At 65.4% G+C, this 57,671-nt stretch carries 41 protein-coding genes and 2 pseudogenes (1 of these 43 running past the window's edge); 15 read left to right on the plus strand and 28 right to left on the minus strand.

Annotated elements, in window-relative coordinates:
* The 4 genes and pseudogenes from DW2_RS02570 to istA all read right to left on the minus strand — a co-directional run.
* Window positions 1-312: transposase (locus DW2_RS02570; protein WP_051855343.1), on the minus strand; the 312-nt coding region annotated here is incomplete at its 3' end.
* Window positions 313-349: 37 nt separating this feature from the next.
* Window positions 350-730, minus strand: coding sequence for an AAA family ATPase (locus DW2_RS19285; protein WP_081874814.1), 381 nt, complete (start codon window positions 728-730; stop codon window positions 350-352).
* A 56-nt stretch (window positions 731-786) separates the two neighbouring features.
* A pseudogene (locus DW2_RS19290) lies at window positions 787-959 on the minus strand (ATP-binding protein); the annotation flags it as partial.
* Window positions 956-2,215, minus strand: a pseudogene (istA, locus tag DW2_RS02575) (IS21 family transposase); the annotation flags it as partial. The pseudogenes istA and DW2_RS19290, both read right to left, overlap by 4 nt.
* A 131-nt stretch (window positions 2,216-2,346) precedes the next feature.
* On the opposite strand from istA, the gene DW2_RS02580 reads away from it, so the two are divergent.
* From DW2_RS02580 to DW2_RS02600, 5 genes are all read left to right on the plus strand, one after another.
* Window positions 2,347-3,450 (plus strand): DegT/DnrJ/EryC1/StrS family aminotransferase, encoded by a 1,104-nt coding sequence (locus DW2_RS02580; RefSeq protein WP_038143557.1) that lies wholly within the window; start codon window positions 2,347-2,349, stop codon window positions 3,448-3,450.
* A gap of 19 nt (window positions 3,451-3,469) precedes the next feature.
* On the plus strand, window positions 3,470-4,438 hold the full coding sequence (locus DW2_RS02585; RefSeq protein WP_038143560.1) for a glycosyltransferase: 969 nt from the start codon (window positions 3,470-3,472) through the stop codon (window positions 4,436-4,438).
* Window positions 4,431-5,441 carry a glycosyltransferase family 2 protein gene (locus tag DW2_RS02590; RefSeq protein ID WP_038143563.1) on the plus strand — a complete coding sequence of 337 codons (1,011 nt, stop codon included), beginning with the start codon at window positions 4,431-4,433 and terminating at the stop codon, window positions 5,439-5,441. The genes DW2_RS02585 and DW2_RS02590 overlap by 8 nt, the downstream gene beginning before the upstream one ends.
* A gap of 300 nt (window positions 5,442-5,741) precedes the next feature.
* Window positions 5,742-6,296, plus strand: a complete 555-nt coding sequence (locus tag DW2_RS02595) for a GNAT family N-acetyltransferase (protein WP_202900077.1) — start codon at window positions 5,742-5,744, stop codon at window positions 6,294-6,296.
* Window positions 6,293-6,727: a sugar 3,4-ketoisomerase gene (locus DW2_RS02600; protein WP_051855211.1), complete on the plus strand. Its 435-nt coding sequence runs from the start codon at window positions 6,293-6,295 to the stop codon at window positions 6,725-6,727. Before DW2_RS02595 ends, DW2_RS02600 begins: the two co-directional genes overlap by 4 nt.
* A gap of 361 nt (window positions 6,728-7,088) precedes the next feature.
* On the opposite strand, the gene DW2_RS19295 is transcribed toward DW2_RS02600, so the two are convergent.
* From DW2_RS19295 to DW2_RS02655, 11 genes are all read right to left on the minus strand, one after another.
* Window positions 7,089-8,330, minus strand: coding sequence for a glycosyltransferase family 61 protein (locus DW2_RS19295; RefSeq protein ID WP_081874815.1), 1,242 nt, complete (start codon window positions 8,328-8,330; stop codon window positions 7,089-7,091).
* A 700-nt stretch (window positions 8,331-9,030) separates the two neighbouring features.
* Window positions 9,031-11,274 (minus strand): nitric oxide reductase activation protein NorD, encoded by a 2,244-nt coding sequence (locus DW2_RS02610; protein WP_038143569.1) that lies wholly within the window; start codon window positions 11,272-11,274, stop codon window positions 9,031-9,033.
* The gene (locus tag DW2_RS02615; RefSeq protein ID WP_038143571.1) at window positions 11,267-12,064 is read right to left on the minus strand and encodes a CbbQ/NirQ/NorQ/GpvN family protein; all 798 of its coding nucleotides are present in this window, start codon (window positions 12,062-12,064) and stop codon (window positions 11,267-11,269) included. Before DW2_RS02615 ends, DW2_RS02610 begins: the two co-directional genes overlap by 8 nt.
* A gap of 55 nt (window positions 12,065-12,119) precedes the next feature.
* Window positions 12,120-13,163 (minus strand): aliphatic amidase, encoded by a 1,044-nt coding sequence (locus DW2_RS02620; RefSeq protein WP_038143574.1) that lies wholly within the window; start codon window positions 13,161-13,163, stop codon window positions 12,120-12,122.
* A 69-nt stretch (window positions 13,164-13,232) separates the two neighbouring features.
* A complete protein-coding gene (gene urtE / locus DW2_RS02625; protein ID WP_038143577.1) occupies window positions 13,233-13,925 on the minus strand; it encodes an urea ABC transporter ATP-binding subunit UrtE in 693 nt (230 codons plus the stop codon).
* The gene (gene urtD / locus DW2_RS02630) at window positions 13,925-14,671 is read right to left on the minus strand and encodes an urea ABC transporter ATP-binding protein UrtD (protein WP_038143580.1); all 747 of its coding nucleotides are present in this window, start codon (window positions 14,669-14,671) and stop codon (window positions 13,925-13,927) included. The genes urtE and urtD overlap by 1 nt, the downstream gene beginning before the upstream one ends.
* Window positions 14,668-15,852: an urea ABC transporter permease subunit UrtC gene (urtC, locus tag DW2_RS02635; protein ID WP_081874816.1), complete on the minus strand. Its 1,185-nt coding sequence runs from the start codon at window positions 15,850-15,852 to the stop codon at window positions 14,668-14,670. Before urtC ends, urtD begins: the two co-directional genes overlap by 4 nt.
* Window positions 15,853-15,855: 3 nt before the next feature.
* Entirely contained in the window at window positions 15,856-16,749 is an 894-nt protein-coding gene (gene urtB / locus DW2_RS02640; protein ID WP_038143583.1) for an urea ABC transporter permease subunit UrtB, read from the minus strand.
* Window positions 16,750-16,806: 57 nt separating this feature from the next.
* A complete protein-coding gene (locus DW2_RS02645; protein WP_038143584.1) occupies window positions 16,807-18,057 on the minus strand; it encodes a transporter substrate-binding protein in 1,251 nt (416 codons plus the stop codon).
* A 348-nt stretch (window positions 18,058-18,405) separates the two neighbouring features.
* Window positions 18,406-19,014: an ANTAR domain-containing response regulator gene (locus DW2_RS02650; protein WP_038143587.1), complete on the minus strand. Its 609-nt coding sequence runs from the start codon at window positions 19,012-19,014 to the stop codon at window positions 18,406-18,408.
* On the minus strand, window positions 19,014-20,177 hold the full coding sequence (locus tag DW2_RS02655; protein WP_051855213.1) for a transporter substrate-binding domain-containing protein: 1,164 nt from the start codon (window positions 20,175-20,177) through the stop codon (window positions 19,014-19,016). Before DW2_RS02655 ends, DW2_RS02650 begins: the two co-directional genes overlap by 1 nt.
* A 574-nt stretch (window positions 20,178-20,751) precedes the next feature.
* Between DW2_RS02655 and DW2_RS02660 the strand changes: the two genes are divergently transcribed.
* The 5 genes from DW2_RS02660 (at window position 20,752) to DW2_RS02680 (ending at window position 33,667) form a co-directional block, all read left to right on the plus strand.
* Window positions 20,752-22,083: a purine-cytosine permease family protein gene (locus tag DW2_RS02660; RefSeq protein WP_038143590.1), complete on the plus strand. Its 1,332-nt coding sequence runs from the start codon at window positions 20,752-20,754 to the stop codon at window positions 22,081-22,083.
* A gap of 68 nt (window positions 22,084-22,151) precedes the next feature.
* Window positions 22,152-23,171 (plus strand): alpha/beta fold hydrolase, encoded by a 1,020-nt coding sequence (locus DW2_RS02665; RefSeq protein WP_038143592.1) that lies wholly within the window; start codon window positions 22,152-22,154, stop codon window positions 23,169-23,171.
* A 256-nt stretch (window positions 23,172-23,427) separates the two neighbouring features.
* Complete coding sequence (locus DW2_RS02670; protein ID WP_038143594.1) at window positions 23,428-24,459, plus strand: universal stress protein; 1,032 nt, start codon at window positions 23,428-23,430, stop codon at window positions 24,457-24,459.
* Window positions 24,456-32,885: a GH36-type glycosyl hydrolase domain-containing protein gene (locus DW2_RS02675; protein WP_081874818.1), complete on the plus strand. Its 8,430-nt coding sequence runs from the start codon at window positions 24,456-24,458 to the stop codon at window positions 32,883-32,885. Before DW2_RS02670 ends, DW2_RS02675 begins: the two co-directional genes overlap by 4 nt.
* 119 nt (window positions 32,886-33,004) lie before the next feature.
* Window positions 33,005-33,667: an HhH-GDP family DNA glycosylase gene (locus DW2_RS02680; protein ID WP_051855216.1), complete on the plus strand. Its 663-nt coding sequence runs from the start codon at window positions 33,005-33,007 to the stop codon at window positions 33,665-33,667.
* 235 nt (window positions 33,668-33,902) lie between these two features.
* Here the strand turns inward: DW2_RS02680 and DW2_RS02685 are convergent, their stop codons facing one another.
* The gene (locus DW2_RS02685) at window positions 33,903-34,898 is read right to left on the minus strand and encodes a LacI family DNA-binding transcriptional regulator (RefSeq protein WP_238321252.1); all 996 of its coding nucleotides are present in this window, start codon (window positions 34,896-34,898) and stop codon (window positions 33,903-33,905) included.
* A 138-nt stretch (window positions 34,899-35,036) separates the two neighbouring features.
* Between DW2_RS02685 and DW2_RS02690 the strand changes: the two genes are divergently transcribed.
* The 4 genes from DW2_RS02690 to DW2_RS02705 all read left to right on the plus strand — a co-directional run bounded on the left by DW2_RS02690 (window position 35,037) and on the right by DW2_RS02705 (window position 38,611).
* Entirely contained in the window at window positions 35,037-35,573 is a 537-nt protein-coding gene (locus tag DW2_RS02690) for a gluconokinase (protein ID WP_051855218.1), read from the plus strand.
* Between the two features lie 24 nt (window positions 35,574-35,597).
* A complete protein-coding gene (locus DW2_RS02695) occupies window positions 35,598-36,617 on the plus strand; it encodes a TRAP transporter substrate-binding protein (protein ID WP_038143600.1) in 1,020 nt (339 codons plus the stop codon).
* 75 nt (window positions 36,618-36,692) lie between these two features.
* On the plus strand, window positions 36,693-37,289 hold the full coding sequence (locus DW2_RS02700) for a TRAP transporter small permease subunit (RefSeq protein ID WP_081874819.1): 597 nt from the start codon (window positions 36,693-36,695) through the stop codon (window positions 37,287-37,289).
* A complete protein-coding gene (locus DW2_RS02705) occupies window positions 37,286-38,611 on the plus strand; it encodes a TRAP transporter large permease (RefSeq protein ID WP_038143602.1) in 1,326 nt (441 codons plus the stop codon). The genes DW2_RS02700 and DW2_RS02705 overlap by 4 nt, the downstream gene beginning before the upstream one ends.
* Window positions 38,612-38,681: 70 nt before the next feature.
* Here DW2_RS02705 and DW2_RS02710 read toward each other — a convergent pair whose 3' ends face one another.
* The 9 genes from DW2_RS02710 to DW2_RS02750 form a co-directional block, all read right to left on the minus strand.
* A complete protein-coding gene (locus DW2_RS02710) occupies window positions 38,682-40,358 on the minus strand; it encodes a thiamine pyrophosphate-dependent enzyme (protein WP_038143603.1) in 1,677 nt (558 codons plus the stop codon).
* A gap of 218 nt (window positions 40,359-40,576) precedes the next feature.
* Window positions 40,577-40,819, minus strand: coding sequence for an acyl carrier protein (locus DW2_RS02715; RefSeq protein WP_038143606.1), 243 nt, complete (start codon window positions 40,817-40,819; stop codon window positions 40,577-40,579).
* Window positions 40,816-42,003 (minus strand): dihydrolipoamide acetyltransferase family protein, encoded by a 1,188-nt coding sequence (locus tag DW2_RS02720; RefSeq protein ID WP_038143607.1) that lies wholly within the window; start codon window positions 42,001-42,003, stop codon window positions 40,816-40,818. Before DW2_RS02720 ends, DW2_RS02715 begins: the two co-directional genes overlap by 4 nt.
* 6 nt (window positions 42,004-42,009) lie before the next feature.
* Complete coding sequence (gene pdhA, locus DW2_RS19300; protein ID WP_038143610.1) at window positions 42,010-44,007, minus strand: pyruvate dehydrogenase (acetyl-transferring) E1 component subunit alpha; 1,998 nt, start codon at window positions 44,005-44,007, stop codon at window positions 42,010-42,012.
* Window positions 44,004-45,743, minus strand: a complete 1,740-nt coding sequence (gene acsA, locus DW2_RS02730) for an acetate--CoA ligase (RefSeq protein WP_038143612.1) — start codon at window positions 45,741-45,743, stop codon at window positions 44,004-44,006. Before acsA ends, pdhA begins: the two co-directional genes overlap by 4 nt.
* 143 nt (window positions 45,744-45,886) lie before the next feature.
* Complete coding sequence (locus DW2_RS02735; protein WP_038143614.1) at window positions 45,887-46,990, minus strand: ABC transporter ATP-binding protein; 1,104 nt, start codon at window positions 46,988-46,990, stop codon at window positions 45,887-45,889.
* A gap of 3 nt (window positions 46,991-46,993) precedes the next feature.
* Window positions 46,994-47,887, minus strand: coding sequence for a carbohydrate ABC transporter permease (locus DW2_RS02740; RefSeq protein WP_051855219.1), 894 nt, complete (start codon window positions 47,885-47,887; stop codon window positions 46,994-46,996).
* Window positions 47,887-48,786 (minus strand): carbohydrate ABC transporter permease, encoded by a 900-nt coding sequence (locus DW2_RS02745; RefSeq protein ID WP_038143615.1) that lies wholly within the window; start codon window positions 48,784-48,786, stop codon window positions 47,887-47,889. Before DW2_RS02745 ends, DW2_RS02740 begins: the two co-directional genes overlap by 1 nt.
* Before the next feature lie 47 nt (window positions 48,787-48,833).
* Window positions 48,834-50,078, minus strand: a complete 1,245-nt coding sequence (locus tag DW2_RS02750) for an ABC transporter substrate-binding protein (RefSeq protein ID WP_038144003.1) — start codon at window positions 50,076-50,078, stop codon at window positions 48,834-48,836.
* 362 nt (window positions 50,079-50,440) lie between these two features.
* Between DW2_RS02750 and DW2_RS02755 the strand changes: the two genes are divergently transcribed.
* The gene (locus DW2_RS02755; protein WP_051855222.1) at window positions 50,441-51,421 is read left to right on the plus strand and encodes a cation diffusion facilitator family transporter; all 981 of its coding nucleotides are present in this window, start codon (window positions 50,441-50,443) and stop codon (window positions 51,419-51,421) included.
* A gap of 543 nt (window positions 51,422-51,964) precedes the next feature.
* Here the strand turns inward: DW2_RS02755 and DW2_RS02760 are convergent.
* The 3 genes from DW2_RS02760 to DW2_RS02770 form a co-directional block, all read right to left on the minus strand.
* On the minus strand, window positions 51,965-53,992 hold the full coding sequence (locus tag DW2_RS02760) for a bifunctional DedA family/phosphatase PAP2 family protein (RefSeq protein WP_038143618.1): 2,028 nt from the start codon (window positions 53,990-53,992) through the stop codon (window positions 51,965-51,967).
* Window position 53,993: 1 nt separating this feature from the next.
* Entirely contained in the window at window positions 53,994-56,600 is a 2,607-nt protein-coding gene (gene mprF / locus DW2_RS02765; RefSeq protein ID WP_038143621.1) for a bifunctional lysylphosphatidylglycerol flippase/synthetase MprF, read from the minus strand.
* A 203-nt stretch (window positions 56,601-56,803) separates the two neighbouring features.
* On the minus strand, window positions 56,804-57,671 hold the 3' portion of the coding sequence (locus tag DW2_RS02770) for a phosphotransferase family protein (protein WP_038143624.1). Its footprint extends 158 nt past the window's final position; the window shows 868 of its 1,026 coding nt (coding positions 159-1,026); the start codon falls outside the window, past its right edge; the stop codon is at window positions 56,804-56,806.

Here is a 57,671-nt window from a genome sequence, read left to right on the forward strand (position 1 = left end):
TGCGATGCCGGGAGCGGGAGCCATCCACTCCATCAATGGCGGACAAGCCTCGCCCTTTTTTAGGATGTCGCGCTCCTCCGTCACTCTCAGGAGCTCACACTTGAGCCGACGGATCTCGGCATCCTTCTCCGCGTCGCCAGTCGACGCTTTCGAGAACTTCTTCTTCCAGGAGTAGAGGGAGTATTGGCTCACGCCCAAGCGCTCGGCTACCTCCCTGACCGGGTAACCCCTCTCCGTGATCTGCGCGACCGCATCTCGCTTGAAATCGTCGCTGAACGCGGGTCGCTGCTCATCATGGCCTCCTTGCCTCAAAATTAGCAAAGAAGGCGTCTAAGAAACGCGGGGGTATTCAATTGCCACCTCGAGGACCAGAAACTCGTCTTGCCCCAAAATACTCGCTTCTGACAAGACCTTCAGCCCGCCAACGCTTTTCCCATGATATGTAATCTCCATTTGTTTCCCGATAAGTTTCAGGAAGCTCTATTTCCAGCTTGACGCGGATTTCTTTAGCTCTCTGGTTCGGTTTATTGAATACATTGTGATCCACATCAAAGTCCAGCAGCTCAGCAAAATCTGTCCTTCCGTTGAAGAACAGGTTCAGTGCCCTCAAGATATTCGATTTTCCCGAGTCATTTTTTCCCACCAGCACAGACAACTCCCCCGGGGATACCGTTATGTTTCGGGCCGAGCGAAAGTTCTTGATTTCGATCTTGGTTATTTTTAGTCCCATTACGCCCACTTTAATATGCCGAACCTATCCGCAATCGCTGACGAGGTTCTCTTTGTCCGCCGTTCGCGGTCGATCAGTTCGAGTTCCACCAGCCGGGCCAGGAAGCGAACGTGGTCCTGTCCCTCCGCAGCGCACTGGCGCGCGAGCTTGTCGTATTCCCTCGAGGCAAGGTCGGCAGCTTCAGTGTCTTCAGATGATGGGCGAGCAGGAGGTCAGGCGCGTCGGTCATCGGGCCTCCTCCGAGATCAGGCACATGTAGCTGGCCGCCGAGGTCTTTCCGACCTCGGCCCGTGGCAGGTAGGGATAGACGTCGAGATCGAGCTTCGGAGGTCGCTTCTCGACCTGACACAGCACCAGGTGCTTGACGGCGTCGAAGCCGATGGCCCCCATACGCAGGGCCGTCTTCACGGCGGCATGCAGGTCATCGATCTCGAAGGCCTCCAGCAGGCGCAGGACCTGAACGAACTCACGCCGCCCCGCCTTGAGCATGCGCGCCTCCATCAGGCGGCGCAGGGTTGCGAACTCGGGCGGCAGCTCCCAGCCCGTCAGCGGCGCGGCCTGGTCGAGCGCGTTGATCTTCTTCTCGATCAGCGGGAGGTAGTGGACCGGATCGAAGACGACATCCTCGCGCTCATAGCTGCGCGGATGACGGGCGATGAGATCGCCGCCGCAGCCAATCGCCACCTCGTCGACATAGCCGCGCAGCCAGACATCGCGGTGGCCGTAGGCGACCGGCACCGAATAGTCGTTGGTCTTGTAGCGCACCAGCGCCTGCGAGGTGACCCGCCCGCTCGCCTGATCGCAGGCATCGAAAGGGGCTGGCGGCAGCGCCGACATCACCTCGAGATCCCGGTCAAGGCGCGTGCCGATCGTCTCGGTATGGCCGCGCAGAACATCGCCCTGACGCTTGCGGCATTGTTCTTCCAGCGAGGCGTTGAAGGCCTCCCAGGAGGGGAAGCGCGGCACCGGCACCATGAAGTTGCGCCGGGCATAGCCGACCAGCCCCTCGACGCTGCCTTTGTCATTGCCCTTGCCGGGGCGGTCATAGCGGTCACGGAACAGGTAATGTGACAGGAACCCGCTGAACAGCCTGGCCCGCTTGCGGGTGCCGTCCGGAAGGATCTGTGCCACCAGGCACCTGTCGTTGTCGTAGAGCACCGACACCGGCACCCGACCGAAGAAGCCGAACGCGTGAACATGCCCGTCGACCCAGGCCTCGGAGGTTGCTGCCGGATAGGCCCGGATGTAACAGGCATCGCTGTGCGGCAGGTCGAAGGCGAAGAAATGCGCCTTCTGCTCGACGCCATCAATGATGACCATCGCCTCGCCGAAGTCGGCCTGGGCGTGCCCCGGCGCATGGGCCAGCGGCACGAACAACTCGCGACCACGCCGGTCATGCTCGCGAATGTAATCCTTCACGATCGTGTAGCCGCCGGTGAAGCCGTGTTCCTCCCGCAGCCGTTCGAACACACGCTTGGCGGTGTGGGCGCTAACCATCTGGTTGCATTTCACCGCCCATGCGTCCATCTAGGGCTCGTGATGCTTGCCCCCTTGAGTACCGGGCGCGTGTGTCCAGAGCCCATGCATTCCATGGTTTTATAGATAGACGGTCTCATATGGCGCAAATCCCGTTTCTTGATCTCCGCGCGAGCTATCTGGCGCTACAGGCAGACATTGATGCTGCGGTGGCGCGGGTGCTCGACAGTGGATGGTATATACAAGGCCCCGAAGTCGAAGATTTCGAGACCGCCTATGCCAGTTATTGTGACGTGTCGCATTGCGTTGGCGTCGCCAGCGGTCTGGACGCGCTCATCCTCGCGCTGCGGGCGCTGGATATCAAAGCGGGCGATGAGGTGATCGTGCCATCGCATACTTTCATCGCGACGTGGCTTGCGGTTTCGGCGGTGGGGGCAACTCCGATTCCGGTGGAACCGGATTTGCACAGCTACAACATCGATCCTGCCCGCATCAGACTCGCGATCACCTCGAAGACACGCGCGATCATTGCCGTGCACCTCTATGGGCAGCCGGCCGACCTCGATCCGATCCTCGCTATCGCGCGAGAGCACAAACTGGCTTTGGTGGAGGACGCCGCGCAGGCTCACGGTTCGGCGTACAAGAAGCGGCGCATCGGTGCGCATGGCGATGTCGCGTGTTGGAGCTTCTACCCTGGCAAGAATCTTGGTGCATTGGGTGATGGTGGAGCGATCACGACCGATCGGGCCGACATCGCCGAGCGGGTTCGCACCCTCGGCAACTATGGCTCGAAGCAGAAGTATGTAAACGAGGAGCAAGGCACCAACAGCCGGCTCGATCCGCTACAAGCGGCGATTCTGTCCGTCAAGCTCGCGCATCTAGAAGCATGGACGGAGAGACGCCGCCGCATCGCCGAGCGCTATAGCAGCGGCCTGCAAGGTGTCATCAAGCCCCATGTCCCTGACTGGGCCGACCCCGCGTGGCATCTCTACGTGATCCGGCATCCCGAGCGCGACAGGCTGATGAGCAAGCTGGCTGAAGAGGGTATCCATACGTTGGTACACTACCCGATTGCCCCCCATCGGCAGACGGCTTTTGCCAACCTCGGCTACGCCCAAGGCGCCTTTCCAGTGGCTGAACGTCTCGCGGATGATCTGCTCAGTCTGCCGATCGGCCCGCATATGCCGCAAGAGCATCAGGATCGCGTGATCGACGCGGTGAACCGACACGTTTCTGCGATGTAGAAGCGCCCGAGGGTCGTGAATGGCACCGATATCACTTTCTTATATCCTGCTCACCTACAACCAGCGCGACACGGTGGGTGCAGCTGTCCGCAGTGCGTTGGCGCAGGACGTGCATGCCATGGATATCGTTATTTCGGATGACTGCTCGTCGGACGGTACGTTCGACGAGATCGAAGCCGCGGTTGCCAACTATCAGGGGCCGCACCGGTTGGTTCTGAACCGCAACCCCGAAAATCTGGGGCTTGCCGGAAATCTCGACAAGGCCCACCAACTCAGTACGGGCGAGGTGATCATTGCGGCGGCGGGTGACGACATCTCCTACCCCCATCGCAGCCAACGAATCCTGGATGCCTTTGTTGCGAACGATCCGCTTCTTGTTTGTTCCTACGCCAAGGTCATCGGTCCGGACGGATCGGAGGTGCCGGGAGATTTCAGGACGGCCCTGTTCTACAAGAACTGGGATCTCGAGCGTGCCGCCAGATCGAAAGCGCTCTATATCGGGGCTACCGGAGCGTGGCATCGCAGCCTGTACAGCAGCTACGGGCCCATCGATCCGGAATCCTATGAGGATCTCGTATTGGGCTTTCGGGCAGCCCTGGAGGCCCGGGTCACGACTATCGACGAAGAGCTGGTACAATACAGACTGGGGACCGGGATCACCAGTTCTGCCGGTTATCATACGGATATTGCCGCGTTTGAGAGACAGCGCAAGAAACGCTTTGTCGCGCAGCAGGCTGTCATGCGGCAAAGGATCAAGGATGCGAGGCATTTCGGCCTTGATGAGCGTTCTGCGATACTGCGCATCTTGCGCAAGGAGCAGATGAAGGCGACACTTCGCCTCTCCTATTATGAGGACAGAAACGGAGAGTTTCGGCGGCAGTGGATGGCTCACCCGTTGCTGGGTGTCACCATATGGCGTTCGGAGCGACGCAGGAGGCGCAAAATGATGCGCCAGATGCAACTGCAAACGGCGCAGGATCATGGCTGAAATCACCGTTCTCCTGCCGATCCACAACGGTGCCGTCTATCTGGATGAGACGCTGCAATCGCTGCGAAGACAGAGCTTCGCGAACTTCGAGGTGCTGTGCATTGATGACTGTTCCACGGATGACAGTGCGCAGATCGTGCATCTCCACGCGAAAGAAGACAGCCGGTTCATTTACCTGCACACTGGGACGAACCTTGGGAGCGCGCCGAAGGCCGTAAATTTTGCCGCTCCAAAGGCATCTGGGCAGTGGTTTGTCTACAGTTCGCAAGACGACCTGTTCTCTGAGGACTGGCTGGAGAAGATGCATGCCCGAGCCCTCCGCACCGGTGCGGACGCGGTGTTGCCGGATGTCCTCTTCTATCACGCCGACGGCACCGAGGATCGCAAGATCGTCGGATATCACAACGACCGGTCTGCGATCATCTCCGGAAGAGACGCTTTCGTTGCATCACTTGACTGGAGCATATCCGGGAATGCCCTGTGGCCGATATCCTTTCTCAAGGGTCGGGGATTTGACGACTTCGGGGCCTTCGCAGACGAATATACCGTGCGCCGCTTCTTTTTGGGCTGCAGCAAGGTCGCCTTTTGTGACGGGGTGTTCTATTATCGGCAAGACAACGCAGCGGCGATCACCAAAAGGCCGAGCAAAGGGCTGCTGGACGTGCCCGACACGTGTCTGCGCCTGTGGTACATGATCGTGGACAATGAGTTCGGGGCGGATGTGCATGGACCGTTTGCACTGCGCACGGTGCGCGCCGCCATTCGCGCTCAGGCCCTGCTTGTCAATAACCCTGACCTGTCCGTCAACGCGCATCGTGTTGAAGACACCTGGCATTCGATGCATTCGTCCGCGCGCTTCCAGGCGTCTCTGGCCTCTGTCGCGGCGCACCCGAAGCATAGGATGCGCGCGCTGATATACCGCCCGGCGGCGCGTTCCCTCATGTGGTTTCGTACCCTTGCCTCTATCTCGGCGTTTTTCTCGCGCAGGAGGCGAGCAAAGTAGAGCCCTTCAATCATGAGCGTTCAGGCCTTGTTCCACTTGTGGCGAGTGGCGCAGGCATCGTAAATTCGCCGCCCTTGATCTGCATCTGGCGCCATGTGGTGTCACGTCGCCGCCGAAATGAAACAAGAACTAGGACTGCCTGAGGATGGCTCGGAACCTTGCCCAATTCGACGTCAACGCAAGCCTGATCGACCTGCGTTTCGTCTCCGCCCCGCGAGGCGATTCGACTTTCGGTGAGGACATTCGACACGTCCCGTTTGACATTCGGCGCGAACCTGCCAACTCGATCGAGGTGCGGTTGTGAGCAGCATATTTGCTCCTCAGGAAGTGGTCGGCCCCCGTCTGAAGCTGCGCTTGGTTGCGCCCCGCGATGCCGACTACATCCACGGCCTCCGCACTGCCCCGGCTTACAATGCCCACCTCTCTGCCGTTTCCGGCACCGCTGAGGACCAGCGCCGTTGGATCGAGGCCTACAAGGCCCGCGAGGCGGAAGGGGTGGAGTTTTACTATATCATCGCGAGACGCGATGATGGCCGACGTTGCGGCGTGGTGCGGCTCTATGACATCGAAGGCGATCATTTTACCTGGGGCAGCTGGATCCTTGATGCGAACAAGCCGCAGAAGGCGGCATTGGAGAGCGCAGTGCTGATCTATCAGATCGGTTTTGACCACCTTGGCCTTTCTCGGGCGGTCTTCGACGTGCGCCGAGAAAACGAACGTACGCTCGCATTTCACCGTCGGTTCGGTGCTTCAGAAACCGGTGGCGACGACGAGAATCTCTATTTCGATTACCCGCGGGCGCGTCACGAAGCTGATCTCGGACGTCATCTTGCAATTCTGGAGGAAACAGAATGAACGATTCCCATGTTTCCCGTTTGAAAGGGTCGGTTCGTCTGATCGACTTGCCACAGATTCGTGATCCCCGTGGCGATTTGACCTTTGTCGAAGGTGGTAATCACATCCCGTTCGATATTCGGCGCGTCTATTATCTCTATAATGTTCCCGTTGACGCCGAGCGTGGCGGTCATGCGCATAGGGATCTCGAACAGATCGTTTTCGCGCTCTCCGGAAGTTTCCGTATGAGGATCGACGACGGTGAAACCAAGTCGGAATATTGGCTGCGAGACCCGAGAAAGGGGCTCTACATCAGCCGGATGATCTGGCGAGAAATGGACAGCTTCAGCCAAGGTGCCGTGTGCATGGTGCTCGCCTCGCATCGTTACGACGAGGCGGATTATTACCGCGACTACGATGAGTTTCTCGCCGCGGTCCGCGGACGGGGCTGATATCGCCCTCCCTTTTCTCGACCTCGTCTTTGCATAACGCGAGATGTAAGCCGCGTTTGGTGCTGCCGTTTCGCGGGTTCGGCCTGCCACTGGTCTTGCCTTCAGCCGCGACCGGCACCCGGTTAGTGTTGGCGGGCCCGGTCCCGGCCTTGCGGCAGATCTCCGCAACACGACGTGCCTTCCTCGTCCTACTTGTGAAGGAACGCCTGTCTCGCGCTTCCGAGAGCTTCGATACCTTCATCGTTCTCAACTCCTCCCCAGTCAGGAGAGCTTAGCTGAAAACCCGAGTTTCAAACGATCCAGGTTTCAAGGGGGCAGAACATACTCGCCGCTGGAGGAAAAATTCCGTGGCAGGTCAACATCAGAGCGGTGTAGTTTTATCCAGCAACATGTCGAGATGCTGGCAAAATACATCAACCGGAAGAGTGTAAGAGGCACAAAAAGCCTGCATGCTATTGGTGATGGGACTGTCGGCCTCGACGAAGCAATACGTCATATTGACGCCTGACACATGGGCGAGGTTGGAGAAGAAACATGCTCCGGCGTACTCCCGCAGTGCCCATACGAGGCTTTGGCTGCCGGGGTGCATAAAAAGGGTGTTCGCAAACGCGGCTCCGGTTGGACCAACCACATAATCTGCGTTATGCATCAGTTGAACTTGATCACGGAAACTGAGCTTCTCCAGATATACGGGTTCGAAACCTCGCTTCTCCGCCTCCGCGATGATTTCCGCCTGATTATACATTCGGTTGCTCAGCGGGCGCGCAAGGAACACTCGCTTTGGGCCCTCATTAGTGCGGGATATGTTCAATTTTTGAAGTATATTTTTCCTGAGCAAACGCATCACATCAATATTCTGAACGTAATTGCGCGGTTCAGGCCATTTACCGTCCTGGGTATTAATGGGGCCGGCTACTTGCGGCGGAATATATACGAGATCGCCTATTTCGTAGAGCTGCGCGTTTTGCACAGGCACCACATCTCGATCGCCACGACAAAGATCTAGAGTGTCTTTGAATGAGGGGATTTCGAGCGCTGTTTCCGGCACCAGCAGCGGATAATCATCATACGCACCGGGAAGATTTCGGGACAAAAGCACAGTAGGGAGAATCTCGGCCAACCAGTGGTACCAGTTGGAATTTCCCTGCGCGAATGCACACACGCCCTTCTCAATTCTCTTCGAACTTCCGTTTCTCAGGGCAACCCGAAAATCTTGCACGATGCAAGGTTCATGTTCGTTGTGAAAATAGACTTGGTTCAGATTTTCATAAATATCCCTGGGAACCAAAGCATTAATTCCATGCCGAAAAATGGAAGAGCCGGGTTTTCCTTCGATGTTCTCGAACACAAGGGGCGTGACGGGCGGCAGGGTTGTCGTCTCCAGCTCTTTGGTGCTGCCCAAAGGTTTCGGCCGGGCTACTTCGCTTCTCGATTCCGGGAAAATCGGAGTCACGAGATTGGCCGGATGGTGTTCCAGGTTCTTTATTTCATAACCGGTGTAACCTACCGCACGCATCCCCAGGGCGGACAATCGCGCCGTGACAGTCGGGGCATTCACGCGTCGCATCAGTCGCTTGATCACACTGCGTCGAATGTCCGTCACGAGCTATCTCCAAATTTCCGCGCCAGGCATCGATATGAACGCACGATCAATGCTGTGGCAGGTCCTCAGGCACGACCACATATACCAAACAACTTATAGCTGAAAGCCCGGCTCTTCTTGCTGCCTACAGATTTGCGGGACAGGTCAGTTCCATCAGGGTGGTGGAGTTTCCGAAATGGCTCAGGGTCACGCTGCTTTTTACGGCAATAGTGGGAATGGAGGCGAACTCTTCCTTGTCACAGGTGGCAAGGAATTGAAGACTCGATCGAGAAGATCTCGACGACATCGGCGCGATGTTTCACTTCCTTGTCGAGGCGCTCGGCTGGATTACGTGGGTGTAGGCCGATGCGATTCTGACTGAGATGGGCTTGCAGGCCTGAAGACCATGTTCGCTGGGGTCCATCACGGCGGGAAATCCAGGCAGGCGTGGCCGCAAACGGTCTGGCACCTTTCGTCAGGGTTCACCGGAATGGCACGGCCGGAACGCCGTATCATCTGGGTCGCTCGAATTGTTCCTCGAGCCCATCCGCCGAGATTGACGTCCCGCATCCACCAGCGATTATTGTGAACGCCTCCGACGATGCCATCGGAGGGGCTCCGTCGGAGCGTCTGCAGGATCTCTGCTCCGCCCAGATCGCCCCCCCTGCGATCTCGGCCGCGTGCAAGCCCCGTGACAGCCGAGCCCCTTCGCCCCCGGCACCTACCGCGTGAGCCGGAAATACAGCGATACCAGCTTGTCGGGAAGCGCCGCCAACCGTTCGACCTGAACGAAGCCGCTGCGTCCGAAAATCGCTGACTGCTGTTCCTTGTTGTGGCTCCCGAGGCCGACGCAGAAGACGTCGATCCCGATCGCAGCGAGGCTTCTGACCGCGCGCCGCGCGTCGTGGAGGAGGTATTCGGGATCGGGACAGTCGATGTCGGAGGGCTCGCCATCGGTGATGAGAAGCAAAAGGCGGCGATGGCGGGGCACCTGCGCCAGTTCCTGTCCCGCGTGCCGAAGCGCGGCGCCGAGCCTCGTCGAATAGCCCGGACGCAACCCGGACAGGGCGGCGCCCGCGCGGTCGTCGAGGGGCGCGGCGAAACTCTTGATCGGAACGAAGCGCACGTCTTCCCTACCCACGGAGGAAAACGCGTTGATCGCGAACGGGTCGCCCATCTCGTTCATCGCATGCGCCAGCACCGCCGCGGCGTCCCGCTCAAGCGCGAGGATGCTGCGACCGGCATCCTCCGCGCCTTCCGCGGTGGATTGCGAGATGTCGAGCAACAGGCTCACGGCGAGATCGCGCGTGGGAGGCGCCTGGCGTTCATAGATCCGATGATCGGGGAACTCCCCGGCGCGCAGGGCGGTCGCCGCCTCGATACAGGCATCGAGATCCAGAACCTCGCCTTCGGCCTGGCGCTTTTCTCGCCGGGCGCGCCCGATCTGGGCCGACCGGATCAAGCCGGAGACGCGCGAGAGAAGCGGGCCCTGCTCCTGGCGCAGGTTCTCCCAGAAACGCGCGTCGCCGGGAGCGGGCCTGTACTCCCTCAGCATCGTCCAGTTCGGCCGGTCGCGCCCGATCGCATAGTCATATTCGGGGTAGGTCGCGATCATGCGGCCCTCTTCGCGATCCTCGGAAACGGCGGCGCGTTTCTCGATCTTTTCACTCTGCGAAGCGTCCTGCCTTGGCGGATGCGTGGTCGGTGTGGGCGCTGGTTCGGACCGGCGCAGCTTGACCAGATCGACCTTCACTTCCAGCGTTTGCGCCTCGTCCGGCGAAGGCTCGTCGAGCGCCCACAGCCCGAGATTATCGTCACGATAGGCGGGTTGGACCACGTAATCCTTCGCATTGAACTGCACCCGGAGCTGGCCGAGATCATTGCCGAGCAGATTGCCGATCTCGCGGCTCAGGCCCGGATCGTCCCAGCGGTGCCGCGCCTCGAAGAACATCCGGCGTCCCTTGGTCACCCAGCCATCCTCATCGGCGAAATCGGGATCGATGAGGGCCCGGGACAGACGGGCGAACAAGCTCGGCGCGGTGGGCAGCCCCCCGGGCCGCGCGACATGGAAGCCTTTCCAGAGCCTTTGCAGGCCCGGCATGTCCTGCGCCGCCAGTTGTTCGACCCGCGCGTCCTCGATCAGGGAGACGACCGCCATTTGCAGCGGCTTGAGCTGGCCGATCTCGAACCGTCGCGGGGTGAAACGCAGATGCGCGGAGATATGGGCCAAAGCCGCGCGAAAGAGCGGCTCCGCCTCGCCGCGATAGCCGGGAAAGCTGGGCGGGACGAGGACCACGCCGCCCGCGAAAGACGCGCGCCTGACGGCTCCTCCCTGCCCTGCGGGCGGCGCGGCGCGAAGCGGTGGGCTGCTGCCGGAAATCGCCGTGAGATAGGCGCGTAGCCGACGCTCGCAATCGTAAAAGCTCTGATCGCCCGTCGCATGTTCGAGCGAGCGCAGCGCCTCCTCCGTGCGCAGGGCGAAATAGGCGGCGCGCTTCCCGGCATCGCCGCCCGCGGAACGATGCCCGGTCGCGACCCAGTCCTCGAGCGCCTCTTGCGACAGCCGAGAGATGAGCCGCTCCATGTTGCCGAGAAGCAGGTCCACCGATTCCGGGGCTTGCGTCACAAGTCGCCGCATCATCCCCGACCAGGATGCGAAATCCCGCGCCTCGAACTTGCGCGACACGACCTCCGCAACGGTGCAGAGGCGTTCCGCGGCCCGGGGCGATACGCGTATCGCGCAGCTTGAGACGATACCGGCAAGGGCAGCGGTCGCGTCCGCCCCGACGCGCGGAGCCAGGAGCGCCGAGCTTCGCTCGAATGCGAGCGGCACCGACCGTCCGTACCCTGCCCCGCGCAGACGGTCTCGCGCCCCGAGCCAACCGGTGATCTCGGCCTCGGTGAACGCGGCACCGATCGCGGCAGGCAGGTCGTCGGATCGCCCCCTGGCGAGAGTATCAGGCATGGGCGGCCACGACCGCGTCGAGCGCTGCGCGCATATCGGGATCGTCCGTGATCGGCACGATCAGCGCGTGATGGCAGGCGTCGGTCAGCGACATGCCCGCATTCATCAGCCGCCCGGCATGGATCAGCATCCGGGTCGATGCGCCCTCCTCCAGCCCCTGCCCGCGCAGATGGCGCGATTTCTCGCCGATACGGACCAGCATATCGGCCGCGGCCTGCGCGATCCCGGCTTCGGCTGCGACGATGGAGGCTTCGATCGCGGCTGCGGGATAGGTGAAATCGACGGCGCTGAAACGCTGCTTGGTGGATTCCTTGAGATCCTTCAGCACGCTCTGGTAGCCCGGATTGTAGGAGATCACGAGCTGGAAATCCGGGTGGGCGTGAACCAGTTCGCCCTTCTTTTCCAAGGACAGGATGCGGCGGTCATCGGTCAGCGAATGGATCACGACGGTCGTGTCCTGTCGCGCCTCGACCACCTCGTCGAGATAGCAGATCGCGCCATGTCGCACCGCCATGGTCAGCGGCCCGTCCTGCCAATGGGTGCCCTCGGGCCCGAGCAGGTAGCGCCCCACGAGATCCGATGCGGTCATGTCCTCGTGGCACGACACGGTGACCAGGGGCTTGCCCAGCCGCCACGCCATATGCTCGACGAAACGGGTCTTGCCGCAGCCGGTCGGCCCCTTGAGCATCACCGGAAGCCGCGCGCCATAGGCCGCCTCGTAGAAGGCGATCTCACTGCCGCCGGGGTGATAGGCGGGCTCTTCGCTCAGCCTGTATTGGTCAATGGTCATCGGATGTCCTCTTGATCGGACGGCCGGCGGGGTGCCCCCGCCGGCCGGTGGCCCCTCAGCGGTGGGAGGCGTCTTCCTTTTCGTTCGGGATCCCGTCGATCGGGCATTCCGAGGTGCCCACGGTCGGGCGCGTGATCGCCTCGACCATCTCGCGGGTGCCTTCGGGGTCTTCGGCCCATTTCGTGTAGAAATCATAGGGGCATTCGGCCAGGCCCTTGTCGCCATCGCCCGAATTGATCATTCCCGTATAGCCGCGATGGACCAGTTTGAAGAGGTGGTTCTGGCTTTGCATGTTCTGGCGCGCGTCGCGAATGCCGGAAACCGAAAGCTGCGCGTACTGGATGCCGTATTCCTCTTCGCCGCATTCGCCGAGCGTGCGCCCGTCGAACCCGACGATGGCGGAATGACCGAAATAGGAATAGACGCCGTCGAAGCCGGCCGCGTTGGCCACCGCGACATAGCAGTTGTTGGCCCAGGCCATCGCCTTCGACATGATCACCTGCTGATCCTTGGCCGGGTACATGTAGCCCTGGCAGCGGATGATCAGCTCGGCCCCCTTCATCGCGCAGTCGCGCCAGATCTCGGGGTAGTTGCCGTCATCGCAGATGATGAGGCTCATCTTCATGCCCTTGGGGCCTTCGGAGACATAGGTGCAGTTGCCCGGATACCAGCCCTCGATCGGAACCCAGGGCATGATCTTGCGGTATTTCTGGACGATCTCGCCCTTGTTGTTCATCAGGATCAGTGTGTTGTAGGGTGCCTTCTTGGGGTGCTCCTCGTGGCGCTCGCCGGTCAGCGAGAACACGCCCCAGACATTCGCCTCGCGGCAGGCGGCTGCGAAGATCTCGGTCTCTTCGCCCGGCACCGAGGAGGCGGTCTCGTACATCTCGGTCTCGTCATACATGATGCCGTGGGTCGAATATTCGGGGAAGATCACCAGATCCATGCCCGGCAAGCCCTTCTTCATGCCCTTGAGCATGTCGGCGATCTTGTGGCAGTTCTCCAGAACCTCGGCCTTGGTGTGAAGCCGCGGCATCTTGTAGTTGACGACGGCCACGCCCACGGTGTCGGCGCTGCTCGAAATATCTCCATGATACATGTTGTTACCTCTGCTGTTGGTAGGTTGGTTGGACCGCCCCGATCCAGGCCGGGACGGCGGTGATTGGGATCAGATCGCCATGTGCCGGGTGACGGTCTCCTCGGTGAGCGAGGCGATCGCGCCATCGGCCACGACCCGGCCATTCTCGAGCATCGCGAAGTCATGCGCGGCGCGGCGGGCAAAGCCGACATTCTGCTCGACGAGGATGATGGTCAGCCCGAGCTCGGTATTGAGCCGGATGATGATGTCCTCGATCTGCTCGACGATATTGGGCTGGATGCCCTCGGTCGGCTCGTCCATCAGCAGAACTTTCGGCTCTGCCGCGAGCGCGCGCGCGATCGCCAGCTGTTGTTGCTGCCCGCCCGACAGGACGCCGCCGGGACGGTCGAGATTGTCCATAAGATAGGGGAAGATCTTCGGGACGATCTCGGGGATCGCGCGCGGCCCCTTGGCCGCGAACCCACCCATCAGGATGTTTTCGCGGATCGTGAAATCGGGGATGATCATCCGGCCCTGAGGGACATAGGCGATCCCGGCCTTGGCGCGCCGATAGGTGGGCTGGGCCGCGAGATCCTCACCCTCGAGACGGATCGCCCCGCTTTGCCGGTCGGTCAGGCCGAGGATGGAGCGCAGGAGCGTGGTCTTGCCCACCCCGTTGCGCCCGAGCACCGCGAGGATCGTCCCTGCGCGGGCGGTGACGGAGACATCATGCAGCGCCTGGCTGCGGCCATAGAAGCTGTCGAGATTGGTAAGCGTGAGCATCAGTGGATCCCCCCCGAGCCGAGATAGGCCTCGCGCACCTTCGGATCGGTCTCGATCCGCTCCATCGGACCCTCGGCCAGCAGCTTGCCCATATGCATGACGGTGATCCGCTCGGCGATCTCGCGCACGAAGGCCATGTCATGTTCGACAACCAGAATCGTGTGACTGCCCTTCATCTCGTTGATGATCTCGGCGGTGCGGAAGGTTTCGGCGCCGGTCATGCCCGCGGTCGGTTCGTCGAGCAGGATCACCTTGGCCTGCTGGGTTATCAGCATCCCCAGTTCGAGCCATTGCATCTGGCCGTGCGACAATTCCCCCGCGATCGTGCCCAGAACCGGGCCGAGCCGGGTCAGCTCGATCACATCCTCGACCCGGGCGCGATCCTCGCCGGCCATATGCAGGCGCAGGTTGCGAAACACGCCCGGATCGCCCGAAGCCGCGACTTCGAGGTTCTGGCGCACCGTGAGATCCCGAAACACGCTGGGGATCTGGAATTTCCGCCCGACCCCGTGACGCGAGATGATATGTTCGGGGCGGTTGGTGATGTTTTCGCCAAACAGGTGGACATCGCCGGCGGTCGAGGCGGTCTTGCCGCTGATCAGGTCCATCAGCGTGGTCTTGCCCGCACCGTTGGGACCCAGGATTACCCGCAATTCTCCCTCGTTCACGACCGTGGTGAACCCGTCGACGGCCTTGAACCCGCCGAAATCCACCGTCAGCCCGTCAATCGTCAGCGCTGCCGTCATGCCTGCCTCCTGTTGGCTGCCGCCGTCGCGGTTTGCGTGCCCTCGTCGACGCGCTTGCGCTGGATCCGCGCGACCAGATCGCGGGCGATCCCGGCCAGACCGTTGGGCATGTAGAGAACGACGAAGATGAAGACCCCGCCGATGATCAGCTTCCACGCTTCCTTGAAGATCTCGGTCTCGCTCGCGGTGGCCTCGACCGTGTTGATCAGGATCGCCCCGATACAGGCGCCGATCAGCGAATTGCGCCCGCCCACCGCGGCCCAGACCACCATCGAGATCGAGAAGCCGATATCCATGAAGCTGGGCGAGGCGAATTCGGCCGCGACCACGTAAAGCAGCCCCGCGAAGCCCGCGATCCCGGCCGAGATCGTGAAGAAGAAGATCTGGTAGGCGGCGACGTCATAGCCCAGATAGCGGGCCCGGGTCGGATCATCTCGGGTCGATTGCAGGATCAGCCCGGCGCGGGTCGAGACCAGCCAGCGCCCCAAGAGCAGCACCACCGAGAGCGATCCCGCCACGACGTAATAGGTCTCGACCATGTAGGGGTCGAACTCGAACCCGCTGATCGTCAACCAGCCCAGATCGGTCAGCCCGTTGAACCCGTTGGTGATCGGCTGCGCGTCGATGATCAGGAGCCGCACCAGCAGCACCAGCGCCAGCGTGATGATCGCGACATAGACGCCCGACACCCGCAGCCGGAAGATCGAGGAGGAGAGAATGAAGGCCACGATCAGCGGAACGACGATCGCCATCGCCAGCCCGAACCATTGCGCCTGGAACGGGATCCACAGGAACGAGCCCTTGTTGATGCAGCACAGATCGGTGACCGCACCGGGTTCCGCGTTCCAGAGCATGAAATCGGGCACCGGCTTGTCCGAGCCCTGCTGCAGGCTCGTCGCGCTCATCAGCTTGAGCGACATCGCCGTCATGTAGGCGCCGAGGCCGAAGAACAGCCCCTGCCCCAGATTGAGGATCCCGGCATAGCCCCAGGACAGCGCGATCGCGATCCCGAGCATCCCGAAGACGAGGTATTTCGCGATCCGGTTCAGCCAGAACACGTCGTCGACGACCAGCGGCAGTCCCAGCACGATCGCGATGAAGAGCGCATAGATGGCCCAGTCGGCGGCACGTTCGAAGCGGCGCACGGCCCCGCTGTTGGTGGAGGTCTCTTGCACAGTCATCACTTACCTCGACTTGAAGGAGAACAGGCCGCGCGGGCGCCACAGGATCAGGCCGATGACCACCGCAAAGACCACCGCGCGGGCGATGATGTCGTTCGACAGAAGCGCGACGACGCCGTTGATCTGGCCCAGAATTCCCGCCGCCAACACGGTCCCGAGCAGGCTGCCCACGCCGCCCACCACGACGACGAGGAACCCGTCCACCACGACCGAGGCGCCCATCTCGGGCATCACCGTCTTGAACCCGGCCAGCAGCACGCCCGCGACCCCGGCCAGCCCCGAGCCATAGGCGAAGGTCAGCGCGGAGACCCGGCGCACGTCGATCCCGCACGCGGCGGCGATCTGAGGATTGCGCATGATCGCGCGCACCTGCGCGCCCATCGGGGTGCGATACATCAGCCACCAGGTCAGCCCCGTCAGGAGCAGCGTCACCACGATGATGAAGCTGCGATAGGGCTGAAGGGTGAAGCCCGCGATATCGACCGGCTGGGTGAGGAAGGCGGGCACCGCCATGTTCTGGAGCCCGGACCCGAGCCCCTCGACATGGATCCCGAAAAAGCTCAGGCCGAATTCCAGCCGTACCAGTTGCTGGAGCACGATCGCCACGCCCCAGGTCGCCAGCAACGTGTCGATGATCCGTCCGTAAAGCCTTCGGATCAAGACCCGCTCGATCAAGAGGCCCAGCAGACCCGAGGTCACGAAGGCCAGCGGCAGCGCGAAGAACAGGTTCAGCCCGAGATGGATCCCCGCCAGCACCGCGGTATAGGCGCCGATCATGACCAGCTCGCCATGGGCCATGTTGATCACGCCCATCGCGCCATAGGTGATCGACAGGCCGAGCGCGACCAGCAACAGGATCGAGGAGAGCGACAGGCCGATGAAGATGATATCCGACATGAGATTTCCCGCCTTGGTCAGGCGGGCACCGGGCCGGTCCCCGGTGCCCGGATTGCGTCAAAGCTTGGCCGTGTCGAGACCCGTGCCCTTGCAGAACAGGTTGTCGGGCGTCTCGCCATAGGCGACATAGGGCAGCGGCTCGATCGGCTCCTTGTATTCGTCGATGATCGTGCCCTGCCCGTCCGCCCCCCACTGCGCGATGCGCGGCGTGAGATAGGTATGGAGGTTTTCGGGATCGACCGTGACGGTACCGTTGGGCGCCTCGAAGACCTGGCCCTTGATGCCTTCGCGCACCGCGTCGGCCGAGATGTCGCCGGCCTTCTCGACCGCCTGTTTCCACAGATAGACCTGGAAATAGCTGCTCTCGAGCGCGTGATGGGTCACCGCGTTGGGATCGTTCACGTATTTCCGGTAGCGCTCGATGAAGGCACGGTTGCGATCGGTGTCGATGGCCTGGAAATAGGGGAAGGACGTGTAGCTGCCGACGGCGAATTCCGGCCCCATCGCGGCGATCTCGATCTCCGAGGTGACCGTCGCGCAGATCGGGAGCTTGTCATGCGTCAGGCCCTGGTTCTTGAACTCGCGATAGAAGGCCACGACGGAATCGCCCACCACGTTCGACAGAACGACATCGCAACCGCTTTCCTTGATCTTGGAGACCATCGCGCCCCATTCGGAATGGCCCAGCTCGAGATACTCGTCGGCGATCCACTCGCCGCCATGCTGCTCGATCAGGATCTTCGAGACCTTGGCCATTTCGCGCGGATAGATGTAGTTCGAGCCGACGATGAAGAATTTCTTCTTGCCCAGCGTGTTGATGATCCAGGGGATGAAGTTCGACAGCTGCTGGTTCGGCACGGCGCCGGTGTAGACGACGTTCTTCGAACACTCGAAACCCTCGTAATAGGTCGGGTAGAAATAGAGGCTGTTGCGCTTCTCGAAGACCGGCAGCACCGCCTTGCGGCTCGCCGAGGTGTAGGAGCCGAACACGGTCTGCAACCGGTCGCGGATCACCAGTTTCGAGGCTTTCTCATTGAAGGTCTTCGGGTCGGAAGCGCCATCCTCGAGGATCGGCTTGATCGTCATCCCGTTGACGCCGCCCGCGGCGTTGATCTCGTCGATCGCCATCATCGTCGCGTCGGCGAGCGATTTCTCGATGATCGACAGACCGCCGGTCAGAGAGAACAGGATGCCGACCTCGATCTCGCCCGAGGCGCGGGCCGCGCCGGCATAAAGCGACGGGCCAAGCGCGGCAGCCGCGCCGAAAGCCGTGGATTGCTTGAGGAAATTTCTGCGGTTCGTTTTCATGAAGATCTCCCGTGTTGGCTGGTTTTGTTGATTGGCGGACATGCGCAGGCAGAGCCCGTGTGGCCGCGAGTGTGTGTGTGTGATCGAGATGAGGGGTGCCCGGGACGGGCCGAGACGGCCCGGACAAGGCTGGGGAGGAGGCTCCGCGACGCGGATCTCGACTGGCGTCGTTGCCATTCAGTGCCGCCGGAAATCCGGCGGAGCCGCGCGCCCCTTGGGGCGATCGCAAGCATCGGCGCGACCTTGCGCCGACCTGAAAACCAAAAAAGCCCGCCAAGACACGTTGGTGTCTAGAGCGGGCTTTCTTTGCCGTCCTGACGGGCAACATTGGCCGTCAAGGTGATTCGACTATACATCATCGTAACGCGATGACAACAATTCGTTTGCATTGATGATCGCCACGGCCATTTCCTCTACGGAAATCCGTTTCCCCATCGCCTGCGCCCGGATGATCCCATATGCCTCGCGTTCGGAAATCTTGTGCATTTCCATGAGGATGGACTTGGCCTTCGCGATCTTCTTCTGACCGGAAATCTTCTTTTCCATCTTCGCGAGCCTGTCGTGGAACTCCTCCGCCTGCATCCAGTTCTGCCGCGCCACGACGAGGTTCGTCAGCATCCCGAAGGTCCGCACGGGCTTGGACAGGACGGCGAAGGCATTGAGATCGAGCACCAGTTCGATCATCGCCGGGTTCTCGTAATTCACCACGCAGATCACGGTCGCGCCGGGCTTTTCGGATTTCTTCATCATGGCGCTGAGCGCTTCATGGGTCTCGAAGAACACACCCGCGAAAACGACATCCGTGCCCGATGGCAGCGCCTTGGCCGGCGGCCACATCAGTTCGGCGCGACAGCCGATCCGCTTGAGCTGATCCATCAGGGCCTTGCCGTCAGCGTCCGGAGGATGAACCACCATCACCGTCAGGTCGCGCAGATCCTTGAGACGCAAACGAGCCATTACTGCGTGCTCCCCCGGGTCCCGGTCCGGGGCGCCGCCAACTGAAACTCCTTATCGTATTCAATGAGATACGGGTCTGGCTTCACGGGTGCGGCCGCTTCGCGGACGATCTCGAACTGACCGTTTTCGCCCACGACCGCAACGCGCGGCCAGAGGCTGGTATGATGGGTCGCCTCCTCGACCTGCACCGCGCCCTGGGGCGCCTCGTAGCTGAAGGTGGGCAGGCTGCGCAGCACGCTGTCGCGATCCGTGGCCCCTGCGCGGCGCACGGCCTCGGCGAAGAGATGAACCTGGAAATACGCCGCCTCCGTGCCCGCCGAAATCGGGTGATCCGGGCCGAAGCGGCGGTGATAGGCGGCGACGAAGCGCAGGTTCGCCTCGGTCTTGAGAACGCTGAAATAGGGGGCTGCGGTCACATTGCCGATCGACGCGTCCTTCCCAACTTCCAGCAATTCGGGCTCGCCCGTCGTCAGGCTCGCGATCGGCTGCACGCTCCGGTCGAACCCCGCACGGTCATAGGCCTGGTAGAACCGCACCGAGCCCTCGCCGACCACGGTCGAGAAAACGACCGCCGGCCCCGCCGCCTTGATCCGGGCAATCGCGCGTTCGATATAGTCCTCGTTATGGCGCAGCGGGATATAGACTTCATCGAGCACCTGCGCGCCGCGATGCAACAGAAGATCGCGCATGATCCTGTTGGATTCATAGGGAAAAACGTAGTTCGACCCAACGAAGACGAAACGGTCGCCATAGGTGTCCGTGAGGTAATCGGCAAGCCAGCGCGAATTCTGGTTCGGCGCGGCACCGGAATAGACGCAGCTGCTGGAAAACTCGAACCCCTCGTAGAGCGTGGGATAGAACAGAAGCGCGCGCCGCTGCTCGACCACCGGCAGGACCGCCTTGCGGGTCGAGGACATGTAGCAGCCGAAGATCGTGGTCGCACCGACATCGATGAGGCGCTCCGCTTCGCTCTTGAACCGCACCGGATCGGAGGCGGGGTCGCTATCCTCGATCAGGATCTCCCGGCCGTCGATGCCGCCCGCATCGTTGATTTCCTCGACCGCCAGCATCGCGGCCTGGCGTTGCGTGCGCTCGATGACGGAGGTGACACCGGTTTGGGAAAAAAGGAGGCCAATTGTGACCGGCTCGGGGTGAAAAGCCATAAATCGGGTTCCATCTCTGAAGACGAGCCTCCCGTTTTCGGGGAAGCCGAAGGACCGATCACACAAGACTCAAATAGCAAACGACATGTATTGCGGCAAGCGCAACCGCTCGCGAAGCCGTGAGATCCGCATAATGCCGTCCGGATTTGCCTTTTTATTCAGAGACAAGCACGGGTAACGCGCAAAACATTTGCATATTGAAACGAATCACCGCATCGTCGTTGACGTTACGTTCAATGAAGAACGTGACGCTTGGCACAGAAAGCCCCTTACGCACCCGCTCCGGCGGTATGTCGTAAGGGGCTTTCTGCGTTTTCGGACCCGGCTCTTTGCCGCTCAAGGGGAGATAACGACGACCCAGACCCGCCGCGGGCTCCGCCTGCAAGTTTGCTGAGATCAGTCCAACCGATCACAAATGAAGGCAGTTTTCATCTGCCGCTGATCCTCGTCTCCCCCGAAACCGACCCGGCGAAACACATTCGTCACCGTTTGCCCCCCGGCAAGCGCCCGGCTTTGGCATGCCAAGGCCAACCAACGAAAAAAGAAGAACCGTCACAACAGCGAGGTACATGTCATGGCTACGACGGAAAAGTCACTCGAGCCCGAAGCGCTCGAACATCTCGAAGAAGAACTCGATCACGCGCTCGGCGAGGAATACGAACACGAACCCGTTCCCGCCAGGGCGCGGCGGAGCATGTTCTCCGTGACGATGGTCTGGATGGGTTTCCCGATGATCATCACCGGCGCGATGACCGGCTCGATCCTCGTGCTCGGCATGGGGTTCTCGGCCGCGCTCAAGGCGATGATCATCGGCAATCTGATCATGCTGCTCTATGTCGGGCTGCTCGGGCAGCTCGGTGCGCGCAAGGGGATGAATTTCGCCCTGCTCGCCAGCATCGTCTTCGGCCGCAAGGGCTATGTCTTCGCCTCCGGCCTGCTCTCGACGCTGCTTCTGGGCTGGTACGCGGTGCAGACCGGGATCACCGGCGCATTGGTCAGTTCCACCTATGAGCTCAATTACGTCGTGATGACGCTGATCGCGGGCGCGCTCTATATCGGCATCACCTTCGTCGGCGTGAAAGGCCTGCACCTGATCGGCATGATCTCGGTTCCGCTCTTCGTCATTCTCGGCCTGTGGGTCGTGGGCGATGCGGCCGCCACCACCAGCTGGGATGCGATCATGGCCTATCCGGGCAATAACGGCGCGGCGACGATGACGATGGGCGTTGGGCTGACCGTCGTGATCGCGCTCTTCATCGACGCGGGCACGGTGAGCGCGGATTTCAACCGCTGGGCCAAGGACGAGAAAAGCTCCTGGGTCGCGACCTTCAGCGCCTTCCCCTTCGCCAATCTCGCCGCGATGCTGGTGGGCGGGATCATGACCGCCGCGCTGGCCGTGCCCGATGCCAACCCCTTCGGCACCGACAACATGTTCGGCTACATGAACGCGCAGCAGATGACCTGGCTCAGCGTCCTGGCCTTCCTGTTCCTCTATGTGAACCTCGGCTCGGTCTGCGCGCATTGCCTCTATAACGCGGCGACCGGCTGGTCGCGCATCCTGCGCAGCCATATGCGTCTCTTCGCGGTCATCCTCGGCGCGATCGGCATCGTCATCGCGGCCACCAATGTCTGGGCCTTCTTCATCCAGTGGCTGTCGCTTCTGGGCATTCTGGTGCCGCCGATCGGCGCGATCATCCTCGTGGACCAGTATCTGGTGCGCAAGAATTCCGAGATCGACCGCGACTGGCGCGGCGAGGCGTTCATCGCCTGGGGCTGCGGCTCCGCCGTCGCCTTCATCGTGGAATGGTACCTGCCCCACCTGTCGACCGCGATTTCCGCGGGTCTCGTGGGGGGCGGCGCCTATTACGTGATAAGCTCGCTGCAGGCGAAGCGCGTCACCGCCTGACCCTACCGGCCGATCTTCGGAGCGCCGCGCGAACCGCCGCGGCGCTCCCCCTACCCTGAGGAAAAGACATGACCCAAGACTACGAGATCTTCGAGCTCGGCACGTTCAGGTTCCAGTGCGGCCTCGCGCTGCCCGACTGCAAGCTCGCCTACAAGACCTATGGCACGCTCAACGCGGCCAAGGACAACGTGATCGTCTACCCGACCTGGTATTCGGGCCAGCACTACGACAATGAATGGCTGATCGGGCCGGGCATGGCGCTCGATCCCGAGAAATACTTCATCATCATTCCCAACATGTTCGGCAACGGGCTGTCCTCGTCGCCCTCGAACACGCCCGAGCCCTACAATGCCGACCGGTTCCCGAACGTGACCGCCTATGACAACGTCAAGGCGCAGCACCGGCTGGTGACCGAGAAACTCGGCATCGAGAAGATCCGCATGGTCACCGGCTGGTCGATGGGCGCGCTGCAGACCTTCCACTGGGGGGCGATGTATCCCGACATGATGGATCTGATCGCGCCGTTCTGCGGTTCGGCCAAATGCTCGCGCCACAACTACGTCTTCCTCGAAGGGGTGAAGGCCGCGCTGCGCGCCGATGCCGCATGGGAGAACGGCCGCTACACCTCGAAGCCCGAGAAGGGCCTGCGCGCGGTCGGCCGGGTCTATGCGGGCTGGGGCCTGTCGCAAAGCTTCTACCGCGAGGAGCTCGACCTCAAGGCATTGGGCTATGCCTCGCTCGAGGATTTCCTGATCGGGTTCTGGGAAGGGTTCTTCCTGCCCAAGGACGCCAACAACCTGCTGACGATGGCCTGGACCTGGCAGAACGGCGACCTGAGCGCGAACGAGATCTATAACGGGGATTTCAAGGCCGCTCTGGGGGCGATCAAGGCCAAGGCCTATGTGATGCCCGGCCAGACCGATCTCTATTTCCCGCCCGAGGACAGCCAGATCGAGGTCGCCAACATGCCCAATGCGCAATACGTGCCGATCCCCTCGATCTGGGGGCATTTCGCGGGCGGTCCGGGCACCAATCCCGACGATGTCAAATTCGTCGATGACAAGCTCAAGGAGCTTCTCGCCTCCTGAGCACATCGAGACCCGCAACGGTTCGACCCCACGAAACAGGCAGCGATCCCGCTGCCTGTTTTCCGTTGTGCGCAGTCGCGTGGCTGTTGCCAACCTGATGACGGGCCACGCGATCACATCCCCGGCACCTTGCCCTGAACGCGCCTTCCAGACTGCCCGAAGTTGACGCCTGACAATGACGGCGCCGTTTGAGGCGCGCATTCTCCCCCGATGCACCGCCCCGCTTCATGACCCGCACCGAAGAAGGGAGTTCACCTTGGTTCCGCCTCATCTGCATGCCGCACCGACCGTCTCGCCGCGCGGCGGCGAGCCGGGCACCGCCCGGCCGATCTTTCGCCATGTCATGGCCTGTATCGACCATTCGGTCGATGCGCGGCGCGTCTTGCAGCAGGCCGCGACCATCGCCGAACTCTCGGGCGCGGAACTGACTGCGCTTCGCGTGCTGCCGACGGTCCGGGACGAACGCTATGCCGACCCCGTCGAATGGGAGCTGTCGCGGCGCGAGGAGAACGCCTATCTGCGCCGGGTGGCACGCGATCTCGACGCGCCCGAGACCATGAAGACGGCGATCATGACCGGCTGCCAGGCGGCGCGCTGCATCCTAGATGCGGCGCGAGAAAGCGGCGCGGATCTCGTGGTGCTCGGTGCGGGTGCGCGCGAGAACCCGAGGGGCTGGGGGCTCGGCGGCACCGCGCGCCATGTCGCCGAGGATTTCGACCGCTCCGTGCTCATCGTCCCGGAAGGCCCCTGGGAGACCCGCCCTGCCGACGCGCTCCCCCGGCGCATCCTGGTCCCTCTCGACGGCTCCGCCCGCGCCGAGGCCGCGCTGCGCATCGCCGCCGCCATCGCGCCCAAGCGTGCCGCAGAGCTGGTGCTGGTGCATGCCGTCCCGCAGATCGAGCTGCACACGGAAGGCCCCGAAGCCCCCGAGGATGAAGCCCTGCGCGATCGCCTGACCCGGCGCGCGGAACATATCGCGAAAACGCGGCTCGACCGTCTGCGGCGGCTCCTGCCGGCCGACACGATCCGCAGCCGCGTGCGCATGTTGAGCGGCGAGGAGCCGCGCCGGGCGCTCGCACGGACCCTTCTCGAGGAGGAGGGCGAGCTTGTCGTGCTGGCCGCGCGCGGAACCGGGAGCGATCCGGATCTGCCGATCGGGAGCACTGCGGATTACCTCCTGTCGCATGCGGTCTCGCCCGTGCTTCTGGTGCGCAGCGCGGAGCCGATGTCGCATCGGACCGCCGGATCCGCGCCCCGGCGGCGCCCGACCGTCCGGGGTGGCTCGTGACCGCCGAAGGCGAGAATCTGGTCACAAATCGGGTAGCAGGCGCCGCAGAAACCCTGCGCCATCACCATGGGGTCTGCGCCGCAATCCCGAAGCCCCTGCCGGTCTGGAGCCGGTTGAACGCGATCCCCGACTGGCTGGAGGAGGCCCGGCGCGCCTGTCGCAAACCGCCCGCCGAAGCCGCGAAGGCGGCGGAATGGCTTCTCGACAACGAATACCATGTGCGCCGCGCGGTGCGTCAGGTGCGCGCCGACATGCCCTGGGCCTTCTATCGCCGCCTTCCCAGTCTGGCCGCACCCGAATGCGAGGGGCTGCCGCGGGTCTTTCTCGCAGCGCGCGGCTATCTCGAGGCGACCCATGCCCAGCTCAGCCTCGACTCGGCGGTGCATTTCATGGAGGCCTATCAGGGGGAGGACGGGCTGACGATCGCCGAACTCTGGGCCTTTCCCGCCATGCTGCGGCTGGCGTGCCTTGAGGCGATCGTGCTGGCCTTTTGCGAACTGGTGCCCGCGCTCGAGCCCCCCTTTCCCCCCGCCGCCGGCGCACCGGGAGAGGCAGACCGCGACCCGACCGAGGCGATCTCGCGCGCCATCGTCGCGCTCGCGGCGATCTCGCGTATCGACTGGAAGGATTTCGTCGAGGCGACGAGCCATGTCGAGGCGATCTTGCGGAAGGCCCCAGATGGCTTGCACGCCCAGATGGATTTCGAGACCCGCGACATGTATCGCCGCGCGGTCGAGGCGCTCGCTCAGGGATCGGGGCGGTCCGAGCAACGGATCGCGCAAGACGTGATACGCATGGCGCAGACCCATTCGGGCGCTCCCCGCAAGATGCATAGCGGCTGGTGGCTCATCGGCGACGGCCGCGCCGAGATGGAGGCAATGACCGGCTTCCGTGCGCGCCCCTCCGAGGCGGTGCGCAGATGGGTGCTGGCCCATGCCGGGCTCGCCTATGCCGGATCGCTTCTCGGGTTCGGCGCGCTGGCGCTCGCCTTGCCGCTGGCCCTTGTCATTTTCTATCGCGCGGGCGTGGTGGAAATGCTGATCGCCTCCGTGCTCCTGATCGTCGCGGCCTCGATCCCCGCCGTGACCGTGACCAACTGGATCGTCACCCAGATCCTCCCGCCCCGGGTTCTCCCGAAGATGGATTACCGAGACGGCCTGCCCGCGCATATCCAGGGCGCGGTGATCATGCCGGTGATCCTGCGCAGCGCGCCGGAGGTGCCCGCGCTTCTCGAACAGCTCGAACGGCATTGGCTGACCAACCCCGATGCGCGGCTGCGCTATGCGCTCCTGAGCGATCTCGCGGATGCGCAAAGCGAAACCGCCCCCGAAGACGCGGCCATCGAGGAGGCGCTGGCCGCCGGTATCGTCACCCTCAACCGGCGCCATCATCCCGACGCGCCTTTCGTGCTCCTGCACCGCCGCCGCCGCTGGAACGAGACCGACCGGATCTGGATGGGTTGGGAGCGCAAGCGCGGCAAGATCGAGGAGTTCAACGAATTCCTCCATGGCGGCGCGGAGGAGGCCTTCCCGCTGCGCGAGGGCGATGTGGCGGGGCTGCGTGCGGCCCGCTTCGTCGTGACTCTCGATGCCGACACGATGGCACCGCCGGGATCGGTGGCGCGCCTCATCGGCACGCTCGCCCATCCCCTGAACCGGGCCGAATTCGACAAGCGGGGCGAGCGGGTGGTGGCGGGCTACAGTTTCATCCAGCCGCGCATCGAGATCTCGCCCGAAGCCGGAGGCGCGTCACTTTTCACCCGGCTCTATACCGGCGACACGGCGATCGACATCTACAGCCGCGCCGTGTCGGACGTGTATCAGGACCTCTTCGGCGAAGGGATCTTCACCGGCAAGGGCGCCTATGACGCGACCGCCTTCCGCCAGAGCCTGCGCGGCCGGGTGCCGGAAAACGCGCTGGTCAGCCATGACCTGTTCGAGGGGCTGCACGGGCGCGCCGCGCTCGCCTCCGACATCGTCTTCTACGAGGGCTTCCCAGCCCGTTACCCCGATTACGCGCTGCGCCTGCATCGCTGGATCCGCGGCGACTGGCAACTGCTGCCCTGGCTCGGACGCCACCCGCCCGGCCGCGAGGAGCGCAGGCTGCGCAATCCCCTCTCCGCGCTCGATCGCTGGAAGATCCTCGACAACCTGCGCCGCAGCCTGATCCCGCCCGCGCTGGTTCTGCTGGCGCTCGCGGGCTGGCTGATCGTGCCGCGCGCCGCCCCGCTCTGGACGCTGCTGGTGCTGGCCGCGCCGGGGACCTATCTGGTCACGAACGTCGTCTCGGGCATCGCCCACGGACGCCGCCGCGGCGCGGTGCAGGAACGATGGCGCCAGTTTCTCGATCATTCCGGACGCTGGGCGCTCGAGGTCGTGTTCATGGCGAATGAGGCCATCCTCGCGCTCGACGCGATCGCCCGCGCCCTGTGGCGTCTCACCGTGTCGCGCCGGCGGATGCTGGAATGGGTCACCGCCGCCCATGTGGCAGAAGCGGGGGCTGCCACCCGCGCCCGGTTCTGGACCGAGATGGCAGGCGCGCCGGCGTTGGCCGTGGCGATCGGCGGGTTGCTGGCCTGGCTCGCCCCCGGCGCCCTGCCCGGCGCCCTGCCCCTGCTGATGCTATGGATCGCCTCGCCGGAAATCGCGCGGCTCATCGGACGCCCCCGCGAGCGGCCCTCGGAGGCGCTGGCGGAGAAGGACCGGACCTGGCTGCGCCACCTCGCCCGGCGCACCTGGCTCTATTTCGAGACCTTCGCGGGCCCGGAGGACAACTGGCTGCCGCCCGACAATTACCAGACCGAGCCGCATGAAGAGGTCGCCCACCGGTCTTCGCCCACCAATGTCGGGATGCAGTTTCTCTCCACCCTGGTCGCGCTGGATCTCGGCCATACGGGGCTGCGCGATTTCTCGGTGCGCAGCGCGCATGCGCTCGGTGCGCTGGACCGGATCGAACGCCATCGCGGCCATGTCGTGAACTGGTTCGACACCCGCACGCTGGAATCGCTCGCGCCGCGCTACGTCTCGACGGTCGATAGCGGCAACCTCGCGGTGGCGCTGGTGACCCTTCGCGAAGGGCTGATCGAGGCGGCGGACGGGCCGGCTCTCTCGCCCGCGCTCTGGGACGGTCTCGTCGACACGCTGGGTCTCTTGGGCGACGCGCTCGAAAGCCTGCCCGGATCCCGGGCGGGCGCGCTGCCGGATCAGGTCGAGGGCATGATCGAAACCGCTCGCCACGTCCGCAACCGACCGTTGGACTGGGCGCGCACCGTTCGCCGGATGCGCCGGGAGGAACTGCGCGCACTTTCCGAGGCCATGCCGGAAGCGCTCGAGGGCGCACCGGACGAGACGGTGAGCGAGGCCCATCTCTGGCTCGAACGCAGCATCCACCACGCCGACAGCCTCATCCGCGATCTCGATGCGCTCTGCCCGTGGCTGACGATCGGTGAGGACGACGAACTGGCGGCCGAAATCGCGGCGCGCTGGCCGCCCGATACCCGGCTCGATCAGCTCGATGGGGTCCTGCGGGACGTCCGGGCGCGGCTTGAGGACGCGGGCGCGGAGAGCCCTGCACGCGACGCGCTCCTCGAAGCGGTCGCGCGGGGCAGCGCGGCCCAGTCCGCGCTCCGCGACAGCCTGCGCGAGAGCGCCGGAAAGGCCAGTGCCTTCGCAACCGAAATGGATTTCAGCTTCCTCTACGACCGCGAGAGCCGGACCTTCTTCATCGGCTACAATCTCAGCTTCGACCGGATGGATCTGCATCGCTATGACCTGCTCGCCTCCGAGGCGCGGCTGGCCAGCTATTTCGCCATCGCCAAGGGCGACGTTCGGGCCGAGCACTGGTTCCATCTCGGCAGGCCGCTGTCGCGCTCCTCGGGGACACTCATCATCCTGTCCTGGAACGGGTCGATGTTCGAATATCTGATGCCGGCGCTCCTGATCCGCAGCGCGCCCGGCCAGCTCGTCGGACAGAGCGAGGCCGGCGCGGTGGAGGTCCAGATCCGCTACGGCCGCCGGCTGGGCCTGCCCTGGGGCGTATCGGAGGCCGCCTTCGCCACACGGGACGCCGCGCTGCGCTACCAGTACCGCGCATTCGGCATCGTGGGTCTGGGCATGAAACAGGGACTCGCCGAGGATTACGTCGTCGCGCCTTATGCCAGCGCGCTCGCGCTCGCGACGCGGCCGCGCGCGGCGATCGACAATCTGCGGCGGCTCGAGGGGATGGGGTTGCGCGAGCGCTTCGGCTTCTACGATTCCGTCGATTTCACCCCCTCGCGCCGCGACGACCCGCCCGGCTACACGCCGGTGCATGTCTTCATGGCCCATCACCAGGGCATGCTGCTCTCGGCGCTCGGCAATGCGCTTTGCGACGATATCCTCGTGCAACGCTTCAATCGCGACCGGCGTATCTCCGCGATCGACCTGCTGCTTCACGAACGGGTGCCGTGGGAATACGTGCCCGAGCCGCTGCCCGACGAAGGGGCCGAGACCGCCGTGCAGGAGCGCCGCGAGATCCCCGTTCTGCACGGGTGGCCCGCCTCCGAGACGGCGGAGCACCAATGCCACGGTTTCGGCAACGGCCGGCTCTCGGCCTGGCTCTCCGAGGCGGGCGGCGCAACGCTGTGGTGGCATGGACAGTCGCTCACCCGCTGGGCCGCCGATCCGCTGCGCGACGAAAGTTCGGCGCGTCTGCTCCTGCACGACGTCTCGGATGGCGAGGTCTGGGATTTCCGGCGTCGTCCGGATCGCTGGGTGGACGTGATGTTCCATGCCGAGAAGGCCAGCTTCCACCTCCAGCATCACGACATCGCCGCCACCCAGGAAATCACCATCGCCGCTGCGGACGATATCGAGATCCGCCGCGTCACGCTGGTCAACAATGGCGACGATACCCGCGAAATCGAAGTGACGAGCTATGCCGAGCCGGTGCTGTCCGCGCATGCGGCGGATGAGCGTCACCCGCTCTTCAGCAAGCTTTTCCTGCATAGCGAAACGGTCCCGCGGCTGAACGGGTTGCTCTTCACCCGCAGGCCCCGCCGCCCCGGCGACGCGCCCCCCGTGATGCTGCACCGGCTGCTTGCCGAGGATGCAGCGGTCGCATTCGCGGGCACCGAGAGCGACCGCCGCACCTTCCTCGGCCGTCACGGCAGCCTGACCGACCCCGCGGTTCTCGCGCGCGCCCTGAGCGGAACCGAGGGCTGGACCCTCGACCCTGTCGCTGTGCTCCGGGCGCGGGTGCGGCTCGCCCCCGGTGAACGCGCGAAACTGGCATTCCTCACGATTGCGGCGGGTTCTCGGGAAACCGCATTCGAGCTGGCTGATCGCTATTCCAGCGATGCGGCGCTCGACTGGGCCTTCGAGGACGCGATGCGCAGCGCCGCCATCGACGCGGACCGAGCGGGCACGACTCAGCCGCTCCTGATCGACGCGCAGCGGCTCGCCGGGCCGCTCCTCGCGCCTGCGATCCGGCCGCCGGCGGCGCTCGACGCTCCGCTGCCCGGCCAGCCCGATCTCTGGGGGCTCGGCCTCTCGGGCGACCTTCCCATCGTGCTGGTCCGGATCGCGGATGCGGATCATACCGATCTGCTGCCCTCCGCGGTGCGGGTCCAGCGCTGGTGGCGCCGCCACGGGCTGCGGACCGATCTCGTGGTGCTCGGCACGACCGCGTCGAGCTACGAGGCCCCGATCGCGTCCCGGCTGGCCGAGGTTCTCCGCGATGCGGGGCTCGCCGAAAGCCTCGGCGGCGATGGCGGCATTCATCTGCTCAGCGCGGACCGCCTGACACCGGCGCAGATGCGCGCGCTCGAAGGGCTGGCGGCACTGACCCTCGACGGTGCGGCGGCGACCCTCTCGCAGGCCCTTGCCCCGGAACCGGAGGTGCCCCCGAAACCGCCCTTCTTCGCGCCCGGCGGGGCGGCCGGGCCGGAAACCGCGCCCCCGCTGGAACGTCCGAGCGATCTCGGCTTCGACAACGGGTTGGGCGGCTTCTCGGAGGAAGGCCGCGACTACCTCATCCACCTCGATCCCGGCCGCACCACCCCCGCACCCTGGTGCAACATCCTGGCCAATGACAGCTTCGGCACCCTCGTCTCCGAGGCGGGGCTCGGCTTCACCTGGAACCTCAACAGCGGCGAATTCCGCCTCACCCCCTGGTTCAACGATCCGGTCACGGACGCACAGGGCGAGGCGCTCTATCTGCGCGACGAGGAAACGGCGGAGATCTGGACCGTGAGCCCGCTCCCCGCCGGCAAGGGCGGCAGCGTCCAGACGACCCATGGCGCGGGGGAGACGGGTTGGGCCCGGAACGATCGCGGCTTGCGTCAGCGCATGAGCGTCTGCGTGCCGCCGGACGCGCCGGTGAAGCTCGTGACGCTTCATCTGGCCAACACCACCGATCGGCCGCGCCGGATCACCGCGACCTATTATGCCGAATGGCAACTCGGCGCACTTGCGAGCGTGACGCGCCCGCATGTGATCTGCGGCTACCATGCGAGCGCCCGGGCGCTCACCGCGCGCAATGGCTGGTCGCTGGAATTCGCCGGACGCATCGCCTTTCTCGCCGCGAGCCGCCCCGCCCACAGCCTGAGCTGCGACCGCGACGCCTTTCTCGGACGCGGGGGAACGGCCCGCCCGGAAGGCCTGCAGCGCTGGAACCTCGGCGGCAGGCTCGAGGCGGTGCGCGATGCCTGCGCCGCCTATCAGGTTCATCTCGATCTTGCCCCGGGCGCGAGCGAGGAGGTCACCTTCGTTCTCGGCGCCGCGGGCGATGGTGCGGAACTGGAACGGCTCGTCGCGGACCATACGCGGCCCGAGGGCGTCGCCGCCGCCCTGACGCAGACACGCGACGCATGGGACCACCGGCTCGGCGCGGTCCGGGTGGAGACGCCCGACCCCGCCTTCGACCTGATGATCAATCGCTGGCTCCCCTACCAGACCCTCGCCTCACGGATATTGGCGCGGGCGGGGTTCCATCAGGCGGGGGGCGGTATCGGGTTCCGCGACCAGCTTCAGGACATGATGGCGCTGCTGGTCTCCGATCCGGCGCGGGTGCGCGCCCATATCCTCGCCTGCGCCGCGCACCAGTTCGAGGAAGGCGACGTTCTGCATTGGTGGCATCTGCCGGGCGAACGCGGCGTGCGCACGCGCTGCTCGGATGACATGATGTGGCTGGTCTATGCCACCCACCGCTATGTCGCGGCCACCGGCGACGACACGATCCTGTCCGAGACGATCCCCTTCCTCACTGCCCCGCCGCTCGCCGAGGACGAGGAGGACCGATACGCCGCCTTCGAGACCGGCGCCGACCCCGCCACCCTGCTCGAGCATTGCGCGCGGGCGATGGAACGCGGGGCAAGCGCGGGGGCGCATGGTCTGCCCCTCATCGGCAGCGGCGACTGGAATGACGGGATGGACCGCGTCGGCATTCACGGGCGCGGCGAAAGCGTCTGGCTCGCCTGGTTCGCCGCCCTGTGCGCCGACGCCTATGCCGATCTCGCCGACCGCGCTGGCCGGGACCGTCAGGCACAATACTGGCGCAGGCGCGCGGGCGAGCTTCGGCGCGCGGCGGAAACCTCGGCCTGGGACGGGGCGTGGTACATGCGCGCCTTCGACGATGACGGGGATCCCTGGGGCTCGAAGGCGAATGAGGAATGCCGGATCGACAGCATCGCGCAATCCTGGTCGGTCCTCGGGAGGTCCCATGACGGCTCCCGCGCCGCCCAGGCCGTCCACTCGGCCGCGGAGCGCCTGATCGACCGCGATCTGCGCCTCGTCCGGCTGCTGACGCCGCCCTTCGACCGGACCCCGCGCGACCCCGGCTATATCCGCGCCTACCCGCCCGGCGTGCGCGAAAACGGCGGCCAGTACACCCATGCCGCGACCTGGCTCGGGCTCGCCTTCGCCCGGCTCGGCGACGGCGATGCGGCGCGCGAGATCTTCGATCTGATCAACCCCCTGCGTCGCACCGAGACGATGGCGCAGGTCGAGGCCTATCGCGGCGAGCCCTATGTGATGCCGGCCGATGTCGGAGGCGCTCCCCCCTTCGGCGGTCGCGCGGGCTGGACCTGGTATACCGGTGCGGCCGGTTGGGCCTGGCGCCTCGGTGTCGAAGGCATTCTCGGGCTGGAACTCTCGGGCGGCAAGCTGCGCATCGCCCCCTGTCTGCCCCGCGACTGGTACGGATACCGCGCAACCGTCCGGGGCCCCGCCGGAAGCCTCGGCATCGAAGTGGTGGCCGTTGACGAAGAACGCCCCGCCGAACCCTCGCGCGCGCCTGCGCAGGAGGTCGCGCCCGGAAGCCTCGTGGACTTCCCGATAGACGGGTCGGTCCGCGAGCTGCGCATGCACATTCCCCGCGCGCGCGGTACGGAGGATGTCAGTCCCGACCAGAGCCCGACCGATCCACCCGGTCGCACCGAGACCCCCTGAGCGCGAACGCGCGCGCCCTGTCGATCCCCCCGCAAGGGCCGACCGGCCAAACCTGAAAAACTGGGATCTGAGCGCTAGATTGGTGACGGATGAGGACGAGCGCAGAGCCAGAGGCCAGGATGACCGGAGAACTCGACGACCGCGCGCGGCAGGTGCTGGTGAGCCGGTTGCTGGACCGGCACGGGCGCAGCTATGCCGAGGAGATCGGGCTCGATCTGACGAACGAGACCGCCTGGTTCGGCTGGCTCTGCGCCGCGCTCCTGATGAGCGCGCGCATTTCTGCCGAAGTCGCGACGCGCGCGGCGCAGGCCCTGATCGAGGCCGGGCTGGACACGCCCGGAGCGATGGCGCGCAGCAGCTGGTCGGCGCGGGTCGCGCTCCTCGATCGCGCCGGATATGTGCGCTATGACGAGCGTACCGCGCGGATGCTGGGCGAGATGGCCCGGCGCGTCCTCGACCTGTACGGCGGCACGCTCGGTTTCTTGCGCGAAACGGCGCGCCACGATCCCGCCGAGGAGCGACGGCTGCTTCTGGAATTCAAGGGCATCGGCCCGGTCGGGGCGGATATCTTCCTGCGCGAGATGCAGCTCGCCTGGCCCGAGATCTATCCCTTCGCGGATGCGCGGGCGCGCAAGGCCGCCGCCCGGCTCGGCCTGCCCGACAAGGTCGGGGATCTGGCCGGTCTGGTGCCCCGCGCCGAGTTCCCGCGCCTGCTCGCAGCGCTGGTGCGCGTCGATCTCGCCCACGAAACCGAGCGGCTCCGCCTCGACCTCGACAGCTAGCGCGGGACAATGCGCCCCATATGACACTCTTGCCCGAAGCCGGGGGCGGTCAGCTTTGGTATTCGCATTTCGACCGCGTCCTCGATCTGGCCACGGGTGCCCACTGACGCTGCCATCCAAGGCCGCCTTCTAGAGCGATATATTGTTTATCTTCCGCTCCTTACGACTCTTCTTTAATACACAACATTAAGTCCAGAGGCGACGCGGGACCGACGTCCAAGCTATGCGCCCAGGATTACCGCCCCCGCATCGTCGATCGGCGCGGCATGATCTGGAAGCCCAGGTCGACGACCTTCCCGGCCTCGGGCACGTCGCCGGCCAGCGCATCGAGGATGAGCTGCACCGCGCCCTCGCCCATCTCGCGGCGGAAGGTGCGCACCGAGGTGATCGGCGGCTCGGCGGCGCCCATCATCTCCATGTCGTTGAAGCCGCAGATCCCCAGCTCATCGGGGATCCGCAGGTTGCGCCGCTGCGCCTCGAACATCGCACCAAGCGCGATATCGTCATTGATGCAGAAAATCGCGTCGGTCTCGGGCGCGACGCCGAGCAGTTCCGCCAGCAGATGCCCGCCCAGCGTCACCGAGGACGGCCGCGTCGTCGTATGCACCCGCCGTCCCTCGTCGATCCCGCGCGCTCTCAGCTCGTCGCGAAACCCGTGCAGGCGGCGCTGCGTACGCGGATCCATCCGCGCACCGAGAAAGCCGGGGTTGCGATAGCCCTGTTCGATCAGATGCGCGGTCGCCGCCCGCGCGGCGTCGTAATGCGAAAATCCGATCATCAGGTCATGCGGCGCGGGGCCCGTCTCCATGACCTGGACCACCGGGCAGCCCGCATCGGCCAGCAGGGCCTGCGCCGCATCGGTCTGGTCGATCCCGGTCACGATCATCCCGGCGGGGCGCTGGCGCAAGAAGAGCCGGATGAGATTTTCCTCCGACAGGGGCGCATAGCGCGAGTAACCGAGCTGGACCGAATAGCGCGTGCCCTCCACTGCCGAATAGATCCCGTCCATCACCGCCGCGAACACATTGTTCGAGATCGAGGGCAGGATCACCGCGATCACGTCCGACCGTGTCGAGGCGAGCGCGCGCGCTGCCGGATCGGGCAGGTAGCCCAACGATTCGATGGCCGCCGCGATCTTCGACTTGAGCGCCTCCGAAACCACCTCGGGATTGCGCAGTGCACGAGAGACAGTGGCAACGCTTACACCCACTTCCTGCGCCACATCGCGCATCGTCACCGGCTTATTTTCTTTATTTTTATTCATATTTCTTCAGCGCACCTTTTTGCAGCCTCTCGATCGCGTGTTGACGAATGTAACCGCTTACATTACCCCTCACCGAAGAAACACGGCGAGGCCCGGCAAGGCAAGATGGCAGATTTATCCACCCTCGGCATAGCCCCCATTCTGGTGATGGGCGTCTGCGGCACCGGCAAGACGACGATCGCGCGACGCACCGCGCAGGCGATGGGTGCGGCCTTTCTCGATGCCGACGATTTCCACCCGCCCGAGAACGTGGCGCGGATGGCGGCGGGCCTGCCGCTCGACGACTCGATGCGCTGGCAGTGGCTCGACCGGGTGGCCGAGGCGGTGGCCGAGACGACCCGGCGCGAGGGGGCGCAGGTGGTGCTGGCCTGTTCTGCGCTCAAGCGCACCTATCGCGACCGGCTGCGCGCGCGGCTGGGCCCGATCCATGTCGCCCATCTTTCCGGCCCGCCCGCGTTGATCGCCGAGCGGATGACCGCGCGGCCGGGTCATTTCATGCCCGTGGGCCTGCTCGACAGCCAGCTGGCCGATCTCGAACCGCCGGGACAGGAGGAAGACGCTCTGATCTGCGACATCTCGCGCCCACCCGAGGCGCTCTGTGCGCAGATCCGAGCCAAATGGGGCCCGGCCCTGCAAGAGTGAAATCGTCGAAAACTGGAGGAGACCATGACGAAACACATCCGCTACACCGCCATCGCGGCGCTCGCCTCGCTGTCGCTCGCAGGCGCGGCGCATGCCGAAACCCACAAGTACAAGTTCCAGTCCTCGGACCCCGCGGGCAATCCGAACTTCGTGCTGCAGCAGAACTGGGCCAAGGACCTCGCCAAGCGCACCGACAACCAGATCCAGATCGAGATGATGCCGGTGGGCTCGGTCGTCGAGCATAACGAGACCCTCGACGCGACCGGCGCAGGCATCATCGACGGGATCGTCACCGACATTTCCTATTTCGCGGGCAAGGATCCGGCCTTTTCGCTGCTGGGCAACCCGGTCGGGGCCTGGTCGAGCACCGATCAGCTGCTCGATTTCATGAACAATGGCGGCGGCCAGCAGCTCGGCAACGACCTCTTCGAGCCCTATGGCGTGCATTATGTCGGCTCGACCACGACGGGGCTTGAATCGCTCGTCTCGAAAGTGCCGCTCGACGGGGTGGCCGATCTCAAGGGTCTGAAGATGCGCGCCCCCGAAGGGCTGGTGCAGGATGTCTTCGCCGCCGCGGGCGCCGCGCCGGTGAACCTGCCCGGCTCCGAGGTCTATACCGCGCTCGACAAGGGCGTGATCGACGCGGCCGACTACACCGTGTTCTCGACCAACCAGGCGCAGGGCCTCAACGACATCGCGCCGAACCCGGTCTATCCGGGCTTCCACTCGATGCCGCTCGTGGGGATCGCGATGAACAAGAAGGAGTGGGACGGCCTCTCGCCCAATCTGCAGAAGGCCTTCGAGGACTCGGTCAAGCAGTTCGCGACGACCGAGGTCAACGATCTCGCCGCGGCCGACAAGAAGGCGGTGGCCGAGGCCGAAGCGGGCGGCAAGATCCATATCCACGACTGGTCGGCCGAGGAGCGCGCCAAGTTCCGCCGTATCGCGATCACCCAATGGGAGAAGGTGGCGAAGAAATCCGAGAAGGCCCAGCATGTCTATGACGTCCTGACCGCCTATCTCAAAGAGAAGAACCTGCTCTGAGCAGCTTCTCCATGCGGGGTCGCCAGGTGCGGCCCCGCTCCTTTTTCCCGTAGATCCGACAGCAACGGCGAAGTCATGACCCAGCCCGATCCGACCGAGGGCGCCCCGCACGCGCCTGAACCCACCCAAATCGAACCCGAACATGGCGCAATCTCCGAGACCGGCCTTCTTGGCCGGTGGATCGACAGGACGGGGCTCGTCTTCGCGATCGGGATCGTCGCCTCGGCGCTGATCCTGCTCAACGAGGTCGTGCTGCGCTACGGCTTCAACAGCCCGACGATCTGGGCCCATGAAACCACGATCTTCCTCTGCGCGATGGCCTTCGTCTATGGTGGGCTCTATTGCGTGGTGCGCAACAGCCATATCCGCGTGGTGCTGATCTACGACATGATCACCGGCCGCGCGAAACGCGTGCTCGACGCGGTGATCTCGCTGATCTGCCTCTTCGCGGCCGCCTTCTTCGCCTGGGCCGCCTACGGGATGGTTATGAAGGCCGTCTTCCGCCCCGGCGGCGAGATCCATTTCGAGACCTCGGGCAGCGCCTGGGACCCGCCCTTCCCCGCCTGGCTCAAGATCTTCCTCTTCGTCGTGCTGTGCCTGATGGTGGTGCAGTTCGTGATCATGGCGGTGAACTACCTGCGGGGCGCGCTGCGCAAAGAGGCCGGCGAATGATCGAGCACCTGCTGCATTTCGACCTCTCCGCGCTCGGGATCGGCTATGGCACGCTTTTGCTCTTCGTGCTGCTGATCGCGCTTCTGCTCACCGGGATCCCGCTCGCCTTCGTGACCCTGCTCGTCGCGCTGATCTTCGCGCTCGGCTGGTTCGGGCCTATGGCGGTGCCGCTGATCACCAGCCGCGTCTACTCCTTCGTCTCCAGCTTCGTCTTCGTCTCGGTGCCGATGTTCGTGATGATGGCGGCGCTGCTCGACCGATCCGGGATCGCGCGAGATCTGTTCGAGGCGATGAAGCTCGTGGGTGGGCGGATGCGCGGCGCGGTGGCGGTCCAGACGATCTTCGTCTCGGTCATCCTGGCTGCGATGTCGGGCATCATCGGCGGCGAGATCGTGCTCCTGGGGCTCCTCGCCTTGCCGCAGATGATCCGTCAGGGCTATGACCGCAAGCTCGCGATCGGGGTGATCTGCGCGGGCGGCTCGCTCGGCACGATGGTGCCGCCCTCGATCGTTCTCATCATCTACGGGCTGACCGCGAATGTCTCGATCGGCGATCTCTTCACCTCGGCCTTCATTCCGGGCTTCATGCTCGCGGGGTTCTACGTCCTCTTCGTGATCGTGCGGGTCAAGCTGAACCCCGGTCTCGCCCCGATGCCCGAGCCCGACGACCGCCCCTGGTCGGAGAAGATCAAGCTCCTGAAGGGCCTCGTGCTTCCGGTCCTGGTGATCGGCTTCGTGCTCGGCTCGATCTATGGCGGGATCGCATCCGTCACCGAGGCCTCGGCGCTCGGCGTGGCGGGGGTGATGCTCTCGACGCTCATCCGCGGAGAGCTGACGCTCTCGATGCTCAAGGGCGCGGCGCTGCAGACACTCTCCACCTGCGGCATGATCGTGTGGATCGGGATCGGCGCCTCGGCGCTGGTGGGCGTGTTCAACCTGATGGGCGGGATCGATTTCGTCTCGGCGCTGCTCAAGGGCGTCTCGGATACGCCGATCGTGGTGATCCTGACGATGATGGCGATCCTGTTCTTCCTCGGCATGTTCCTCGACTGGGTCGGGATCGCCTTGCTGACGATGCCGATCTTCGTGCCGATCGTGAAGGATCTGGGCTACGACCCGGTCTGGTTCGGCGTGGTCTTCGCGATGAACATGCAGGTGAGCTTCCTCTCGCCGCCCTTCGGGCCCGCTGCCTTCTACCTGAAATCGGTCGCGCCGAAGGACATCACGCTGGGCGAGATCTTCCGCTCGCTCCTGCCCTTCATCGCGATCCAGATCTTCGCGGTCGGGCTGCTGGTGGCCTTCCCCGCGATCACCGGCCACTGAGGGACGAGCCGTAACGACACGATCCCGGCCGAGCGGTGCTTCGGCCGGGATTTCTTGTTTCTTCGGCGGCTCAGCCCGTCTGCTTCGCGGCCAGCGCCGCCTCGCGCATCGCCGAAAGCGACTGGCGGGGCGTGAGCGCTTCGGGCGAGATCGCGAGGTCGAGCACCGCGCCGGTCTCCGAGGCCAGCGCCCGCTCGAAGGCAGCGGCGAAATCTTCGGTCGTCTCGACGCGTTCGGCATGGAACCCGTAGGCCCGCCCGAGCGCCGCGAAATCGGGGTTGCCCGCCATCGTCGTGCCCGAGACGCGGGTCGGGTAATTGCGCTCCTGATGGGCGCGGATCGTGCCGTAGATGCCGTTATCGAGGATCAGGATGATCGGCTGCGCACCCGCCTGCGCGGCCGTGGCCAGTTCCTGGCAGGTCATCTGGAAATCGCCGTCGCCCGCGAAACAGACCACCGTCTTCTCTGGCTGCGCCACCTTGGCCGCGACGGCGGCGGGCACGCCGTAGCCCATCGCGCCCGATTGCGGCGCGAGCAGCCGCGCCTCGGGGCCGAAGCGGAAGAACCGCCCCGACCAGACCGCGAAATTGCCCGCACCGTTGGTCAAGATCATGTCCTCGGGCAAACGCTCGCGCAGATGGGCGCAGACCTTGCCCATATCGACCGGCGAGGGCAGATCGGGCAGGTCGAACCCGGCCTCGTAGGCCGCGCGGCCCTCGGCGCGCCATTTTGCCCAGTCGCCCGTCACGGGTTCCAGCGCCCCAAGCGCCTCGGCAAAGGCATTGGGCCCGGCATGGATGCCCAGTTCCGGGCGGTAGATCTTGCCGATTTCCAGATCCGAGCCGTGAACATGGATCAGCCGCTGCGCGGGCTGCGGCACGTCAAGCAGGGTGTAGCCGTCGGTGGAGTTCTCGCCGAAGCGGTTGTTGATCGCGAGGATCACGTCGGCTTCGCGGATCAGGCGCTTCACATGGGGCATCATCCCGACGCCCGCCTCGCCGCAGAACGAAGGCGAGCGGTTGTCGAACTGGTCCTGGTAGCGAAAGACCGAGACGACCGGGATATCGGAGGCTTCGGCAAAGCGCTGGATCGGCGCGGTGCCCGGCCCTTTCCAGTTGCACCCGCCATAGAGGATTAGCGGGCGCGCCGCGCCTGCGAGCATCTCGCGCAGGCGCGCCATCGCGTCCGGGTCGGGGCGCGGTTCGGTGATCGCGGCGGGGGCGCTCAGGGGCGCGACGTCGGTCGTCGCGGTCAGCATGTCCTCGGGCAGCGCGACCACGACCGGGCCGGGACGCCCCGTCACCGCCATCGTCCAGGCGCGCGAGAGGATCTCGGGGATCCGCTCGACCCGGTCGATCTCGACCGCCCATTTCGCCATCGTGCCGAAGACGGCCCGGTAGTCGATCTCCTGAAACGCCTCGCGGCCCTTCATGTCGGTGCCGACGTGCCCCACGAACAGGATCATCGGCGCGGAATCCTGCATCGCGGTATGCACCCCGATCGAGGCATTGGTCGCGCCGGGCCCGCGGGTCACCATGCAGATGCCGGGCTGGCCGGTCAGCTTGCCATAGGCGGCGGCCATGAAGCTCGCGCCGCCTTCCTGACGGCAGAGCACGAAATCCAGGACCCCTTGCGTGTCATGCAGCGCGTCGAGCACCGCGAGGTAGCTTTCCCCCGGCACCCCGAAGGCGTTGCGCGCGCCCAGCCCCACAAGGCTATCGACCAGCAATTCTCCACCGTTTCGCATCTCTCTCCCCTTCGCCCGTTGCCCGTTGCCCGCTGCGGATCGCCGGCGGCTGCGCTTCTCGCAAACGCCTAGCACAGGGCGCCCGGCAAGAGCGACCCCGAGATCGCATCCGTCGCAGGACACCCCCGAGTGCAAGCGGATCGGGCGCGGGCACGGAACGGGACTATCCGCACGACCCGCGCCAGCGACCGAGGTCGCGGGGTCGCGGAGCGCCCGGTTCAGATCTTTTCCGCCAGGAACTTCGCGGCGAGATCGGGCGTGGCGATGCGCGGATACTCGGCCTCGGAGATGGCGACGCCGAAGCGGGAATTGAGCGCGATCACCAGATTGAGGATATCCATCGAGTCGAGCTCGAGATCGTCCTGGAGGTGATCGGAACCCCGAACGGTTGCGGGGTCGATATCAGGGGCCACGCGGACGAGTTCCTCGATATAGGCGCGGCGGATGTCGTCTTCGGTCATAGGGCCTCCGGCATTTGCAGCTTCGCGTCGAGCGCGGTCAGGAATTTCGATCCGAGCCGCCCATCGCTGACGCGGTGATCGGCGGCGAGCGTGAAGGTGACGGCGCGCGCGGCGATCACCGCGCCGTCGCGCACCAGCGCCCTTTCGCCGGGGGCGCCCGCGGTCACCAGCGCGACCTGCGGCGGCACGATGATCCCCGCCATCGCCTCCACCCCGCTCTCGCCGAGCCCGGAGAAGGTGAGTGTCGCCATGCTCATTTCCGAGCTCTTGAGCCGTCCCGCGCGGGCGCGCATCGTCAGATCGCGCATCGCCGCCATCAGATCGGGCAGGCTCAGCGTGTCGGCATCGAGGATCGCAGGCGCCACCAGCCCGCCGCCGCGCAGCGCGATCGCGAGCCCCAGATGCACCGCGGATGCGGGCTCGAACCCCTGTGCACCGAAATATCCGTTCACCGAGCGCTCCTCGCGCGCGGCCAGCGCGACCGCCTTGACCAGAAGCGCCCCCATCAGCAGGCGCTCCTCCGGCGGGCGATCGGCATTGGCCTGTGCGAGCCAGTCGCTTGCCGCGCTCAGATCGACCGTATGCGTGATGTAGTAATGCGGGATCTCGCGTTTCGAGCGCGCCATCGCGGCGGCGATCGCCTTGCGCATCTCGGCGAGGAACGCGCCGCGATCGGGTGCGCGCGGCGCTTGCGCCCCGGCCGCCGCCTCGACATCGGCCAGCACCACCGCCCCGTCCGGACCGCTGCCCTCAAGCGTTTCGAGGGCGATCCCCAGTTCGGCGGCTTTCGCCTTCGCCGCCGGCGAGGCCGCGATGCCCGCGGGCGTCACAGGCGGCGCGGGCGGGGGCGCGCGCGGCACCTCCGGCGCGGCCTCCTCGGCCTTCACCGGTGGCACTGCTTCCGGCGCAGCTTCCGGGGGTGGTGCGGGCGCCACGGGCACCGCCTCTCCCGGCGCTCGGATCTGCGCCATCGGCGCGCCCACCGGCAGCGTCTGCCCGAGATCGGCCAGCAGCGTGTCGACCGTGCCGTCCTCGAAGACCTCGATCTCGATGGCGCCCTTCTGGGTCTCGACCACCGCGATCACGTCGCCGCGCTTGACCCGGTCGCCGGGCTTGACCAGCCATTCGACCAGTTTTCCGGCCTCCATGTCGGCCCCGAGCGATGGCATCGTGAACTCGGCCATCCCCGCTCACCCCTTCCCCAGCGCCGCTTTCGCGGCAGCGACGATCGCGGGAACCTCGGGCAGAGAGGCGTCCTCGAGATGTTTGGGATAGGGGATCGGCACCTCGGCCGAGCAGACCCGCCCCACCGGCGCATCGAGATGCCAGAACGCCTGTTCGCCGATCCGCGCCGCGATCTCGGCCGAGAGCGAGCCCGAACGCCATCCCTCGTCGACGATCACCGCCCGACGCGTGCGCGCAAGCGAGCCCATGATCGTCGCATCGTCGAGCGGGCGCAGCGTGCGCAGGTCGATCACCTCCGCCTCGATCCCCTGCCCCGCCAGTTCCTCGGCCGCCTCCAGCGTCTTGAACAGCGACCCGCCATAGGTGATCAGCGTGATGTCGGAGCCCGGCCTGCGGATCGCAGCCTTGTCGATCTCGACCGGCCCGGCATTGGCGGCGATCTGGCCGGTCATGTTGTAGAGCATGACATTCTCGAAGATCAGCACCGGATCGGGGTCCTCGAGCGCGGTCCAGAGCATCCCGCGCGCATCCTCGAGCGTGGCGGGCGCCAGCACCCTCAACCCCGGGATATGCGCATACCACCCTTCGAGCGAATGGGAATGCTGGGCGGCGAGCTGCTTGCCCGCGCCGGTCGCGAGCCGGATCACCACGGGCGCGCCGAACTGCCCGCCCGACATGTGCCGAAGCGTGGCTGCGGTGTTCATGATCTGATCGAGCGCAAGCAGCGAGAAATTCACCGTCATCACCTCGACGATGGGCCGCAATCCCGCCGCGGCCGCCCCGATCCCGGCCCCGGTGAAGCCCGACTCGGAGAGCGGCGTGTCGCGGATGCGATCCTCGCCGAATTCCTCCATCAGTCCCTTGGACACGGCGTAACAGCCGCCGTAAGCGCCCACATCCTCGCCCATCAGGAACACCCGCTCGTCGCGCGTCATCGCCTCGCGGATCGCCTGCTTGACCGCTTCGCGATAGGTCATCTCCACGGTCTCGGCGCCCGGTTCGGGTGCTACGGGCGGTTCGGGGCGCAGATCCGCCATCACGTGGCGGGTGAGCGTCTCGAGCGGCTCCCACGCGCTCGTCTCGGCAAACTCGACCGCCGCCGCGATCTCGGCATCCACGTCCGCCTCGATCTTCGCCACCTCGTCGGAATGGATCAGACCGGCCTCGGAGAGCCAGGACTGGAAGCGCAGGATCGGCCCCTTCGCCCGCCAACGCTCGACCTCCTCCTTGTCGCGGTAGAGCTGGGCGTCGAACATGGAATGGGCGCGGAAGCGATAGGTCAGGCATTCGAGGAAATAGGGTTTGCCGGTCTCGCGGATCGCGGCGATCGCGCGGCGCGCCGCCGCTTCCACCGCGACCACGTCCATGCCGTCCACCTGCTCGGTCTCGACACCGTAGCTCGCGGCCTTGCGGTGGATATCGGTCTCGGCCTCGGTCCGGTCGAGCGCGGAGCCCATCGCGTAGCCGTTGTTCTCGCACACGAAGAGCACCGGGAGCGACCACAGCTCGGCGAGGTTCATCGACTCGTGGAACTCCCCCTCCGCCACCGCGCCTTCGCCGAAGAAACAGGCGGTCACGTTGTGCGCGCCCGTCATCCGGTCGCGCAGGGCGAGCCCCGCGGCAAGCGGCAGCCCGCCGCCCACGATCGCATTGCCGCCGTAGAAATTGCGCTCGGCGTCGAAGATGTGCATCGAGCCGCCGCGTCCGCCCGAGGCCCCCGTGGCCTTGCCATACATCTCCGCCATCACGTCGTTCATCGGCACCCCGCGCACCAGCGCATGGCCATGTTCGCGATAGGTCCCGACGACGCGGTCATCCGGCCCCAGAAGCGGGATCACCCCGGTCGCGATCGCCTCCTCGCCGTCATAGAGATGCAGGAAGCCGCGAATTTTCTCCTGCGTGTAGAGCTCGGCGCATTTGTCCTCGAAACGGCGAATGCGGATCATCTCGCGCAGCAGCGTGCGGACATGGTCATGGGTCAGATGTGGCTTCTCGGCTTTCATGTCTCGTCACTCTCCAGCGTCGAAATGTCCCCTTCGGGCAACCCCAGTTCGCGCGCCTTCAGCAGGCGGCGCATGATCTTGCCCGAGCGTGTCTTGGGAAGGGATTTGCGAAACACCACCTCGCGCGGGGCCACCGCAGGCCCCAGATTCTTGCGCGCAAGGCCGCGGATGTCGCGTTCGAGCTCCTCGGAGGGCTCGAAGCCGGGATTGAGCGCGACATAGGCCTTCACGACCTCGCCCGCGGTCTCGTCCGGCAACCCGATCACGGCGGCCTCGGCCACCGAAGGATGCTCGATCAGCGCGCTTTCCACCTCGAAAGGGCCGATCAGGTGGCCGGAGGACTTGATCAGATCGTCGGCGCGGCCCACGAACCAGAAATACCCCTCCGCGTCGCGCATCGCGAGATCGCCCGAGAGATACCAGCCGCCGACAAAGCACTTCTCGTAGCGCGCCTCCTCATGCAGATAGGTGCGCATCATCGAGGGCCAGCCGGGACGCAGCGCCAGCTCGCCGATCTCGCCGGTGCCGCAGTCGCGCAGCCCCTCGTCCGTGCGCTCGACGATCCCCGCCTCGATCCCAGGAAGCGGCTTGCCCATCGAGCCCGGATGCACATCCATCGCCTGGGTATTGGCGATCATGATGCCGCCCGTCTCGGTCTGCCACCAGTTGTCGTGGAAGGGCCGGCCGAAGGCCTCCTTGCCCCAGACGACCGCCTCGGGATTGAGCGGCTCGCCCACCGAGGCCATGAAGCGCAGCTGCGAGAGATCGTAGGGCGCGGCCGCCTCCTTGCCCGCGCGCATCAACATCCGGATCGCCGTGGGCGCGGTGTACCAGACCTCGACCTTCTCGTTCTGCAGGATCGAATACCAGCGCTCGAGCTCGAAATCGGCCTCGTCCACGATCATCGTCACCCGGTTCACCAGCGGCGAGATGATCCCGAAGGAGGTGCCGGTGACCCAGCCCGGATCGGCGGTGCACCAGTAGCGGGTGCCCGGCTTCAACTCGAGCGCATAGCGCCCGGCGGCGGCATGCATCACCACCGCGTTGTGGACATGCACCGCCCCTTTCGGCTTGCCGGTCGTGCCGGAGGTGAAATGGATCAGCGCGGGATCCTCGGGGCGGGTATGGACCGCCTCGAATTCCTCGGAGGCCGCCGCCATCGCGGGACCGAGCGCGACGCAGCCCTCGGGCGCCTCCTCCCCGATGATGAGCACCAGTTTCAGCGAGGGGATCTCGTCGCGCCACGCCGCGATCTTGCGGCGGTAGATCGCCTCGGTCGTGACGAGCGCATTGGCCTCGCCGATCTCGAGCCGGGTGCGCAGCGGCTCGGGGCCGAATGCCGAGAAGAGCGGCGAGAAGATCAGGCCTGCCTTCAGCGTGCCGAGCGCCGCGATATAGAGGTCGGGAACGCGGCCCGCCAAACCGTAGAGCCGGTCGCCGGCTTCCAGCCCATGCGCGGCCAGCACATTGGCGAAGCGCGCGGTCCGGGCGGCGAGATCGGCATAGCTCAGATGCTCCCTCGCGCCCTCCTTGCCGAGCCAGAGGATCGCCTCCTCCGCGCCATGGCCCGACAGGACATGCCGGTCCACCGCCTCATAGGCGATGTTCAGGCCGCCATCGGGAAACCCGTCGAGCATCGCGCGCGCCTTGTCCCAGCCGAACTCGGCCCGCATCTCGTCGGTCAGACTGGCCGCCGCGCGTTCGGCAGCCGTCTTATGGATAACCTCCCAAGCCATCGCCTCTCCTTCCCCGGTGATGCGCGCCGAGATGGCCGCGTGATTTCCGGCCGACCCTCGGCAAGGCTACGCTGCCGCCCCGGCCGCCTTCATTGATCTTGCTCAAACCTGCGGCGATTGCCGCGATAGGCGGAGCGCGCAGTTCAGAACGCCCGGCCGGTCTTGGCATCGAAGAGCTTGGCCTTCGACATGTCCGCCTCGAAGGAAAAGGGCGTGCCGGGCGGGCGCGCATCCTCGGGCCGGACCCGCGCGATCACCTCGACCTCGCCGATCTCGAAAACGATCATCGTGTCGGGCCCTGTGGGCTCGACCACCTCGACCGGTCGCTCGAAGAGGAAGCGGTCGGGCCCGGGCAATTCCGTTCCCGCCGCGAAGATCGTCTCCGGCCGCAGCCCGAGAACCACCTCGTGCCCCTCGGCGACGCTCAATCCCTCGCTCAGTTTCGAGGGCAGGACGAAGTGGAGATCCTCGCCCACATCGACGGCGACGCGGCCTTCGCCATGCCGGATCCGGCCCGGCAGCATGTTCATCGGCGGCGATCCGATGAACCCCGCGACGAAGAGATCGACCGGGTTCTCGTAGATCTCCTCGGGCGGCCCGAATTGCCGGATATGCCCGTTATCCATCACCGCGATCCGTGACGCGAGCGTCATCGCCTCGATCTGGTCATGGGTGACGTAGACGACCGTCTTGCCGAGCCGCTGATGCAGTTTCTTGATCTCGGTGCGCATCTCGATGCGCAGCTTCGCGTCGAGATTGGAGAGCGGCTCGTCGAAGAGGAAGACGGCGGGCTTGCGCACCAGCGCGCGGCCCATCGCCACCCTCTGGCGCTGGCCTCCGGAAAGCTGGCCGGGCTTGCGGTGCAGAAGGTGGTCGATCTGCAGAAGCCGGCTGAACTCGGCCACCGCCTCTTCCTGCTGGTCTTTCGGGATCCGGCGGGTCTGCAAGCCGAAGGTGATGTTCTGGTGCACGGTCTTGGTCGGGTAGAGCGCGTAGGACTGAAAGACCATCGCGATGTCGCGATCGCGCGGCGGCACGTCATTGACGCGGTTCCCGCCGATCAGGACCTCGCCGCCCGTCAGCGTCTCGAGCCCCGAGATGAGGTTCAGGAGCGTCGATTTCCCGCAGCCCGAAGGTCCGACGAGCACGACGAACTCGCCGGGGTCGATGTCCAGATCGATATCCTTGATGACCTCGGTCGCGCCGAAGGATTTCCTGACGTTTCGAAGAGAGATGCCCGAGGCCATCCGTTATCCTTTCACAGCACCGGCCGACAGGCCGCGAACGAAATAGGCGCCCGCGACCACATAGACGAGCATCGTCGGCAGCGCGGCGATGATCGCCGCCGCCATGTCGACATTGTATTCCTTCACCCCCGTCGAGGTGTTGACGATATTGTTGAGCGCGACCGTCACCGGGTTGCTGTCGCCCACCGTGAAGGCGACGCCGAAGAGGAAGTCGTTCCAGATCTGGGTGAACTGCCAGATCACCGTGACCACGATGGCCGGGATCGACATCGGCAGCACGATGCGGAAGAAGATCCCGAAGAACCCCGCCCCGTCCACCTGCGCCGCCTGCACGATCCCGTTCGAGACGCCGACGAAGAAGTTGCGGAAGAACAGCGTGGTGAAGGCCAGCCCGTAGACGGTGTGCACCAGGATCAGCCCCGGCACCGTGCCCGCGAGGTTGAGCAGGCCCAGCGTGCGCGCCATCGGCAAGAGGATCACCTGGAAGGGAATGAAGGCCCCGAACAGGATCAGCGCGAAGATCCAGTCCGCCCCCGGAAAGCGCCATTTCGTCAGCGCGTAGCCGTTGATCGCGCCGAGCGCGGTCGAGAGCAGCACCGCGGGCACCGCCATCGCGATCGAATTCCACATGAAGGGCCTGAGCCCATCGCAGCGCACGCCCACGCAGGCCGAGTCCCAGGCCTTGGCCCAAGCCTCGAAGCTTATCGCGCGCGGCAGGCTCAGCAGCGTCCCCTCGCGGATCTCGGCCAGCGTCTTGAGCGAGGTCGAGACCATCACCACGAGCGGCACCAGATAATAGAGGCAGAAAAGGCCGAGCACCGCGAAGAGCAACGCCCGCATCAGCGTGCTGCGCAACCCCTTCGGCCGGACGATCCCGCTCGTTCTGCGTGCTCTCATCAGGCGGTCTTCCTCAGTTCCGAATAGAGATAGGGGACGATGATCGCGATGATCGTCATCAGCATCATCGTGGCGCTGGCCGCGGCCACCCCGAGTTCGCTGCGCTGGAAGGCGAAGGCGTACATGAAAGTCGCGGGCATGTCGGTCGCGTAGCCGGGGCCCCCGCCGGTCAGCGCGACGACCAGATCGAAGCTCTTGATCGCGAGATGGGCGAGGATGATCACGGTGGAGAGGAAGACCGGCCGCAGGATCGGCAGCACGATGCTGGTATAGGTCTTCCACGGACTCGAGCCGTCGACCGCCGCCGCCTTGAGGATCTCGTCATCGACCGATCTGAGCCCCGCGAGAAACAGCGCCATCGCATAGCCAGAGCTCTGCCAGACCGCGGCGATGACCAGCGTGTAGATCGCGTAATGGGAATTCACCAGCCAGTCGAAGGTGAAATTCTCGAACCCCGCCTCGCGCATAAGCCGCTGGAGCCCGAGGCCGGGATTGAGCATCCATTTCCAGACCGTCCCCGTCACGATGAAGGAGAGCGCCATCGGGTAGAGATAGACGGTGCGGATCAGCCCCTCGGCCCGCACCCGCTGATCGAGCAGGATCGCCAGCAGGATCCCGATCGCCATCGAGATCGCGATGAAGAGCGAGGAGAAGATGAACAGGTTCTTGATCGCGACATACCATCGCGGCGTCGCCCAGAGGCGCTCGTATTGCGCGAGCCCCTGGAAATCGTAGACAGGCATCACGCCCGAGGGCGTGAAGGAGATATAGGCCGTCCAGGCGATGAAGCCGTATACGAAGAACAGGCTCAGCGCGAAGAGCGGCGAGACGACAATCACCGGCAGCCGACGTTCGAGCCACCGTGCGGGACTGAATTGCGAGATCGGGGATCGGGCCATGGAAGGGGCGCGGGGACCAACCCGTCAGGGCTGGTCCCGGCCTTGCCTCACTGAGCGCGCGCGACGGCGTCGGAGAGCCGCTTCACCGCCGTGGCCGAGTCCATGTCGGAGTTGAAGAACTCCGTCACCAGATCGAGGAACTCGCCCCGGACCGAACGCGGGATCGCCATCTCATGCGCCATCGAGGGCACGAGCGTATCGTTCTCGATCGCCGCGAGCAGATCCTCGTGCGATTTCTTCGCGCACATGTCGAACTCGTCCAGGGGCACGTCGGTCCGCGCCGGGATCGAGCCCTTGGCGAGGTTGAAGGTCTTCTGGAAATCGGGCGACATGATCAGGCTCGCGAGAACCTGCTGACCCTTGAGGTTCTCCTCGCCCGACACCTTGAAGAAGGTGAAGCTGTCGGAGTTGAGCACGAAGCCGTTGCCCGGGGTCGGGATGCACAGGAAATCCTCGCCCGGCACCTTTCCGGCGGCGAGGAACTCGCCCTTCGCCCAGTCGCCCATGATCTGGAACGCCGCCTCGCCGCGCATCACCATCGCGGTCGCGAGGTTCCAGTCGCGGCCCGGGAAGTTCGGATCGACATAGCCGCGCAGCTTGCGCAACTGATCGAAGGAGGCGACCATCGTGTCGGAGGTCAGCGCCTCCTGATCGAGCTCCACCAGAGCCTTGCGGTAGAACTCCGCGCCGCCGATCCCGAGCACGACATCCTCGAAGACCGTCGCGTCCTGCCAGGGCTGGCCACCATGCGCGAGCGGCGTGATCCCCGCCTCCATCAGCTTGTCGGCGACGGCGTTGAACTCGTCCCAGGTCGTCGGCATCGTCTCGATCCCGGCATCGGCGAGCAGCTTGGGATTGGCCCACATCCAGTCGACCCGGTGGATGTTCACCGGCGCCGCGACATATTTGCCGTCATATTTCATGATCGAGGCCAGCACGGGCGGCAGCACGCTGTCCCAGTTCTCGGACTCCGCGACGCCTTGCACGTCATTGAGAGCGCCCTGCTCCGCCCATTCCTGGATGCCCGGCCCCTTGAGCTGGACGGCGGTGGGCGGATTGCCCGCGACGACCCGGGCGCGCAGCGCGGTCATCGCCGCATCGCCGCCCCCGCCCGCGATGGGCGAGTCGATCCAGGTGCCGCCCTGCGCCTCGAAGGCGGATTTCAGTTCGCCGACGGCCTTGGCCTCGCCACCGGACGTCCACCAGTGCAAGACCTCGACGGTCCCCTCCGCCCGCGCGGCACCGCTCACGGCAAGGGCCGCGATCGTTACCGGCGCGAACATTTTGCGCATCAAACTCATGATATCTTCCTCCCAAAACGCCGACGAGCATCCCGCATGGCCTTCGCCGGAGTGCGGAACGATCCGCCGCCCCTCCGCCGCCCCCATGCGGCTCTCAACTCACGCAAGATAACACGCGGTAACATCTTCATTATTGACCTAGGTCATCGCCGAGGCACGTTTGCGCCCTTCTCCGAGGGTCCGACGCAGTGCCGATCGGGCTGCGCGCGGTTTCGCGGGCGAGCGCAGCCTTGCGAGCGCAGCGGACGGCGCGCCCGGAAAACCCCGCCGGACCCCATCCGCGCCGGAACCGCGCCGATGAGCACGGGTTGTCTCGTGCAGACGGAAAGAACAGCCCGGACAGGAGGCAGGCGATGGCGGAACATTCCGGTGAGAACCCGATCACGGTCTATGGCGCGATCGCCGCGAACCTGCTCATCGCCATCGCGAAATTCGCCGCCGCCCTCTTCACCGGAAGTTCCTCGATGCTCTCCGAGGCCTTCCACTCGGTCGTCGATACCGGCAATGAAGGCCTTCTGCTGCTCGGCATCCGCCGCAGCCACAAGTCCCCGGACGCGAAGCACCCGTTCGGCTACGGCAAGGAACTGTATTTCTGGTCGCTCGTCGTGGCGATGCTGCTCTTCGCGATCGGCGGCGGGCTCTCGGTCTATGAGGGGATCGTCCACATCCAGCACCCCGAGCCGATCGAGAAGCCAATGTGGAACTACGGCGTGCTCGGCGTGGCCTTCCTCGCCGAAGGGGCCTCGTGGTTCATCGCCCTGCGCGCCCTGCTGAAGTCGCGCAAACCCGGCGAAGGCGTGTTCGAAGCCTTCCGCCGCAGCAAGGATCCGGCCGTCTATATCGTCGTCGCCGAGGATACGGCCGCCCTTCTGGGGATCGTCGCGGCCGCGCTCGGCGTCTATCTCGCGGTGACCTTCGAGGCGCCGGTCTTCGACGGTATCGCCTCGATCGTGGTCGGCGCGATCCTGATCGCGGTCGCGGTGCTGCTCGTCTACGAGACCCGGGCGCTGATCATGGGCGAGAGCGCGGACGAGGAGGTGCTGCGCTCGGTGCGCGAGATCGCGCTGCGCGAAGACCCGGTCACGGATGTCGCGCGCCTGCTGACGATGCATTTCGCCCCCGATCAGGTGCTGCTCAATATCGAGCTGAAATTCCGCCCCGACATCTCGTCGGACCGGATTTTCGAGACGGTGGAGCGGGTCCAGCGCAATATCTCCGAGGCCCATCCGGAAGTGCAGAGCATCTTCCTCGAGATCGAGGCCCTGCGCCGCGACCGGCAGGAGGCCGCCCCCATGCCGGATGGCGACCCCCAGCCCGTTCCAGGACCGGCTTGAACTCCCGCGATCGCCGGTCTCAGCCGAACATCGAATTGGGGATGAGTGGCAGCCGCACCAAGATCATCGCGAAGAGACAGAGGAACGCGCCCCACCCCCCGAGGCGACAGCCGCACCGCAAATCGCGCGCGAGACGCCCGCGGCGAGGCTTGCCGTCCTGCCGAAGGACAGGCGCATCAGGGTCGAGCACCCGTCCGGCGTGACCGAGGTCTCATCGAACGCGACGAGAGCGGCACTTTCCGGCGAAGGCATGTCGCGCACCGCGCGCAAGCTGATGGACGGAGTGGTCTTCGCGCGCGGATGATCGCGAGGGGGTTACGCGAGCGGCGTGCCTGTGACGCTTCACCCAAATCCTTGGGTCAGCGTTTGTGCGAGGCGGAGTTGCAGAGGGCATCCATCAAATCTACTGTTATCCTTTTTCTTTTATCGTCAACATGTTCCAGAATATTCTTAATTCTTTACATCAACACCAGACGCCCCGTGCCAGCGCACCACAATCCGTGAAATCGCACTGCGCCCGCGAAGGGGCACCATTTCCCCCGCTCACTTCAGGAGGAGCAGCGGGATCTCGGCGCGGCCCTTCACGGTCATCGCCTGCCGGCTTGCCCCTGTCGCCTCCGCGGCAAGCGTCTTGGCCAGCGCGCGTGCGACATCCGGAGCCGGCGCGCCGTCCTCCAGGTCGAGCCCGTCATCACGGCTCAGGACCCCGAGAAAGAGCCGCCGGCTCTGCCCGTCCACGAACCGTGTCGCCCAGAGCCGCAGCCGGGGCGGCACGCCGCCCTCCGCACGCGCATCCGTGCTGAAGGAGAGATCGTCGGGCCGGTTGTCCCAGAAGAGCGGCGCGACCGCGGCGCCGGTCTGGCCGCGGATATTCGCGAAAGCCGCGCGCGCCAGCGTGCCCAGCGATGCGGGATGGCCCGGCATCCAGCCGAGCGGCGCAAGGGTTCCTGTCAGCTGCTGCGCATCCTGCGCGTAGAAGGCGATGTTGATCGGGAAGCTGCGCTCTCCGGTCAGCGTGTTCGCATTGACGGGCAGCGCCTCGCGCGTGAAGACCTCGCCCGGCTGCGACAGCGTCACGTCGCCGACCCCGGAGGGACGCGGGTTGCGCGTCTTGGTGTAATCGGTCACCCGCAGCCCGGCATAGCCCACCAGAGCGAGCGAGAGCACCAGCATCAGCGCCTTGCCCCAGCCGGCGAGGTTGCGAGGCCGGGGCGGCGCGACGCTCCGCCGCCATTCCGCGACCGCGATCCCGATCACCAGACAGAGCGCGCCCAGCGTCCAGCCCGCGAGCACATCGCTGAGGTAATGCTCCACCAGGTAAAGGCGGCTCAGCCCGATCAGGAAGGCGGTGGTCGCGGCCAGAAGCGCGGCCGTCACCGGACCAAGGCGCCGCAGCCGCCAAAGCAGGTAGAACAGCATCCCGTAGAAGGCGACCGAAAGCGTCGCATGGCCCGAGGGGAAACTGCCCGAGGTCTCGGTGAAATAGCCGAGCGCCGAGCGCGGCCGCCCGAAGCTCGCCTTGAAAAGCGCGACCGAGGCCAGATCGGTGCCGAGCGAGACCACGAGACCCAGGATCAGCGCGGTCCGCCGCAGCACGATCAGCCAGACCAGCGCCAGCACCAGCAGCGCCGCGACCAGCCGCGTGTCGCCGAGCGCGGTGACCCAGGTGAAGAACTGGATCAGCGCCGGCGTCCAGAACAGGTGCATGAGCTGGGCCAGCCGCGCATCGACCTGCACGATCGGCTCGGCGCGCACGAAATCGAAGGCGATCCCGATCCACAGCGCGAGCAGATAGGCGAAGGCCAGCGCCATCAGCGTCGCGGGAAGACCGCGAAACTGGCTGCGGTCGAGCCGGGCCACCGCGAAGCGCGCAAGGCGCGGATGGCGCGCCCCGAGGCTGCCCGCGACCGGATGGCGTGCGATCGCATCGAACAGCCCCCCGATCAGCGCCAGCAGATGCGGCAAGGCGCGGTCGAGCCGGCGCAGCGTCCACCACAGCGCGACCAGCACAAGCACGATGACGAGCGCGAACACCGCCCCGCGGGTCATCACCGGGCTCATCCGCGTCAGGGTGGAGCCGAGGAAATAACCGAAGGCGAGATGGCCGAGCGCATAGGGAAAGCCGCTCACCACGTTCCAGATCCGGAACCGCCGGGTCTCCATCCCCGACATCGCGGCAGCGAAGGGCACGAAGGCCGCGACCGGCCCGAGGAAGCGGCCGAGCACCAGCGCGAAGCCGCCATAGCGCTCGAACAGCCGGCGCGCCCGGATATAGACCCGCATCTCCTCGACATTCCAGCGCCCCAGCATGCCGCGCCGCGCATGGCGCCCGACCCAGAAACTCGCCTCGCCACCAAGCATCGAGCCGATCGCGACGAACCAAACCAGATCGAGGAAGTCGAGCAGCCCGCGCTGCACCATGAACCCGCCCGCATCGACGACGAGCGCGCCCGGCACGAAGAGGCCGGTGACGAAGAACGCCTCGAGCGCCGAGGCCGCCCCGATCACCCAGTAGCCGAGCAGCCCCAGCGAGGCGAGCGAGGGCAGGATCTGGTGTATCGAGTCCAGCATGTCACTCCCTGGAAATGAGATTGCGCGCACCGCCCGAGATGAGCACCGCGATATCTGCCAGTGCGAGATAGGGCGAAAGCCCGGGAGGCAAAGCGACATAGCGCGGGCGCCAGTCGGGATGGAATTTCTGCTTGAACCGCCGCAGACCCTCGAAATTGTAGAACGCGCCGCCGTGACGGTAGACCAGCGTGCCGAAGCGGCTCGAGAGCGAGGCCGAGGGCCGATTCGCGAGCCCCGAGAGCGGCGCCAGCCCGAGACTGAGCTCGCGCGTGCCCCGCTCGCGCAGTTCTTCGATGAGCGCGAGGAACAGGAATTGCATCACCCCTTCCGCGTCGCCGGGGCGATAGCGCATCAGGTCCACGCCGATGCGCGCGGTCGCCCCGGTTCCAAGCAGGTTCGCGAAGGCGATGATGCGCCCCTCGCGCCGCACCAGCGCGATCTCGCAGCGGTCGAGATAGCCGCGCGCGAAGCGGCCCACCGAGAAGCCCTTCTCCTGTCCGCGCTGACCGCCAAGCCAGGCGCGCGAGATCTCCTCGAGCTCGGACATCAGCGCGTCGTCATGCGGGGGCGAGACGATCTCCAGCCCCAGCCCCTCGCGCTGCGCCCGGTTGAACTCGGCGCGCATGGTCTTGAAGCGTCCACCCGCGAGGGAGAAGGCGGGAAGGTCGATCACCGCCTCCTCGCCGATCTTGTGCAGCGAGAACCCCATCTCGATCCAGAGCGGCAGGTAGCGTTGCGAAACCTCGTAGAAGATCGGCTTGAGGCCTATCGTCCGCGCCCGGTCCTGGAAATCCCAGGCCAGGGAGGTCGCCGCCTCCTGCGGCCCCGCCGGATCGCCGAGCGCCACGCAAAGCCCGTGCCGATGCGCATACATCACGAAGGCGTCGCGCGCGGGCGAAAGCATGATCTCCTTGTCCCCGCTCAAGGCGAGCCAGGCTTGCGGATCCTCCTGCGCGGCGGCGATCGCCCGCACTTCCTCGGGCGAGGCCTCCTGTGCCGCGAACCCCACATGCCGGGCGGGACGCAGCGCCAGATAGAGCAGGAAGCTCAGCAGGACCGCCGAACCGAGCAGCCCCGCGCGCAGCGCCCGCGGGGTGGCGGAGCGGTCGGTGAAGTCGATCCAGAGCGCGCTGGTATAGGGCGTGGCCGCATGGGCGAGGAAGAAGAAGGTCGCGCCCGCCGCGACGATCCCGAGAACGGTCGCGACCCAGATCGGGCTGAACATCCCCTCGGTCAGCGCGGCGCTGCGGTTGAAAGCGTTGCGGAACGGCGCGAGCGCCAGTCCGCAGACCACCAGCAGCGCCGCGCTCTCGTAATCGCGGTTGATGACGAGCACGGCCACCGTGCCGAAGCCGAGCGCGACCAGCGTGGCGAGATAGGCAAGATGCACCCGCCGCGCGAGCGCGTGGGAAAGCACGATCAGCAGGGCCCCCACCAGCGCGCAGACGATCGTGCCGCCCTCGGCGAGCAGCGCGCCCACCAGATCGGGTTCCTCGCTGGGCGAGCGGATCGAGGGCATCAGCGCCACGATGATCAGCCAGAAGCCGAGCCCGAAGACCGCGATCCCCGACAGCGGCGGGGCGGCGGGCGAGAGCGTCCGGAAGACCGGCCGCATCGGCTCGGGGATCTCGCCGAACAGGCGCGCCGCCCAGCCGCCCGCGAGCCGCGCCTCGTTGATCGAGACCACGAGGAAGGCGATGGCGAAGGGCAGCAGGAAATAGAGGATGCGGAACATCAGGAGCCCCGCCGCCGCATCGCCGAGCGGCACCGAAGAGGGCAGCGCGGCGATCACCACCGTCTCGAAGACGCCGACCCCGCCGGGCACGTGGCTGACCACCCCCACCATCGTCGCCGCGGCATAGATCGCGAGGAAGGTCGCGAAGGGCGGCGTGCCTGCAGGCATCAGGATCCACAAGGCGCTCGCCGCCATCGTGGAATCGAATAGCGCGACCACGATCTGCCCGGCGAGGATGCGCGGCCCGGGCATCGCGATCTCGATCCCGCGCAGCATGAGCACCCGCCCGCTCACCGACAGCCAGAACGCTCCCGCGATCACCGTGCCGGCGATGGCGAGCGCGCCGAACCGGATCAGCGGCTCGGGCAGCGAGATCACCCCGGCCAGCGCGGCGGGATGGATGCCGAGCGCGATCAGCCCCACCAGCGTGAGCCCCATCCCCATCGCGACCGCGACGTAGGAGGACAGCGCCGCGACGTCGAACGCGTTGAGCCCCGCCGCCGAATAGATCCGGTAGCGCACCGCGCCCCCGGAGATCACGCTGATCCCGACCGTGTTGCCGAAGGCGTAGCCCAGAAACCCGCCAAGCGCGACGGTGCGCAGCGGCAGGCGCTTGTTGAGATAGTCGAGCGCCCAGAAATCGTATCCCACCAGCGCGACATAGCCCGTCGCGACCGCCGCGAGCGCCGCCCCGAGCGTGAGCGGCGGGGTCGCCTTCATCTGCGCGATCACCTTCGAGACGTCGATCGTGCTCAGCAGGTGATGCAGCGCCCAGAGCCCCATCACGAACAGCCCCAACCCCAGGGCGACCGGCATGATCGCGCGCAGCTTCGCAACCGGACGCAAGGCGGAAGAGCGGTCGGAGAGGGTCATGTTTCACGCCTTTTCATGCGGTTGGGTGCGGGCGTCCAAGCGGCGCGTGACGCATCCTTTATAAGCTGGGACGAAAGCGGACAACGAAAAGCGCGCGTGCGCGGGTCGCGGTTCCCGCCCCGGGCGCAGCGGCGCAGGAAGGTGGGTTCTCGCCGACGCCTCGCGCCCGTTCGGCAAGGGGCCGCCGGACGAAGGCTCGATCGCTATTCCTGCGCCCGCCCCTCGACGATCTCGAGCGCGCGGATCGCGAACCGGCGCGCGAGCGGGCCGATCTCGGAGGCGTTGCGCCCCGCCGCCGTGCCCGCCTTCACCCGGTCGGCGATCCCCACGAAGATCACCGAGAAGCGAAACAGCGCGAAGGCCTTGTGGAAGGGCAGAAGCTCGGACACGCCCGGATTGCCTTCCCGGTAGCGCGCGACGAATTCCGCCTCGCTCGGCAGTCCGAGCGCGGCCCGATCGAGCCCGAGAATCCCGCCATATTCGTCGGGCGAAGTGTGCCAGGGCATCACGCAGAACCCCAGATCGGCAAGCGGATGGCCCAGCGTCGAGAGCTCCCAGTCGAGGATCGCCACCACGCGCGGCTCGGTCGGATGGAAGATCATGTTGCCCATCCGGAAATCGCCATGCGCGAGGCTCACCGCACCATCGTCGGGCGGCAGGTTCGCGGGCAGCCATTCGGCGAGCCGGTCAAGCTCGGGGATCGGATCGCTCGAGGAGGCGTGCCACTGCTTGCTCCAGCGCGCGATCTGGCGTTCGAAATAGTTCCCCGGACGCCCGAAATCGCCCAGCCCCACCTCTTCCGGGTCGACCGCATGGATCGCCGCGAGCGCATCGGCAAGCCCCATCCAGAGCGCGTGGCGCTCTTCGGGTGCGACACAGGGAAGCGCGCTTTCGGAAAAGACCCGCCCCTCGACCCGCTCCATCAGGTAGAAGGGCGTCCCCAGAAGCGCGGGATCGTCGTGATAGAGGATCGGCCGCGCGACGGGCACGCCTGCGGGATGAAGGCTCTGCAGCACCCGGAATTCGCGGTCGATCGCATGCGCGCCCTTCAGGATCGGCCCGTTGGGCTGC

The organism is Thioclava atlantica (assembly GCF_000737065.1).
GTDB lineage: Bacteria > Pseudomonadota > Alphaproteobacteria > Rhodobacterales > Rhodobacteraceae > Thioclava > Thioclava atlantica.

Excerpts from the sequence above, each read along its gene's own strand:
- DW2_RS02750 (WP_038144003.1), bottom strand. The coding sequence starts at position 50,078 with ATGCGCAAAATGTTCGCGCCGGTAACGATCGCGGCCCTTGCCGTGAGC.
- acsA (WP_038143612.1), bottom strand. The coding sequence starts at position 45,743 with ATGGCTTGGGAGGTTATCCATAAGACGGCTGCCGAACGCGCGGCGGCC.
- DW2_RS02590 (WP_038143563.1), top strand. The coding sequence starts at position 4,431 with ATGGCTGAAATCACCGTTCTCCTGCCGATCCACAACGGTGCCGTCTAT.
- DW2_RS02600 (WP_051855211.1), top strand. The coding sequence starts at position 6,293 with ATGAACGATTCCCATGTTTCCCGTTTGAAAGGGTCGGTTCGTCTGATC.
- DW2_RS02695 (WP_038143600.1), top strand. The coding sequence starts at position 35,598 with ATGACGAAACACATCCGCTACACCGCCATCGCGGCGCTCGCCTCGCTG.
- urtB (WP_038143583.1), bottom strand. The coding sequence starts at position 16,749 with ATGTCGGATATCATCTTCATCGGCCTGTCGCTCTCCTCGATCCTGTTG.
- urtC (WP_081874816.1), bottom strand. The coding sequence starts at position 15,852 with ATGACTGTGCAAGAGACCTCCACCAACAGCGGGGCCGTGCGCCGCTTC.
- DW2_RS02715 (WP_038143606.1), bottom strand. The coding sequence starts at position 40,819 with ATGACCGAAGACGACATCCGCCGCGCCTATATCGAGGAACTCGTCCGC.
- urtE (WP_038143577.1), bottom strand. The coding sequence starts at position 13,925 with ATGCTCACGCTTACCAATCTCGACAGCTTCTATGGCCGCAGCCAGGCG.
- mprF (WP_038143621.1), bottom strand. The coding sequence starts at position 56,600 with ATGACCCTCTCCGACCGCTCTTCCGCCTTGCGTCCGGTTGCGAAGCTG.
- DW2_RS02710 (WP_038143603.1), bottom strand. The coding sequence starts at position 40,358 with ATGCGAAACGGTGGAGAATTGCTGGTCGATAGCCTTGTGGGGCTGGGC.
- DW2_RS02660 (WP_038143590.1), top strand. The coding sequence starts at position 20,752 with ATGGCTACGACGGAAAAGTCACTCGAGCCCGAAGCGCTCGAACATCTC.
- DW2_RS02585 (WP_038143560.1), top strand. The coding sequence starts at position 3,470 with ATGGCACCGATATCACTTTCTTATATCCTGCTCACCTACAACCAGCGC.
- DW2_RS02745 (WP_038143615.1), bottom strand. The coding sequence starts at position 48,786 with ATGGCCCGATCCCCGATCTCGCAATTCAGTCCCGCACGGTGGCTCGAA.
- DW2_RS02705 (WP_038143602.1), top strand. The coding sequence starts at position 37,286 with ATGATCGAGCACCTGCTGCATTTCGACCTCTCCGCGCTCGGGATCGGC.
- DW2_RS02680 (WP_051855216.1), top strand. The coding sequence starts at position 33,005 with ATGACCGGAGAACTCGACGACCGCGCGCGGCAGGTGCTGGTGAGCCGG.
- DW2_RS02755 (WP_051855222.1), top strand. The coding sequence starts at position 50,441 with ATGGCGGAACATTCCGGTGAGAACCCGATCACGGTCTATGGCGCGATC.
- DW2_RS02735 (WP_038143614.1), bottom strand. The coding sequence starts at position 46,990 with ATGGCCTCGGGCATCTCTCTTCGAAACGTCAGGAAATCCTTCGGCGCG.
- DW2_RS02665 (WP_038143592.1), top strand. The coding sequence starts at position 22,152 with ATGACCCAAGACTACGAGATCTTCGAGCTCGGCACGTTCAGGTTCCAG.
- DW2_RS19285 (WP_081874814.1), bottom strand. The coding sequence starts at position 730 with ATGGGACTAAAAATAACCAAGATCGAAATCAAGAACTTTCGCTCGGCC.
- urtD (WP_038143580.1), bottom strand. The coding sequence starts at position 14,671 with ATGACGGCAGCGCTGACGATTGACGGGCTGACGGTGGATTTCGGCGGG.
- DW2_RS02610 (WP_038143569.1), bottom strand. The coding sequence starts at position 11,274 with ATGCCTGATACTCTCGCCAGGGGGCGATCCGACGACCTGCCTGCCGCG.
- DW2_RS02760 (WP_038143618.1), bottom strand. The coding sequence starts at position 53,992 with ATGCTGGACTCGATACACCAGATCCTGCCCTCGCTCGCCTCGCTGGGG.
- DW2_RS02700 (WP_081874819.1), top strand. The coding sequence starts at position 36,693 with ATGACCCAGCCCGATCCGACCGAGGGCGCCCCGCACGCGCCTGAACCC.
- DW2_RS02650 (WP_038143587.1), bottom strand. The coding sequence starts at position 19,014 with ATGGCTCGTTTGCGTCTCAAGGATCTGCGCGACCTGACGGTGATGGTG.
- DW2_RS02685 (WP_238321252.1), bottom strand. The coding sequence starts at position 34,898 with ATGCGCGATGTGGCGCAGGAAGTGGGTGTAAGCGTTGCCACTGTCTCT.
- DW2_RS02655 (WP_051855213.1), bottom strand. The coding sequence starts at position 20,177 with ATGGCTTTTCACCCCGAGCCGGTCACAATTGGCCTCCTTTTTTCCCAA.
- DW2_RS02620 (WP_038143574.1), bottom strand. The coding sequence starts at position 13,163 with ATGTATCATGGAGATATTTCGAGCAGCGCCGACACCGTGGGCGTGGCC.
- DW2_RS02645 (WP_038143584.1), bottom strand. The coding sequence starts at position 18,057 with ATGAAAACGAACCGCAGAAATTTCCTCAAGCAATCCACGGCTTTCGGC.
- DW2_RS02690 (WP_051855218.1), top strand. The coding sequence starts at position 35,037 with ATGGCAGATTTATCCACCCTCGGCATAGCCCCCATTCTGGTGATGGGC.
- DW2_RS02580 (WP_038143557.1), top strand. The coding sequence starts at position 2,347 with ATGGCGCAAATCCCGTTTCTTGATCTCCGCGCGAGCTATCTGGCGCTA.
- DW2_RS02615 (WP_038143571.1), bottom strand. The coding sequence starts at position 12,064 with ATGACCATTGACCAATACAGGCTGAGCGAAGAGCCCGCCTATCACCCC.
- DW2_RS02740 (WP_051855219.1), bottom strand. The coding sequence starts at position 47,887 with ATGAGAGCACGCAGAACGAGCGGGATCGTCCGGCCGAAGGGGTTGCGC.
- DW2_RS02720 (WP_038143607.1), bottom strand. The coding sequence starts at position 42,003 with ATGGCCGAGTTCACGATGCCATCGCTCGGGGCCGACATGGAGGCCGGA.
- pdhA (WP_038143610.1), bottom strand. The coding sequence starts at position 44,007 with ATGAAAGCCGAGAAGCCACATCTGACCCATGACCATGTCCGCACGCTG.